Below are 53340 nucleotides of genomic sequence, written 5' to 3'. Positions count from 1 at the left end.
AATTGAAAATAATGTCATTTTTTCATTGAAGTGGGATTTGGGACAGCCTGTTAAGATTGTTTTAATTTCTTCTGTAGATAATTCATCTTGTAGGTTCTTGCCGCTATTTTCTCTGCAATGCAAACAATGGGAATTGCATTTATTGGTCAATTCTATAAACACGCTATATGGCCATTTCATGGTTTCCCTACCCGGTACATTTACATCCAGAAAGAATAAATTCTTCAAATTCCATCTGAGAATCCTGTTTTTCTTTACCTATTTTTCCCTTTTTTATATCTTTTTTCATTTTATAGAACTCATCATATTCTATTATGGTTTCCATATGTCTCACCTCATAACCTCCTTGTCTTAAATATTATTGCTTATTAATCATTTATAAACTTTCTGCATCATTCTCCATATCTTTTTTCCATTCAAGCACTAAGTCTCTTTCAATTGGTGTAATGACTGCTGTATGTAGTGCTACATCTAATAAAGTTGATAAATCAGAAAGGGTTATTAATTTTATATTTTCTTGCTCCAAAGCAATTTTTGATTTCTTCAAGCTATAATTAAAAATCGCCAAGCACCAATCGACTTTAGCTCCAGCTTCCTTCAAAACTTTTGCTGCGGAGATTACGGAGCTCCCTGTGCTAATCAGATCCTCAATTAGCAGTACCTTCTCGCCTTGATTTATATGACCTTCTATCTTGCTGTGTTTTCCATACTCCTCGGCGGTGGATTTAATATATACCATAGGTAGTCCAAGTTTTTCTGCCAAGTAAGCGGCATGTGGGATTCCAGCAGTGGCAACTCCCCCTATAACATCTACATTTTGGATACCTATTTCATTCACGATTACATTTACAAACGAATTGATTACATATTCCCACTCTTCAGGATAAGAGATAAGTAATCTATTATCCGTATAAATCGGACTGAGTATACCTGAAGAGTATTTGTATATTCTTTTAGAACTAATTGTAACAGACTTTATTTTAAGCAGAATCTCCGCTATCTCTCTCTTGCTTTTTTCAAGCATTTGCACTATGCGATCTCGTCGCACATTATCCCAATCTTCGGGATCAATCATCCATTCTTCGACAATTGCTTTCTCATCTATCGATATTTTTCCTTTTTGCCAAGCATAGGCTAACAATACCTTAAGACATGTAAGATTGTAAAATGGAATTTTTTCTTTCTGTAAGAATCTTTCGATATATCCCAAATTATTATTGAATATTGTTAAACAATAGACCACTTTCCCGCCACTATTGTTTATCGCTTTTACGCTAATTGGAATATCCTGTTCTGTTGACATGATATCACTTATTAATAATGCATTGCTACCTTCTTTTACTATCCCCTCGATTTGCTTCTCCTTACCATGGGACTTTGCAGAAGTTCTTACATATGCCATGGGCAATTTAAGATATTGAGCAATATGAGTAGCAAGTAAAATTGATGATGAGCTTGTACCAACGATTACGTCTATCTTCTCGCAAAAATTATTAATATTTTCAATAAGTGTGTTTATTATTGATTTCCTTTCATTTGGAAATGAACCAAGAAGTCGGCAATCGATATAAACTGGGCTTAGAATTCCAGAAGCATACATGAATGGATTAGCAGGATTCAGGCTTACTGCCCCAATATCAAGTAATATTCCAGCAACTTCTTCAGGCGTTAGCATTATGTCACTTCTTTATTATTATTTTTTAACTATTTTGCCTCATCTTAATATCATTATATAATATTCTGGTTTATGTTTCTCCACAAGCCGGATCAAATTATAGCCCAGCCAAATAAACTACTACACTCTGTCAAGATATATTAGTTTTTTCGATATTCTAAATCTTACATTTGCATTATTCAATTGAACTACCATAATCATAGAACCAACATTAAATCTTGGATTCCAGCTTTTCATTAAATAGCTTTCCTGTAATGGAAATTTCTCCCTTATTAAATTCAGTAAAAAGATTACTGATAAATTCTGTTTGTTCCAGTAATTGGAAATTTCTTAGGGGATTTTTTTGAGAGATTACCAAACCTAATTGTTCATTTTTACTTAAATTACGAATTTCATTGCTATAAAGTTGAAGTGTTCTGATATCATATTCGTTCAATTCTTTCTCATCAATGTGATAATGAATAAGTCCATCAATGTCTTGTAAATTATCAATTTCTTTAAGACTATTAATAAATTTATCCACACGGTTATAAGGAAAAAATATTGGATTATCGCATAGAAATATGTAATTTTTTTCAATTATTAAAGCTTGCTCAATAAATTCTCTGGCTTCCTCGTCTATTATTTCTGCTGCAACTTTCCCAAAAGGTTTTTTAAAATCGTAAATTATGTCATCTATGCAAACACAATCAACAAGAATATCCCCATCTGATTTTATATACCAGATAGGTTCCACTATTACGAATCTGTCATAAAAATTGCTCCATCCGATGTGAGTATATATCTTTAAAAAGAGTATCTAAAAATTTTCTCGAAATCTTGAATGTTCTCTTTAACATAAACAGCTGCTATATATTCTGAGTTATTATGAGGTTTCCGATGAAAAACATGGAAATCGCAGCCAAACGTAGCTGCAAAATCTTGTACGTTCAAACAAGTATGCCAGGTGTATGAACCCAATAATAAAACCCCCTTAGGTTTTAAGTGTAAGAACTTATGAAATTTGATGCAAATGGAAGTACGAATATACTCCAATTATCTATATCCCCTTATTTCTACTTTTATTCTTTGTAGTTTTATTCGTGCCCCGATTTTAGCGACCACGATTATTATTTTTGTTCAAGATATTCCAATGGATGCACGAGAACGAGCGTGCGTTGCAGTCACTGGTATACCCCGGAAAAATTGTCCATGGCCTGTATATAGCGATTTCAGAATTATTCCCTATTATTTTCATCTAAATTGTGTGATTGGATATACCTCTCTACTACATCCCAGCACTGCCAACAGAGCCATGATAGCAGCTTGGTGTCCAGAGATTATCTCCGAACCACACACATTGATTGAGGGAATTTCTTTCTTTGTATTCTCTTTGATCATCTTTGCGATATCACTACGAATCAAATCCCAAGATACATTTTCTGAAATATTTTTGAAAATATACTGCTGCATGCGGCCTTTTTGATGGTTCCGGGTACAATATTATCAAGAAGCGGCGCTTGCATATTAAGCAGCCACTTGTATCTGTTCTTACTCTTATTTACAATATCCCTGTACTCAATAAGGCCATCTTTTAGCATTTTATCACCATCTATTATACCCTGGACGATCCCTGCACATTCCCTGCCGAAGTTTATCGCGGGGCGTATTCCTTCACTTGTCGTTGGCGGCGCCATACCCGCAGAATCTCCTACCATGAATAGATTATCAACCACAGGTTCACGAAGGCCGAATGGAATATAACCGCCATGGGTTTTTGAAATTTCATGACCAAGTGTTCTTGTGAATCCGCGAAGTTGTGGCAGGATCTGGGTTTTTCCTGCGTAACTTGCCACTCCGATCCTGGATTTATTTCCTATCGGAAAAATCCAGGCTGCCCCCTGCTGGATAATTTCAGGATCAACCAACAAATGTAAGCTGTCATCCGTATAATCCACCTCTGATTCCAGGCCGAATGCAAGATTTCTTTTGTCAACATAATCCTGCCTGAGAGAACTGGCAAGGACTGCTCTCCAGCCCGTACAATCAAGAATACATTGTGAACTGAAATTTCCCGAATCTGTAAAAACCACATCTCCCGCAACACCTTTTACAGATGCTTTCAGGGTTTTCACTTTTAAGCGCTGCCCTATTATTTTGCAGAATTTTTCATAATCAAATGTACTGATAGGCTCGATCAATTCAACTTTTCTTTCATCAGGAATATGCAGCGTAAGTGTGTCAAATTCCTGCATTATCGAGTTTTTGCATCCTGACTCTTCTAATACTGAGGTGAAAGTCCCGCACGCCGAAGTCTGCCGTGTTCCGATTTCCTTCCTGTCTATGAGAAGTATATCCCCTTCCAGGCTATCGGCAGCCGCAAGTCCAGCAAAACTTGCCCCGGCAATTATTGCGTCATATTCATGCATATATATGGATTGTTGATTTGTCTAACGATATTTTTTTCCATTCTATCTTTCTCTTTTTGACTATAACCTGGCAAGAAATTAGCTGAAAACTATATATGCAGTCCATTAATTATATGCCCATCAGGAATATCAATTAATTATGTCAAATAATGGATATCAATAATGACAGTAACCCCTATTTTGAATGAACCCGCACTTGTCGTCAAGAACACTATAAAAGTTCTTGTGATCGCGGATATTCATCTTGGCATCGAATGGGAGCTCTATCACAAGGGTTTCTCAATCCCCAGCCAGGTGAAAAAAAGAAAAAAGCGCATATGTGAGTATCTTGAAAATATGAAGCCGGACAGGATCGTGCTTCTTGGGGATATCAAACATAATGTACCACATACATCATGGCAGGAAAAAAAAGAAATCCCGGATTTTCTTGAAACAATAGCTGCTTATGCGCCTGTTGATATCGTGCCCGGGAATCATGACGGGGATATTGAGGAGCTAATTACCGGAAATGTTACATTGCAAGACATGCGGGGTTTTGTGCTTGACGGCGCGGGTTATTTTCATGGCCATACCTGGCCTGTTGAGGAGTTGTTATCTGCAAAATACGTGATGGTATCCCATAACCATCCCAGTGTAAGGCTCACGGATTCATTGGGGCATGCTGTTTCTGAAAAGGTGTGGATAAGGACGCATTTTATCGAGAAATCAATACGAGATCATTATGGGGATATTGAGTGGATGGATCCTGAAGTAATTATTATGCCTGCATTTAACGAATTGTGCGGAGGGATACCGTTCAATGAGTCCATACATGAGGATTTACTGGGGCCTGTTTTTGCCAACCATGCTATCGAGCTTGAAAATGCAAGGGCATTTTTGCTTGACGGGACAGATCTTGGAACGATAGGAAATATCAGGAAGCTGGGAATAACTCGAAGGAGAAGGAACAGGAAAATGTGATTCACTCAAAACCCCTCTTCAATTCAGTTTCAGTAATAAGTGATATTCCCTGTTTTTCTGCAAAATCTTCTGCTTTCAAAGTGAAACCAGATCTTGAAACAACCATAAAATGATCTTTTTCACGTTGCCAATTCACGAATTTTGCATTTTCAACCAGGTTTATTAGAATATCTACATCAGTTTTACGATTTTGCCATTTGCATTCCACAAATAACGCTTCATTTTTAGACAGGGCGACAAGGTCAATTTGTCTGTCTCCGCTCCACCATGTTCCAATTTTTGTGAAGTTAAATGGAACTAATTTTTTTGAATTCATATTTATCAGGAATTCTTTGACAATGTCTTCGAAGATATGCCCCACATAAGCAGTGAACTCTTGTTTGATAATATCTGTTACTTTTTGAGTGTTTCCTATCTCAATGTCATTTTTATGCGGATATACGAATTTAAACCAGAAATTGAAAAAATTATCTTTCATTTTATAAATAGTTTTTTTTGTTTTCTCCTTTTCTGTAACTGGATGGACCTTTTCAACGATATCAAGTTTGATCAATGTGCTAAGATATTTTGGAAGATCCCCGGTTTTTATCTTTGAGTGTTCTGCGATCTCTATTACTCTTGTGCTTCCTGAAGCGATGGCTTCCAATATCGAATAATATGATGAGTATTCACGTAATTCTTCCCGTAATAAAAATTCAACTTCTTCATAAAGAGGTTCACCCTTTGCCAAAATTTTCTCTTCAATATTTGAGAACAGATTTTTTTTCTTAAATTGGTTGAGATAGAACGGTATCCCCCCAAGAACACTGTAAATCTCCGCACGCTCGATCAATGAAGAATTCGGAAAAAATTCCTTCATTTCTTTAAATGAGAACGGTGCCAGTTTCCACTGACCTGTTCTCCTGCCATAAAGGGGAGACTTATATGAAAGCACACCTTGTTCCATCATTGAAATAGATGAACCGCACAGAATTAGAAAAACATTTTTTTTAACAAGGACTTCATCCCATATGCCCTGGAAAACCGAAGATATTGAATCATCCTTTTCGACTAAATATGAGAATTCATCTATTATAATGACTGTTTTTTTCGTATCGTCTAATCGTCTTTGAATGTAATCGAACAACAGGTAAAAATCTTCTATTTTGAGGGCTGCATCCTTAAAATGATCCGCTGCTATTGATGAAAACCTGATTGCATTTAAGGCCGTGCCTCTTTTATCTGCCAGGAAATAAATATACTCTTTATCCCTGCAAAATTGTTTTATCAATTCGGTTTTTCCAGTTCTTCGCCTGCCGTAAATCACTGTAAATTGAGGCTCTGGCTGTCTGGATTTTTCATCAAGCATTTCCAGCTCATTTTTTCTATTAATAAATAGGAACACAGAGATTAGGTTGTTGTTCCTAATAAATAAATTTATCCCAGTGAGTTCTCATCGCTGAGTGGATCAAAAAATGAGTTCATACCAAAATTTAATAAAGCATTTTGTTATATTAACATGAAACCATTTTGTGACTTATAAAATGCATATTACCAAACAAAACCAAAATCCAAATATAAACACCTCATTCGATCTCGACGAAAGTCTTCTTTTCTGGTGCCATAAATGCAATATCCCCTTACTGGAAGCTCAATGCGGGATATGCAGGGAAAAAGGGTCAAAGGTTGACCTGTCCCCACCTGGGGATGTTCGTTTTGCTTCACCCCATGAAAAAAATATAATCAATGACCTGATCTCAAAATCCTTTGGTGAAAATCCTATTTCTGAAAAGCTTATCCTTTTGAATAAAATCCCTGGTGAAGATAAAACAGATGAAATAATCGTGGACGGGTTGCATTTCGGGATATTGAGATTCGATATGAAAGAGCTTGCTTTCAAGCTCGATCTAATGGTCGAAGGGGCATGTGCGCTTATCGCATCACGAATAAGTAAAAAACTCGTAAAGATCTCATCCGGCGGACGCCATCTTAGCGGGAAAAACCTTGATGGGAAGCAAGTAATTGAATGCTCTGATGATATCATAAAAGGGGACACCGTACTTGTAACAGGTAAGAACCTTTGCGGATTCGGGATAGCATACAGGGGCAGCACAGGGCTGAAGACCCCGGGGCAATCGTTAAAGATAAAAAAGATCGGATCAGAAAAAGTAACTTTTTTGCCAGGGAAACCACGGCTTGAAGATGTCATCCGGGCAAATGCGCCTCACATGAAACGGCTTGTTAAGGATGCTGTCAATACCATAAAGGGAATTGCCAACCAGGAAGAATTCAGGGAAACACCAGTCTATGTTTCATTTTCAGGAGGCAAAGACAGCCTGACCACGCTTGATCTTACCCGCAGCGCTGTGAAAAAACCAATAAAAGTGTTCTTTGCAAATACTGGCATCGAGTTCCCGGAAACTGTTGAATTCGCACGCAGATTCTGCAGGGAAAACAATATCGATCTTATTGAAGTCAATGTAAATGAAGCATTCTGGAAGAATCTTCCGGATTTCGGGCCTCCTGCGAAGGATTTCAGGTGGTGCTGCAAGGTCTGCAAACTTGCCCCTATTAATTCAGTAATAGAAGAGTGCACGCGCACAGGACAAAAATGCCTTACAATTGATGGAAAAAGGAGATATGAATCATTCATGCGCTCACGTATCGCCCCAAAAGAAGAGAATCCGTTCATTCCAGGCCAGGTGAGCGTGTTCCCGATCCGGAACTGGCGCGCCATCGAGGTGTGGCTTTACATTTTTTATCGTAAGCTTGAATATAATCCCCTTTATGACGAGGGTTTTGAGCGCGTAGGGTGCTGGCTTTGCCCTGCAGAACTGAGCGCGGAATATTACAGGTTCGGCCAGCTGCATCCTGAGCTTTTTATGCGGTGGAACGAATATCTTTTGAACTGGGCAAAGGACTATGGTCTGGAAGAGGCGTTTATCAGGCACGGGTTCTGGCGCTGGAAAACACTTCCTCCAAAGATGATCCGTCTTGCTGAAGAACTCAAAATAAATACGAAATTGATGTCCAAAAAAGAAGAATTCGGTATAACAGTGACAGGAGGTGTTTCGCCATGCAGGACAGGCGGATATACAATGGAAGGAAATATCACAGGACTTTTGCCCCGGGAAGTGCAAAATATCGCAAATATCCTGGGTGAAAATGTTTTTTCAGAAGATCTCGGTGTGTTATTGATCAATACAAAAGATGGGAATGTCAGGATATTCTCATCAGGGCACATTTCTGTTAATGCGCCGGGAGATGAAGATGCACGATCCGTTTTTGAAAATACTGCAAAGCAGCTGATAAGAATAAAAAAGTGTACAAAATGCGGTGTGTGTTTGAAAGTCTGTCCTGTTAATGCCATTGTTCTTGAGCCTGACCTTAAAATCGGAAAAGTTTGTACCCGATGTGGAAGATGCATTGAACCATGTGTCGTCGTCAAATACTTTGACAGGATATTGCCCGATTTCAGGCATAAAAATGTAGAACGATTTTCGAGGTCAAATACGATTCAATAATCTATTTACCGGAATATGGGGCGATTTTTTACTGTATAAACTTTTTTTCAATACTAAACTATAAATATTCTCCAAGGCATACTGTATAACATTATAATGATGAGGTTGTAGTTTATGAAAACGGGTAGGACTTTAACAGGGATATATGGTCTGGATGAATTGATGGATGGAGGTTTCAGAAAAAATACTGTCAATTCTATTTATGGAGGGCCGGGTGTCGGTAAAACCACTTTTGCATTGCAATACTCACTTTTCGGCCTGGATCGCGGTGAAAAAGTAATTTATGTTTCCTTTGAGATGTCAGAGCAACAGATCATCCGTGATTGCAAAGACATAGGATGGGGGGCCATTAAAGATTATATAGAGACAGGGGATATGAAAATAGTCCATATTTTTGGAGAAGACCTCGAGTTTCCGAGCCTTGATATTACAGAGATCATAAAGAAATCAAGTCCAGGAGCAAATCCAAGGATAGTAATTGATCCTTTTACATATCCTACATTTTATTCTGATAAAGAAAAAAGAAAATCGATCAGTACAATATTCCAGGATCTGCGAGCATTTGGAACCACAGTTGTAGTTCTTGAAGAGCCGGCCGATGGTGCAACTGCTACCAATTATGGAACAACCGGGGATTTTCAACATATGAACAGGTTATTATCTACACCGTTGTATTTATCTGATACGGTTCTATTCTTGCAAAATCTTGGTTTTGGGGAGATGTATGACAGGACTATCAGGATAATGAAACACAGGGGATCAAAACATGGTGAAGGAATATATCCTTATTCCATAGAAGCAGGATTAGGAATCGTACTGAGAGCTTCAAAAAAACAAATTGACCGGGTTATGCCAAAAACCAGATTCGATGACAGGTTTATGCAAGCTATTGAAAAAACAAAAACCATGGGAAAGCCGGGTCAAAAAATAAGGGTAAAGATTGAATCCGTGCGGAAAAACTGGGTACATGATGAAGACCCGCAACAAATTCTTGAACTTGTCCTGGGGGAGGAGAAAAAGAGCTATGAAAATAGAGCTTGAAGATACTCTTGATCAACTCTATGATATTGAAGGAATTGAAGCCTGTATGTTATACAGGATAGATGGGGTGCCCATAACCATAAGGGTTCCTGGTTACAGGGAACACCTTCTGGAAACTATGTTCTGGCTTGAGAAACACATAAGCCGGGTGCTCGGGGAAATGAACCGGGAAGGTTTGAAGGAAACTATTTTTTATTTCAGGAACAACCGTATCCTGATAGCTCCGTCTTCAAAGTCTACAGTTCTTGTTACTGTTGCTAAAGCTGAAGCTAACCAGCAGCTTATATCCCTTGAAACGCTGCGTGCGACAAAATTCATAGAAGCATGTGTGACATAAGGTGTTAAAACGAAATCAATCACATTTTTCACAAATAAGAAAGATCATGAGCAAGCTGCCAATGACCTTATTGAAAAAGCCCGTTTGAGAAATGATTTTCATCCAAATCTTATTTTATTTTATGCAACATTAAAATACAATGGCAAGTACCAATCAATGCTGGACATTTTTCATAAGGAGTTTGGTAAAATACCGCAAATCGGAGCTTCAGTAGATGGAATGATATTTCCTGAAGATATGCGGACAGATGGGGCAGCACTTGTCCTTTGCAGAGATGACGATGCAAAGATAAGAGTAAAAGGTGTCAATGAAAAAGGAGTAATAAACTCGGCAGGAAAACTTGCGAAAATGATAAAATGTAATAATGGATGTATAGTACTGCATTTTCCTCTTGTCAGGGTACCAAGCGTCCTTAAATCAGCTGAGTTTTTTGCAAAAGGGTATTATTATAGTAAACAATGTAAAGGAGCTACCATCGAAAACCAGAAAGAATATGCCAGTAAATTTGCGCAATATTGTGATAAAGATAATATTTTTTACCTTCCCCCAACGATACTTGAAATCTTTGCAAAACAAACTGGTTATAGTGTACCTATAATTGGCGTAAATGTAATGCATACGCAGGTCAGAATCAATTCCCCAAGTATATTCTGTAATTTTAGGGATATTGGAGGCGGGATCGCAGCTCTGGTAATTGAAAAACAAGATGTCAATGCAATTTACGATGATATTTTTTCAGAAAAAGGAAAAACAATAGAAGAAACCAGGCGAAATGTCAATAAAGAATTTACGGTTATCAAAGAATTCAAAGCAATCTTTGAAAAGAATATTTTAATATCGCTGGACGGTATGGCCCCGGTGGAGGCAGTGGAAAATCTAATATATGCTGCTGAAAAAAAGAAAGAAGATTTGTTAGGGAAACTTGAAAAAGGAGAATATAAGTTATATATTCCATATGAACTTTTATTTTTTAATAAAAAAACAAATGGAGTTTTCCTGCTTGGAATTGGGTCGTATTATCCATTTGAGCTATTTCCATTTTATGCTGATCTATCGGATTATTCAGAGGATGTGGCTCTCGTATACGAAATAGTAGAGGAAAAGTTTGAATTATTTATATCATCGTTAAAAAATTTAAAATATAATGACAGATTTACTTATTTCTTCTTAGATGTGGGTGTTACAACAGCTTTTGGAGAAAAAGTTTTTGAATATAAAGATAAAGTCAAACAATTATTGGGAAAAAATTATTTTGGGATATTATCTTGTGCTCCTTCTGCATATCTTCCATTGGAATTCCAGGCAAGGGATAATTTATCAGAGTCTGGAAAAAATATTTTCTTTTCAAGCGCTGGTACAAATGCCTGTATTAAAATTTAAAAAAAGTGCTGATACCTAAAAAAAATACGGATGCATATGCAGAATAACCCAGAGACTTAAGGGCATTTAAATCCCCCACATCAAGAGTCCATTTTTTTCTATACATATGAATAAATGTATTTTTTAAAAAATAATACAATGGGATAGCCATAATTAATATCCCCATATTAAAAATATTTATAGTAATAGCAGTTAAAATAATAAAATAATATATGAGCATTAAATAGCATGAATATTTTATCAATTTAGATGGAGAAAAAACTACTCCAAGTGTCTTCAAACCAGCTTTTCTGTCACCGGATATATCCTTCAAATCTTTTAATAACAGCCCAGATATACTAAATAATAAAAAAGCTGCTAAAATTATTATACAGGTAGAAGTTATATCCGAATATATTAACCATGTACTGAGAGTAAACATTGGCCACGCAATTCCGTATGTCAATAACTCTCCCAAATAATGCTCTTTTAATCGAAAGCCGGTTAATTTCTTAAATATGAAATTGTCCGAATAACACCATGTCGCCAGAGCCCATAGGAGAAAATATCTTAAAATCGGTCTTTCTACATCCAACGATACTCGATAAACAACCAGAATAGAAGTTATGTAAAGGAATATTGCTATAATAATCGCTATTTTTTGAAAATGTGGTTCCTCCGTTAAAATTGTTTTTTTCCCCTGTGCAACATCTTCTTTCAGGTCATTACAGTGGTTCCATAAATTAGAAGCGAAATTTGATAAAAGTGTAACAGCAATCCCTATTAAAAGAAAATTAACCCCATTATAGTTGAAATTATTGCGAGATATTAAAAAAATTGCTATTGCAAAGAAAGGATAGGGAGAAATAATTGTGGTTGGAGTGTTACAAAGTTTTAACAACTCCTTAATATTATTATACACAATTTTTATTTTAAGCGGCGCCAAGAAGTACCTTCTTAAAAATTTCCTCTGCTACTTTTTCTTCTTCATCTTTTCTCTGGTTTTCAATTTTTTCATTATTCATTTTAAAGTCTCCTTCATTTTGACCCTTGTAGGGCAACCACTACAATGACGGAAGCTGATATAAAATAATACTAAATATAGTTTATAAATTATATTAAGAAAAAGAGTTAAGAAACTTTGTTCCGTGGTATTATTTAAGAAAGTTCATATTATTTAATACTATTATGTCAAAATTCGGAGAAAATGCAGATTCAATTCTCGAAATACTGAAAAATGGAGATAAAGTGAATATTAAAACTATCAGGGATCAGCTACTGCTTTCAGATACAGCTATTTTCAAATTTATGAATGAATCCGGACTGATCGAATTAAATGAAGGTACAGCAAGAATCACAAAACCAGGATTGGAACTCCTGTTAATTGACAATTGAATTTATAGATAAATATTATAATAAGCTCTTGATAGTCAGCTACTTCATTTCCAGGTGATGGTTTCTTTGATTCCCTCCCTCGTGGGTTTTATTATATATGGATGATAATGGATAATGAATATAATGGTATAATTGATATCTTATATCATATATCAACAAAATTTAAAAAAATAAGGAGTGAAGATTTATGGATGTGAAAACAGCAATTCGAACAAGACGAAGCATCCGGGCGTATGATCCCCGTGAAGTGGAAGAGGAAAAATTGGTGAGAGTACTTGAATCAGGAAGACTTTCACCCTCAGCTTCAAACCGCCAGGAGCGAAGGTTTATCGTAATAAGAGATGCGGTCACGCGAAAAGCGCTTTCAGTAGCTGCAAGAAACCAGAAATTTTTGGCAGATGCGCCTGTAGTTATTGCAGCCTGTTCTGTCGAAAAAGAATATGTAATGTCCTGCGGCCAGCTTGCTTATCCCATTGACACTGCGATTGCTGTGGATCATATGACACTTGCGGCAGTTGAAGAGGGACTTGGCACATGCTGGATTGGTGCATTCGATGAAAAAAAGGTCAAAGAAATATTAAATATCCCGGATGAGATTCGAGTAGTTACGCTTCTACCTGTTGGATATCCCTCAGATATCCCACGCCCCACACCACGAAAAAGCCTCGATGAGATCGTTTTGTGGGAGACATGGAGGATTTGAAGGACTTAACGATTCAACTTATAAATCTCCCCTCCCCCCGTATACTGGCTGAACTCCCACTGCTGCATTCTGATCCTTTCAAGCACACTTCTTGCCATATCCTCAGGCAGCGCAAGCATCAATGCACCGATATGCTTACAAAACCGCCTCTCTCGCGCAGTTCTCTGCCAGTCCGCGCAGTCGTGCAGTATGAACCTTTTTTCCAGATCAATGTAAACCGAATAACCCCTTACATCCGCAACTATCTTATCAGTTCCTATTTCCATTATCTCGATGTCCTTTATCTCTCTTGCTTTTTTAAGCCTTAAATTTTCGATAAATCCTGATAGTAATGTCGCTATACCTTTCTTTTCCTGCACAAGATAATCGCTGAGCGTCTTTGCAATCACTTTTGTCGTTATCCTGCCTTTCCAGTAACCTGATATATGCTGCCTCATCTCTTTCTGCTCTGGTGTAGCCATCCCCAGCATCTCCAGTACATCTATACAGTTCTCAGGCGCATAGCCATAGTAGTGGTTGTTGAAGTATCCATAGACGTCTGCACTCTGCGACATCTCCTTCAGTTTCGGTATCCAGGCTGCAAGCTCATCTTTCGAATAGTGGTAGTTATACCACATTTTTTCACCTCTTCCGTGCCAGCGAACGTATGCAATGTCAGAGGTCAGCCTGACCTCAGGGGGAAGCAGCGGTTCATCAACTGCTACGGCTGCAACATTATAATCTCTTAGCAGGTCATGCGCTTGTTCGGTCAGCCATGCTTCATCCCTGTATTCAAGTGCAAATCGCATATCGCAAGGCAGTATTTTAAGAAATTCTTCTATCCTGTCCTTCCTGAACTTCATTCCCGGCGGGAGCTGGATCAGGATGCAGGCAAGTTTTCCCGACTCTTGAAGCGGTTTCATGAGTTCCATGAACCTTTTGAGGTCATCCTCTACTCCTTTTGAAATTTCTAGCATTTTTTCATGGGTTATCAGGCGGTTAAGTTTCACTGCAAATTTAAAATCCTGCGGAGTATACTTTGCCCAGCCAAATACGATGCCGGGCCGGGGATAGCCGTAGAATGTGGAGTTGATCTCAGCAGTATTGAATATTCTTGAATATTCTCTTAGTTTTGACTCCTCTTTATCCTTATAGAACACACCTGCCCAATCCCTGTATCCCCAGCCTGAACAGCCGAGTCGAATAACTCCCATAAGAGTTAATTATATCCCAACTAATTAATACTTATGTCCGGAGTATTCATCGGCGATCCAGAAATTATCAGAAACGGATGATCATACTGGAACTTTTCTCAAGATATTTTATCCTGTTTCCTATTTTTTACTTTATGATACGGAATTTAAGATGTGTCCTGCCGGCTGGAAGTTCCACCACTTTTATTCTTTCTACCTTGATTGATTTATTGTCTATATCTTCAAATGGCCGAAAACCGCTTTTAAGAAATACCGGTATGATATCAATATGCAGTTCATCAGCTAATCCTGCTCTTATGCATTGCCCGGTGGTGCTTGCGCTGCCGATAATTGTAACATTTTTGTCGCCTGCGGCTGCTTTTGCCTGCAGGACTGCGCTTTTAATACCATCTGTAACGAAAGTAAAGGTTAACCTGTCAGTTTCCTTCGGATGCTTTTTGGGTTCTTTATCTGTAAAAACAAATATTGGCACTTGATACTCATAATTATCCGCGATAGAATCAGGGTCTTTTGCCATAGCAAACTCTTTCCATGCCATCACTACCGAGCCGGTAGTATCTATGGATTCCTGTAAGACCCCGGTATTTCGCAGTGTATCGAGGTCAGGATACAGAGCGCCCACGTTACCATTGCTATCTTCGGCAAACCCGTCCAGTGATATTGTTACTCCTAAAATAACTTTTCCCATGTCATTCATTCTATCAAACCTTTGGGATAAGTGTAAATCACCATCCACTGCACTCCGAACTTATCCTTGAAACTGCCATAGTAGTCGCCCCACGGCTGGTCGGCGATAGGCATCTCTATCGTGCCACCAGCGGAAAGAGCGTTAAATATCCTGTCCGCCTCTTCTTTGCTTTCAGGGTGGACTGAAATGTAAACATTGTTGCCTTGCGTCAGTTTCATTCCGAGAGATTCAAGAGAATCGGTCGCCATTAACACGTTGTCTTTGCCAACTGGCAAGCTGATGTGCAGGATTTTGTTTTCGTCCTCTTTCGGGATATTTACGCCTTCCATCGGCATATCCTTGAATCGGAAAACAGACGTAAACTCTCCGCCGAAAACGGATTTATAAAAGTTAAACACTTCTTCCGTATTGCCCGCAAAATTGAGATAGATGTTTAATTTCGTCATATTTTTCTCCTTAACTTTTAATGATGTTGTTCGTTTGTTATTTATCCCTCGTATGCTTTCTTTAATTTCCCGATGTCAAACTTTTTCATTTTCAGGAACGCATTGGTAACGCGTTCCACCTTCTCTTTATCATGGTCTCGCAGCATCTCCTCAAGTACGGTGGGAGCAACTTGCCATGAAACACCGAACTTATCCTTAAGCCAGCCGCACACACTTTCTTGCCCTCCTTCCGCAGTGAGTTTCTCCCAGTAGTAGTCAATTTCTTCCTGGGTCTCGCATTCAACCATAAATGAAATGGCCTCATTGAAGGTAAAGTCGTGTTTAAGAGCGCTATCCATGGCTGCAAACTCCTGATTCTCAAGCGTGAAGGCGGCATGCTTTATTGTTCCTTCTTTGTCTGGCTCTTCGCCTTTGCCATAGCGGTCGATGTCACCAACTTTTGCATTGTTGAACACAGATGTGTAAAAATTGATCGCTGCTTCTGCTTTCCCGCACTGCTCGCCGACAAACATAAGCGTCGGAGTGATCTTCTGCTTTATCTTACGATCTCCCATGAACATCACCTGCCATGAAAGACCATACCTGTCCTGCGTCCATCCATATTTTTCGCTGAATTGATACTCGCCAAGTTCCATTAGAGCCGTACCGCCTTCAGACAGTTTTTCCCATATCGCATCGACTTCCTCCTTCGTATTACAGGCGACAAGAAATGATACAGCTGGAGTGAATTTGAATAGCGGTCCGCCATTAAGCGCAATGAATTTTTGTCCCTCAATCTCAAACTCAATGGTCATTACCGTACCCTCCGGCAGGCCGTGAATTTCGAAACCTGCTTTGCTGGCACGGATTATCTTGCCGATCCTGGAATTTTTGAAGATGGAGGTGTAAAATTTCGCCGCTTCTTCGGCCTGGCGGTCAAACCACAGATTCGGTGTGATTTTTTGTTTGATGTTTGTCATAATTTTACTCCTCTGATTTCGATTGCATGGGCGCTGGCTCGAGCATGCTCACGCGGTTGCCTTCGGTGTCTATAAATGACACATAAATTCCGACACCGGGAATATCATCAGGTTTTCCAAGTACTTGTCCTCCCAGCACTTTTCCGCCTGCTTCTTCCACCCTTTTCATCGCCTCCTTGATATCGTCAACTGCAATGACAACTGACGGATGCTGCAACAGAGGGTCGGTACTCTCGTAGAAGCCGCCGTTGATGGCGCCGGGTCTCCTGGGAAGACCCGTTTTCTCATCGCTTTCGGTAGTAGTGACCAGCACATACTCGCCCATTTCCTTACCAAGCTGTTCCGTCTGCCAGCCAAAGGCAGTCTCGTAAAAGTTCCTCATACGGCTCTTATCTTTCGCCGGCATTTCAAAATGTACGACAGGATTCATATTCATTAAATTCCCCCTTAATAAGATATTATGTATTCAATGATATAAGGATTTTTAGTAATTCGAGTTTATCAGGTTTCATCACTGCAGGCAAAATAAAATCAATATCAGGAAGAAGCAAAACAGCGCTGGGGCAATACCGAAGCATACAAGCAAAGCATGCAGCGCGTGCAAAAATGAGCTTCAACTTCGGGAAAGTGATTTTGATCTGGCAACAAGATAAGCATTTAGGCACATTTACGCAGGTTGATGCCAAGTTTATGGACTTTTGCGAAATCCATTTTTAGTCCTTAGCTTCAAATTCAAAATTTATCCACATAAGGTTCGATACCCAGAAGCTTGCTGAAAACATTTTTGCATGGGCTAGATCTTTGACGGGATAGATGATAGTTTTGATACCTTGATTCATGAGTTTATTTTCCTTTCTGCTTTCTTAAGCTCCGCAATTTCAATTTGAGAGATACTCACCTAATTGTCTTGGGATAATCTGCCATGACAGACCAAATTTGTCTTCATAAAAATGGTCTTATTTTTTGTTTCATATTTGCCATATTGATCACCCCATTCGTGTTTTTAAGTTTTATACTTTTGAAGCAACCTTTCCGATTTTACCCCTCAACTACAACCTCAAAACCCCCGTAAGCAAAACGCTCCATATCAAAGGGCATCGAAACATCTTTGTATTTTTCCTTTTGTTTATTCATCTCTTCCATCACTTTAGTGTTGACTTCGTCGCGATGCTTTCTTGACTTATAAACAATAAATGAGAACCAAACAGTTTCATTTGGTTTTGCTTTTGCCATTTCAGTAAATGCAAGTGGCTTCATGCCGTCCATGTCCTTTATAACAAGGTCTTCTCCCATGCATTCCATGTATTCAAGCGCTCCGTATCTCATCCATACACTAGCACCCTCTTCTGCCATTTTCTTGTACTCAGCAATTTTATCCTTTGGTACTACTAATACAAATCCATCTATGTATTTTGCCATGTTCCTTCACCTTCCTCGTATGCTTTCTTTAATTTCGCAATATCAAAATGTACTACACGATTCATTTTCATAAGATTCCCCCTTTAATAAGAAAATTAGTGTTCGATGATATAAGGATTTCGCAGTTTCGGTTCTGTCAAGTCTTCGGTGGATTGGAGATATACCTCGTGCACAGGGGTACAGCTTCCTCCTCTCCATGTTTATATAATAGTTACAATATCGTCACGGAATCGTATCAACCGACAACGTGACAGAACCCGCAGTTTCGTAGATTTACCCCAAGAGACCGAGAGCTCTTTCAAGGCCCTCTCCTCATCCTGATGAGCTATGAACATGATGATTTTCGGCTCGGGGCCGGTTTTCTGGATAAAATACGTAACATCAAATTCAATCAGTTTGTTTCCGGTCTTCTCAAACGTCACTCCCCAGTGGACTTTGACCATGGAATATTCATTGCTGATTTCGGTTTCTTCCATGGAAAGAATTTTTGCGGATGTCTGTCCCACACTTCTGTAAAATTCCGCAGCTTTACCTGCCATTTTAGCAAACTCATCTCTTTCCAGCGCGATACTACCCTTAGGACCTGCTGAAATGAAATGTTCTGCAAAGAACGGAACCTGCTTTTCAACATCAAGTGCATTGAATGCCTTTTCGTATTCTACAAATAGTTTTTTGATAGGATTTTTCATAAAATTATTTCTCCAATAACGTCCTCAATTGTGAGAAACCTTTTTGGATTCATAAATTTTTCGCATTTTGTGACCGGATTTTTTTTATCAGAGGGAAACTAAACAATCCGAGGACAGCAATATCCACGCCCACATTGAACCAAACGCCCAGATACGCCGAGAATAGAGCTTCCACAGTGAGCCAGATAACGAGTCCATACAACATAACTTTCATTAACTCAATATCGTTCCTGCGAAAGGCAATTCTTCCAACTAATAAAAGTGTTACTCCCCAGCCCATCATAATTGCTCCATACAATGCGCTTTCCCAGGGCAACAATATGTCTTTATTCATTACCGGAAGAATATCAAGACCAAAGAAAGCAAACACTATTCCCCAAAGCACTAAAATAACAGAAACAATGCTGAACCATCTTGTCAAAAGTTTTGGATTCATAAGTTTATGATTACTGTCATGCTTAAAATCTTTTCTGGATTTTTCAGAACATTCCATTCTCAATTTTCAGTCACATTTTCCTCCATCGCGAGCATCAGCGATTCACGGTCGCCGCGAAAGTATGGGTTGTGATGCCGGAAATTCGGGCTGGCATATCCGCTGCAGTGCCGAAAAATAACATATCCAAACTAATCAGGTTTTAACCCCAGGTTTTATAAACCTCCAGTAGCTCTTGATTCCAGAATGCTTTTTCATCCTGTTTAGACACCGATGTAAGTTTTCCTAATCCTCTTGCTAATTCAAAAAAATCTTTACCTGGTACTCCATCCTCCTTAAGTACGACAATAGCACTGAGCATGGGTCGATTGTGCTTATGTTCATAGTCACAAATATCTTTTAACATATACCCAGTTTCATTTACCCAATAATGCCCCATTTTTTCTTCAGGGGTTTTTCCCATTATGACTGCAACATCTTCATAATGAGATTTCTGTTTATTTCGTGCCTTTTCTATTAATTTACAATAAACATCATTAAAAGCTTGTTCTCCAAAATACTTAGGTGATCCAAATGTCATTCTATACCTCCCTTAATAATATCGTCAATTCGTACTTTAAACTTTTTGCAAAAAATGGAGGTTTTTATGGGCAGGTTGGGGAGTGGGAGTGTTATAAAAAAAATTTTCAGCCTGCCCTGAGATGTTATATGATTATTATTATACTTATATCTTACGATCAAGTTCATCTTTTGCTTTTTGATTATCTGATTAAGATTGAATCAATTTCATTTCAGGAAGAAGCCAATATAATATAAATATAATACAACTTTTGGCTAACAGTTTATTAAGGAGTAAAAATATAAGATAGATGGGAGAGAATTTTGAAAGGCGACAGCGGATATTACCCATGCTGGTACAATAAGCTACAATTTTTACTCTTCATATTGGCTTTTCTGGCATTCGGTATCGGAGATACCATAACCAGCCTGAAAATGATCGAGCAAAAAGGAATTATGGGAGAAGGAAATCTGCTTGTAAGATACATTATTATCAATTATGGCATGTTAGATTTCATAGCAATAAAGATCGGGATCACCCTGGTTATTTTATTGTTACCTTTTTTCATAATTGATAAGAGTGCCTATTGGATAATAAGTGGATATCTTGTATCATTTATCATTGCTGGAATATTAGGAATGATCCTGAATTTAAAGGCCGCAAATTATGAACCTCTCTTTATTTCATCAGGGCAGGCCATGATCATATTTATGATCTCGGTCCTGCTATTGACGAGCATCGGAGATAATATCGATAAAAGTATCCATCCAAAAATCAGGCCATATTTTTATTGCCTGTTAAAAGATATTACAATTATTTTCGCCAGTATGGTTAGAAAAAAGTGAAAGATTAATTCAATTCAATCACTCATTTATTTGATCGATCTTTTTCTTAATTGCGTCAATATTTTATGCCACTCCAGTAAAAATAATACTAATCCGGTAAGTGCAATTAACTCAAACAATTCGTAAGTCACAAAATCCGGCGCTTCTTTCTCAAGACCTTCAAGAAACTCATGTATCAACATAAAAAAACCGGCAATAAAAATAAACAGTATGCTTCGGTTAAAACTTTGTTTTTGTGAGATTATTTCACTTGAACTCGGATTCTCCTTATTTAAGAATTTCCAGTTCAATGCTATCTGGATACCCAGATAGATTATAACCATTGAAAGTATTGCTATGATCCCTTCGATGATCTTATACAGAAAATAATCACTGATGAGATTGCCGAACCAATAATCCATGTTAAAGTAATGATTTTCACCCTATAATAATTTTTCCTTACTTCTTAAAAAGATTACTGAATTTATCGCCCAACAATGCAAACTTCTGTTTTAATATTTCAATGCTCAACAAACCTTTAGAGGTAAGAACATAGATTATCACAGCGCCTATTGCAGTAGCTATTACAGCGATCAAAAAGTAATTTGTTGGTTTTTCCTGTACCACCAATAAATTGCTCTGTCCCAGGATCTCAACAGTCACATTCATGGCTAAAGATTCCTGCCTGGTAAAATTGATCTCAACTGTCTGACCGGGCGTTAATGTGATCGTCCTATTATCGACAGCAGTATCGTTAATAACAAGGTCAACAGGAAGTGTGTCCGACTTCGTACCCACATTGGTAATATTGGATCTGACCACGAAATCCTCGCCAGCAAAAACAGGATTGGGCGTGATATTGATATCAAGTGCCTTAAATTCCGAATATGGGGCTCTTATATCTATATCCGTTGAAACAGTAATATATGATGCTTTTGATGCTGTTATTGTATGCGTTCCGCTCGTTTCCAGCTTGTAGCTTACTTCCCCATTACTATCTGTTGTACCAGCGCTGGTATTATCAAACAGCACTGCAGCGCCGCTCATGGCAGTACCGTTGTACAAAACCTTTATGGTTATGGTTTCATACTGGTTTGCCTTTGAAGGCGCTTCAATGCTCAGTCTCAGATCGACATATTTCTCGACCTCGATGCTCTTTGTTGCTTTCTCATACCCGGTCTTTGCTGCGGTAATGGTATATGTCCCGGGTTTTAATGTTTTCGGGATCGTGTAATTGAGTTCACCGTTAATATCAGTCGGCCCCATATCGGTATCTAATGACAGGGTTGTGTTATTAACAGCTTTTCCTCCTGCTGTTACTTTGATCTTGAGTGTATCCCCGGCCATTACTTTTGTGGGTGCACTTATCGAGAGCTGATTCACTATCATTTCAGGGGTCACATCGACTGCGAAATAGAACCTCAGGGCATCGTTATCTGCCACTTTGAGCTTGATGTTGCCCATAAGAGCATTGTTTGTATTCTTGCTGAGTCCAATGCTCCCACTGTTGCTCATTTTTATGATATTGCTGTCAACGCTAATCACTTCCATGCTGCCGAACTGGTTCCCCACCTCAATTTTTGTGGGATTCTCAGATATCTGGAAAATACCTTTCAGGAATGCAACCTGTAATTCACCGCCTGAAAAAACATTTTCAAATCTTACCATTATCAGTGGAAGGTTTTCAGTGCCTCCTATAGTCTTGGTGTATATATAAGTTTCACCCGCGGAAAGAGGTGAGACGTCAACTTCTGTTCCGTCTTTAAGAAGGGTAAGAAGCATTTGCCTTGCATTCAGGTCAATATCAGTCGCCTTGAGAACATAACCTTCCTGGAGAGCAATCGTACTTCCAACTGCTATGGTCGTCTTGGTGTCATCATCAATAAGCACTTTATTGAGATTTCCATTTGCAATTGTGCTTATCCCGTCAAAATCAGTGGTGGGTCTTGTTATTATATTAGTCAGGGTATTTGATGTATAACCTGCAAAATACCTGTCGGCCATGAATCCAATAGCCTGGTATTTTCCAAAACCGGTGTATGTGAACTTTACTTCCTGTGGAGTTGTTGAGTATTCAAGACCATCTGCGGGTATACTTCTGCCGCTTACCGGATTAATAAGTTTCAAATTTTCACCGCCTACGCCCTCGTCAAGATCATAGTAAAACCCAACGCTTGTATCCCCAATATTCATACCGAAATTATAGGGTGTCCATTCAAGAGGGTTTCCGTCTTTGTAAACGGTGCTCCTGACTTCCAGGTTAGATGGCCTATCCACCGTAAGTGCGAACCTGACAGCAGAATCGTTATTGGCGACCTGTATTTTGACATCGCCCATGACAGTGGCAGTTGTTCCCTTGCTCAGGCCGATGTTTGCGCTGTTTTTCATCCTTATCCCGCTCAGGTCTACACTATCCACTTTCATGTTGCCGAACTGATCCCCTGCACGTACTACCGTGGTGTCTTCCGATATCTGGAAAAGGCCTTTTATGAATGCTGTCTGCAGTTCCTGGCCTGCGAATACACTATCGAACCGTACCATGATCAATGGAAGGTTCTCAACGCCGCCAACGGTTTTGGTGTAAACATATGTCTCACCTGCAGAAAGGGGCGAAACATCAACTTGACTTCCGTCTTTCAAAAGTGAAAGGAGCATTTGCCTTGCGTTCATATCAATATCTGTTGCTTTCAATACATAACCATCCCGAAGGGCAAGGGTGCCTCCTACGGCTATTGTCTGCTTTGTATCATCGTCGATAAGCACTTTATGGAGCCCACCCTGGGCAAGTGCGCTGATCCCGCTGAAATCCGTAGTTGGACGAGTATTTGTTGAAGAAGTATTGGATGTATAACCTGCAAAATACTTATCAGCCATGAAGCCTATGACCTGGTATTTGCCCCATAATGAGTGGGCAAAGCTAACTTCCTGGGGGGATGTGGAGTAAACGAGTTTATTCGTTCCTATGGTTCTGGATGAGTAGCTATCCATTGTGATTGTTATGTTCTCAGTGCCCACGTCGTCTTTTGCATTGTAATAGAATCCTGAGAAACTCTGGGGGGTCCAGGTGTAAGTACGATCAAAATCAATCGGTTTACTGCCGTCCCAGATGCGGTTGCCTGTTGAGAAGGTTGTGGGATGGACAGACCAGTTCCAAATAATCGTATTTGAGGTGCCATTGTCATTACTTGCTGAAACAGATATAGTATTTAATCCAGTTGAAGTTGGAGTAAATGTGAGATTCACGAGGCCATTAATGGATAAATTCGATTGGGATTTTGCTCCTGTCCAGGTAACATTTGCAATTTGATCTAATTGAATCACAAAGGTCTTGTTTTCTATGCCCGTGGAATTAACAGGATCTGATGGAGATATCCTGGTAATAATTGGTTTTTGTGTAGTTGTAGTAGCAGAGCCATTAGTCCAATTTCCGATGTTATTAGAGAAGTCAACCGGTCGCAGAGAGATATTATGTCTTGTATTTGGAAGGAATGTGAAGTCTGGAGAGGTGTTATAAGTGTTTGTATTCACATTTCTCTTCCAAATTTCATCAATATAAACCATAGCAAAATTAAAGTCTGGTGGATTTGTCCAAATCCAATTTATCCAGGTGGTTCCACTTGTATTGGTTGAAAGAGTGATATTTCCAGGAGGTTCATTATCTATTACTTGAATATTCCAGACCGTTGTATTATCTGTAGTTCCATTTGTAGTATTTGTTCCATTTACACTAACAGTATGAGAACCACCATTATTAAATTGATACGTAAAACTTGAATTATTTGTTAAGGTATTATTACCGTTCAGGAACCAGTTCCAGGTATTAATTGTCTGGTTTGCTGTCGCATTGAATGTAACTGATTCGGTTCGGTTAATCTCGATACTTAGGGAGGAATTGTTTGTTTTGGTATTTCCCCAACTTGTTATAGTTGGTTTTGAGGTGGCGGGGGGGGCAGCTTGTACAGTAACAGTCCAGGATATTGTATCAGATGCATTACTTCCGTTGCTTCCATTCACTTTTACAGTATATGTTTTTATGGCGTTGAATGTATAATCGAAAATATCACTAGTTCCACTGGTCGCACTTTTGGTAATAACATTATCTACATACCATTCCCATGGACTAAGTGTTTCATTTGCTGTCGCGTTGAAACGAATTGTATCTCCTATGCTTATACTTATAGTAGGGGTGTTATTATTTGTTTTATTATTTCCCCAACTGGTTATGTCAGGTGCAGCTATTGCTGCTGGAATTAAACTCATTATTAATAATACAATCGCGATTTCTAAAACGTATTTTCCTTTTACCATATTTTTTCCCCTCGAATCATTTTTAATCATTTCTCCATTGCCTTCTATGTCGCAAAAAGCGCATTATAAGAACTTTATGTCATAAGAACTCAACATATATAAATAATTTCTCCGACAAAAGCCAACTAACAGCAGTTTAAAGTCAACTACCCCTCCCTGGCGGAAGGGGCTTGTAACTATGCTTAATCTCATGTCCAAACCAAATTTAATAGAAGGTTTAGCTTCGACTTCATCACACGTTACGTCTGGTCGGTTGACACCGCACTTGCAAAGTGTTAGACCTTATTCAAAGGTGGCGACCTGCTCAATCAAGGAGCTTCAAATGCATTTCCACCGTTCCATTACTGGAATCCATGCCTGATAGAGCAATATTATGGTTGTTTCAAACCAAATCCAACTGCTGACCTGAACTTCTACCGTTATCTTTCATTAAGAAAGTGCCAGTCCATTATTGCTAATGGTATCAGGGCAGTTTTCATTAATATTCATTATGCTCTGGCATTATTTAATGTTTTCGATTCAAAAAAAGAATGCGATTTCTGGTTGTCGTCAAAATCAGAAAATACAAATGCAAAGGGTCACTTCCTCCCCTCCCTAACGGACATTTGGGCTTAAGTTAATGCCATTGCCCTAACGGAAGGGGTATCCGTTACCCTTTGAACCCCGAAGATGAATTTTTATTCATACATGATTTAAATAAAAATAAAATATTCATTTAAAGAAGTTTTTGATCACATTTAAGAAAGAATTTTTATCTTCTATTTTATCGCAATGGCGCCATTCCAGGAGTTTTTCAAGGGTTTTCTTGGTGATAGGTAAGTATCCGGTGTAATAATTATTGGGGTTCAAAAGTAGCTTGTTTTTATGATCTTCCTGTATATTTGAAAATATCAAATTCTCCCAGACCAGATGCAGGTTATATTTGTTCATCATCTCGATCTTCGACTTTTCAATATTTTCATTACCAGACTTGATATAATTATCATATACGGATTTCAATAATTCAGTGCTGCCATTATCCTTCAAAAAGAAACGAACTGTTGAAGGTGAATTGCGCAGGGCATAATCCAGGTAATCTTCATCGGGATGTGAAAATTCGTTGATCTTTGCAAATGATTTTGCCAGATACGTTTTATATGATATTAGATTATTTTCATAATATTTCGTTGTCATCAATTTTGACAATTCTTTGTTATCAAGGATTTGTGCAATGGCCTGGAATGTACCTAAATCATTTTTGAATTTCAATATGCCGGGAGGAATTTTATTATGGGCGCTTTCCCCTTTACATCCAAAATCCAGTAAACTCATTTCATTTAAGAGTTCAACATTCTTAAAACTTAATCTCTTGTTTTTTGTAATAAGTGATAATTCAATGCCATTATTTTTTGCGATAAGTAATATCAGTTTTATTAATGTCTTTGAATTGCTTTTTTCCGGAGGCATTCATAATTACTATGATTATTATACAATTTATATTTAATCCTTGCGCCAATCCTTATGATTTATCAATCGCATCCAGTATGTCTATTACAAAAAGTTTATAATTCCGCATCATATCCTGATTGCCTCGGATAAGATCTGGTCTCTTAGTTCCTTTCGTATCGCTTGTTTTCTGATAACGTCAACCTTGCATTTTAAGATACCACGAAGTGAACGTTCTAATTTTAGCAGGTTGAAAACATCAGGCAATTCATAAAAATCAACGAGTATATCTACGTCGCTTTTCTCAGTTTGTTCCCCTCTCACATAAGAGCCAAATATGCCAATCTCTTTTACATTATATTTTTCCTTTAAAACATTTTTTCGCTTCTTAATTGCTTCTATGATTTCTTCAAGCGTCTGTGTCATATTTTGCCTCAATCAGTATAATAGAGCAATAAGATAATAACTCTAATATTAATCAAATAGTCCTTTTTGCTTTTTAATTTTGCTATGGTTAACAGCTAAATGAACCCAGGAGGTTGCCAGACAATATGACCATATAAATACCGGGATCAAAAATCTTCAAGCGCTGCCAAAACATCTTCAAAATTTGCGCCAATCCTTATGATCTTTCGATTAACAAGGTCAACCACTGTCGAAGGCTCACCTTTACATTCCCCGCCGTCAATAATATAATCTGCGCCCACCCTTATCTCACCCACTCTTCGCGGCGGCGCTTCCCCTGAAAAGTTGGCGCTCGTGGATGTTATCGGGACTCCCGCAAGTTGAATGAGATTGATAGTGGTTTCATGTGCCGGGAAACGTATGCCCACAAGTTCCGATCCTGAAGTGAGCACGCCAGGGACTAAATCCCTCTTTTTAAGAAGAACAGTCACAGGTCCTGGCAGGAATTTTTCAATAAAATGCCTTTCATTTTTCCCTATATACACAAGGTCTTCCATCATTTTAAGATCAGAAACAGCAACAGAAACAGGCTTATCCTTATCCCTTTTCTTGATGGCGAACACTTTTTCAAGTGCAATATTTGAGAAAATATTTGCCCCGATGCCATATACGGTTTCCGTGGGATAGATAACTATACCATTATTTCGGATGATTTCAGAGGCTTTTCTGATATCCGTTCCTATTTGCATGAGTGAACCCTGAAATTTGAATTATCATTACCGATTAGGAGATTTGTATTTGAAAAAACCACAGAGAGCGCAGAGGACACAGAGAAAACTGGTACGCTCTGTGCTCTCTGTGTGCTCTGTGGTTGATTATCTATGTCTAATTTAATTAATTTGAACAAACCAATACCGGAGTTCGTTCGGGTTCGCATTAGTTCGTTATTATTATCTAATATCAAACACCGCAAAGCACGCAAAGAGCGCAAAGGATTTCTGAAATATTTATCAAAAATACAGTGCTCAGGGATTACAGAAAAAAAGGATAGCAATATTTTGAAAAAAATAACCGCAGATTCCGAGTCGCGCCTCGGAAAGGCGCAGACACGTATGCCTTCGGGGCATACGTGGATTCCCGCTCCCGAAGGGTAATCGGGACGCAGATAAACGCAGATTTGTTGCCTCATATTTGTGTTTACCTGCGTTTTATCTAATTAAACCTAAGCCGGAACGATCGTCAACGACGATACCGGGCAGTTGCGGGTGCATATGCCGCAGGCGATACACACATTCTGATCGATCACTGCTGCGCCCATTGTCACTGAGATCGCAAGCTTTGCCTTATTTACATCAAAATCATCCGCTTTTGAAAGTTTTATATTTTGCGGGCAGACCGATACGCATATTCCACATCCGTTGCAAATATCAGATTGCATTAATTTCTTGTCCTTTGCCATGATGTAGGATACCTCTTATAGTGATATGAATATTTCGATTAATACTGGGGTTCCAATCCTTCAAGCCTGCTCTTTATTTCCCGGTTCAATCCTGTTGTCTGCTCCTTTCTCTCCCGTTCTTTATGCACTGCATCAATACCTATTTCAAATAACCTGTCAAGCTCAGAAGAAGAACTTATCGAAAGCAAGGTCAGCACTTTTGGCATTTGGCCCTCCCGTAAAAGAATACCTTTGAAGATCTGCCCTATTTCGGCAGATAACTTCTCAACCTCACTTGTGATATCATTAATATTCAGATATTTCTGATCTCCTTCAATTATTATCATCGCCCGGTTTGATTCCTTATAAGGATCAAGCTTAAAAAGCAGACCTGCCTGTGAAATACTGTGCTGGATAACACCTTTTACAGGCATATTTCTATCCCCGATACCAAAACCCATCGTTGCAAGCTTTGTTCCGCCGGACATAACAGTTTTAAAATCCCCAAGATCGGTCACCATCATCATTTCACTGTCAAGAGCCTTTAACAGAAAGAGAAATCTTTTTGCAACAGTAGAATTTATTTCATCATAAGCGTTTTTTATATCCTTTCCGAGATGTTTCAAATATTGGTTATCTACAATTATTGTACCATCACAATTCCCATCCATTATTTCTTTTACGCAAAAGATGGAATTTTGCAGGTATATAGAACCCTCTTCCCTGAAGGGAAGCACAATTATCCCATATACATTGTATTTATATCGTTCTTTCATTGCATTTATTAAAAGGGGCGCAAAAGACGAACCTGTCCCGCCTGATGACGAGGCCATAACAAATGCAACATCAAAATCGCCGCGCTCCTCGATAACCCGAAGCAGCAGTTCTTTATTTTCCTCAAAAGTCTGTTTTCCGACATTCCTGTTAGCTCCAACCCCGTGCAGATGCGGCACCTGGATCCTGTCTTTGGCTTTCGTATGCTTCAATTCTTTAAGGTCATTTATGGCAGTATTAATAGCGATAGTTTCAACGTGGCTTTTGAATTTCTGGGTTCCATAATATTTTGCAAGGGAACTTCCCCCAAACGCTTCCCTGTTAATGGAATCAAGTATCCTGTTACCGCATTGTCCAACTCCGATAATAAGTACATTCAGCATATTTCCTCTAGAACCTGTACTCCCTATGTCTCTTCATGATAAATAACACTATTCCAACTATGATCATTATCACGGGAATAAGGATATACAGATAATTTTTTTCTTTTCCTGTCACAATAATAGTATCGGAATTAGCAGAGGAACCTGTCATATCATCAGAATAACTGGTTTTTAATTGAATAGAATAATTTCCACTTTCAACTGCTTTCAGGGTAGCTGAATATTCTTCAGATTCATCCGGCTCTATTTTTGTATATGCCTGTCTTAAGTCTCCTTCAATTACTTCCATTCCTTTCGGAACGGTTCCTTTTATAAGGATTGATTCAGCAGATACATTGCCTTTGTTTGTAATTTTCACAATAGCTTTTATTGGCTCGCCTGCGAATATATTAACTTTATCGAGTGTAATAACTGTAACAAGACTGGATTTTTCTTTTTTATCCTCAAGAACAGTTAAAGAAACAGGATTAGATTGTGCACTTTTTGAACTATACTTGACAATGGTGGGTTCAATATTATATGAGCCAGGTTCCACTGCCTTCAGGGCGAACAAAAGCTCAAGGCGTTCGCCAGCTTTAAGTTCACCCTGTACCAAGGGCGGGAATCTTGAACCCGGTGCGCTTGTAAATCCTGGTGGGAACCTGTCTTCCATGGTAAGATTGTAAGCCGTCCCATTACCTGTGTTTTCCAATATCAATTTAAATTCAACAACATCACCTTTATTCAGTGTTGTTTTATCGACTGATTTTGTTAACACGATTTCTGGTATTTTCTCGGCAACCACGGGTATTTCAATATTATATTTTATGGGACTCCCCCAATTATCAGGGTATTCCACTGAAATTTTTGCCACTGTTGTGGTAATAAAAGATGAATTGAGATTGATCTTATTAAAAGGCTCAGTATTGATAGAGGGGTCTTCATTTTCCCGTAAATAATATAATTTTGTCAATCCGCCTGTAATCAGGTTAACCTTAACGAAAGGCATATCTCCGGGTTTACTGATCTCGATTATCTCAATTTTATAATATCCTGTCATGAAATCTAATCCGGTGTTGTTTTCAAGGAAAAAGGACTCGTTTTTGAGAGCATCAACAGGTATTGAAGATATAAACAAGAATAATAATAGAAAAGAGAATTTATTCATCAAGTTATGCTTTTTTTTCCGGTTCGGGATCATCTGCAAAACTGTATATAATACGATTATATTTAAACCTTATGAGCATCATTTTTATAATGACAAAATATATTTTACATCTCTATCCTTGAGATAACACCGTGAAGCTTGTGAGGCGGAAGTTTATAAAATTGGACAAACGCCGGAGTAAGCTTTTTAATTATAGAATAGACTCTCCAGATAACATTGTCCGAAACAATGTCCTCAAGGCCGTAAAAAATCGTTTTTTCATCTATCCCGTTTTCTCTCAAAATCTGTTCAACATCTACTACTTCCATATATCCCATATAAATCTCAAATACTCTTAGCCCATCTGCAAGCTGGCTCTTAAATGAACCGGAAATCTCATATGGATTCTCTGTTTTTATAAGGGAAACAATTATATTATCCTCATAAATTATATTATTATTGAACATTGTATTGCCAATATAAGGAGGCATCTTTTTGATATCTCTTGCAAAAAATAGAGCTGTCCCGCTGATTTTATTTATATTATTATATAGTTTAGTATATTCTTCAAGAAAAACATCCAGGTTCAAAGGCGAGAGCGCTTCAGCAAGCCTTTTCTGCCCATTGGTATAAATCAATATTATACTGAAAGGTACTAAAGCCAGGATTATGGACCAGTAGCCTCCATATGGTATCTTGTGCAGGCTTGAAGTGAGATAAACAATATCCACAAATGTCACAAGCAATGATAAAATGAATTTTGACCGTTCATTTTTCAAATAAAATATCCAGCTCATCATTATTCCCGTAAGCGCCATTGTTCCGGTGACCGCAAGACCATATGCCTCCGCAAGGTATTCGGATTTCCTGAACACGAACATGATGAACAGAACCGAGAAAAGTAAAAACCAATTTGCTGAGTCGATGTATATCTGCGACTGTAGTTTTGTTGAAGTATAATCAACTTTAAGCATAGGTAAAACACGGGTCGTAATCCCCTGATATACTATGGAGAACATCCCGCTGATCATGGCTTGGGAAGCTATTATCGTTGCAAAAATACTAAGTATGAGAAATGGAATGTAAAGAATTTGCGCCTGCCGGAGAACCATCTCAAAAAGAACGTTTGTTGTTTCGGGATGCTGGATGATATAGGCTCCCTGGCCCAGGTAATTCAACGAAAGAGCAATAAATACCAGATGCCATGCCCTGATTATGGGAAGCTTGCCCAATTGTCCCATATCTGCAAATAGAGCCTCACCGCCTGTTGCGCAGAGGATGACCTGGGAAAGCAGAAAGAATCCCTCGATCCGGTTTTCCAGGAGAAAATTTATTGCATGATATGGATTAACTGCAAGCAAAATTGAGGGAACATTGATTATGGAAATCAAACCGGAAAGAGCGAGCGCGGAAAACCATAAGACCATGATAGGCCCGAAAGCAAATGAAACTTTTTCGGTTCCCTTTTTCTGTATTGCAAAAAGGGCAATTGCGATTATTGCTGCGATGATAACAATAGTTCTCTGGCTTATTTCTTCAAGCCCGGGAATTAATTCCATGCCTTCAACGGCACTGAGTATGCTTATCGCTGGCGTGATCACACCGTCTCCGAAAATGAGAGATATACCGATAATGGAAAGGAGCGAGACAAATGATACTTTTCTTCCTGTCTTTAACAGAGGTACAAGTATCTCCCTCAGGACAATTGTCCCCCCTTCACCTTTTTGCCCAAGGCTCATGGCAAGCCATGTATATTCCACTGTCACTATTATGATAAGTGTCCAGAATATCAATGAAAGAATTCCCATAACATGGGATTGTGTTTTAGAAGTCAGGAGAAAAATAACAGTAATTGTATAGATCGGGCTTGTTCCTATATCACCGAAAACCAGACCCAGTGCTTTTATAATTCCAGTGATTGTTTCCCTCTGAACCATTGTTTGTCCTTTCCGTTCAAAATATCGATAAATCTTTCTCTTAAATTATCTTATTGCTTTTAATGTTTTCTAAATATTAACGATACTGTTTTTGAAAAAGTACAAAAAGATGGATATATCTGCAAGTGACCCGGGGCAATAACAACTTCAAACCGTATATTTCTAACTTATTCCACAAACGGCTTCCCTGACTTCAATATCACATCAGCAACTTCCGGCCTCATGGAATCTGCTGGCGGCCTCTTACCCGCTTCGATCATCTGCCTCATCTTTGTGCCGCTAAAATCCACCCTGTCCGCATGGGGACAGACCTTGTCGTTGGATATGCCGCCGCACTTGTTGCAATAGAAGAACGACATGAAGAACATCGGCTCAATACCAATATCAGGGAACTCCTTGAATATCTCCTGCGCAGCAAAAGGATGATAGTAGCTTCCCACACCCGCATGATCTCTGCCGATGATGAAATGGGTGCAGCCGTAATTCTTTCTCACGATAGCATGGAATATGGCTTCGCGGGGGCCTGCATAGCGCATCTCTGTCTGGAAAATGCCAAGAACGACCCTGTCCTTGGGATAATAATTATCGATCAGGACTTCGTAGCTTTCAAGGATCACGTCATCTTTAAAATCGCCTTTTTTCTTCTTGCCAATGACAGGATTTATGAAAAGGCCGTCAACCATCGTAAGCGCTGATTTCTGGAGGTATTCATGGCCAAGATGCGCAACATTCCTTGTCTGGAACCCTACTACTTTTTCCCAGCCTTTTTCCTTAAAGAGATTCCTGGTTTCGGCGGGTTTCATCGCATATTTGAAATAAGGGGTTTCTGATTCGTTTATCAAGCTGATCTTTCCGCCAAGCAGGGTGTCCTTCATGGAATAGGTCTTTGCCACACCCGGATGGGCGGCGTCATTTGTCCCAAACACCTGCTCTGCAAATGCTCTTTTATCGTAATTGTAGATTTCTTCGACCTGCATTACAGCTACGAGATTTGCATCATTTTTGAGGAGAATTTCATCTCCTTCTTTTATATCCCTGTTATCGGTGTCAAGAACAATCGGAAGCGTCCATGGAAGGCCGTTGGAGAGCCGTTTGTTGTAGAGAATGCTCTCGTAATCTTCCCGGCCATTAAAGCCTTCAAGAGGGCTGAATAGTCCGGAAGCGATATTTTCAATATCCTTCATCAGGTCAACGCTTACAGGGACGCCCTGATATTCAGAAGCCTGGTCTATGATCTTGTTTCGTTTTTGTTCGGTTAAGGTGCGGTTGATTAATTTTCCGCCGTGAGGTTTTATTTGTGTCATTGTAATCCCAGATTTTGGGCTTTAATGGGGTTGCGGTGTAATAATTGTTTGTGAAGGACTTTGGTTAGGCTAAAATACCAGTACAACCATACAGTACAACTATGCCTTTAACAAAAGTAAGCCATAAGTTCCAGGTGGTGATACCCAAGGACATACGTGAGCTTCTTGGAATATCAAAAGGGGATGTATTGCAGGTCTATGAGAAAGATGATGAGATAGTAATGAAAAAAACTGAGAACAAAACCCGGTTATCGCTTAAGGATTTAAAAGGTCTTGGCAAGGAAATATGGAAAGATATTGATGTCGAAGATTATATCAAAAAGGAGCGGGAGAGCTGGTGAAATATAAACGGATAGGACTTGATACCAATGTGCTCATCTATTACATCGAGGAACATCCTTTTTACCTCAGGAAAATCGAACCGCTGATAGACAGGATCGCTGAGGGGAAAGCCACAGGCATAACCTCTTATGTGACACTCCTTGAATTGCTTGTAAAACCTCTCAGAGAAAAAAGATTCGATCTCGTTGAGCAGTATAAAACAATCCTGCAAGCTCAGCTTGATATGGTGGCAATAGATGAACCGGTCTCAATAAAAGCGGCGCAGCTTCGGGCAAAATATGGGATAAAAACACCCGATGCGATCCAGCTGGCATCCGTAATCACAAAAAAAGGGGATGTCTTCGTGACTAATGATGAGAGACTTGGTGATGTGAAGGAAATTGAGGTTTTAACCCTGCGTGAAATTCCAGATTGAATGCCCAATCCGGACTACCTTTTCACATTTCCCGCATGCAGCCCGCATTCCTTCTTCGTTGCATCTTCCCACCACCAGCGCCCTTCGCGTTCATGCTGGCCCGGAAGCACAGGTTTCGTGCATGGTTCGCATCCGATACTTACAAACCCTTTTTCATGCAACTTATTATAAGGAACATTATTCTCTCTAATATAATCCCAGACCTGCTTTGAAGTCCAGTTTGCAATAGGATTGAATTTTACCAGGTTGCCAGTCCCGAAGGTGGGGTCTTTCTGTATGACAGGAACATTTGCTCTCGTTCCAGGACTCTGGTCTTTTCGCTGTCCTGTTATCCACGCATCCACTGTATTGAGGGCGCGCTTTAACGGATCAACCTTTCTTGCATCGCAGCATTCCTTGTGACCATCCCGGTAAAATGAAAACAATCCTTTTTCTTTCACCAGCTTTTCAGTTGCATCGCGGTTTGCGAAAAACACTTCGATCGGGATATTATAGGTCTTTCTGACCTCTTCGATGAACTGGTATGTCTCTGGATGAAGTCGCCCTGTATCAAGCGAAAAGACCCTGAAATCATTACTGATCTTTTTTGCCATGTCGATCAATACAACATCCTCAGCGCCGCTAAAGGATATTGCAATGTTTTTAAAATTATTAAGCGCAAGCTCCAGGATTTCCTGGGGCGTCTTATTCTCATAATCTTTTGCTGATTTTTCAATGTTAAGTTGTTCTGACATTTTTTTTCACTATCCTAAGATATCTTTACTGAATTTCTCAAATCCCACCCGTTCCAGACAGTCTCCAAACCGCTCACCAATATTGGTATTCTTCTTTGACCAGTTAATGATCCTCCTGAATATGGCCACAGCTTCCTCGGCGGATTTTGTGGCTGTTAATTCTTTTCCGAGTTTGGGGTATTTCCCGATCTTTCCGCCCACAAAGAGCTTATAGCCTTTCCATTCCTCATTTATAAGATCAGAAGGGCAAGTTCCAACACATGCGCCGCACAGGTTGCACTTGTCCCAGATGATCTTGGCCTTATCATCTTCTAAAACTATAGCCTTTTCCGGGCACATGAACGTGCATGTCCCGCACCCTGAACAAGCATCGGTATTAATAGAGGGCTTGAGTATGCCCATTACTCCGAGGTCGTTCTCCTGCGGCTTGGCACAGGCGTTCGGGCATCCTGTTACAGCGAATTTTATCTTAACAGGCATATCCTCGCCAAAAAATTCCTTGTCGAGTATTCCTGCCAGACCATAAGTGTCTATAATGCCGTAATTGCATTCCAGATTCCCCGGGCATGAAATTATATTACGTACCCGCGGACCGCAGGAGCCTGGCGGCGTCCCATTGTCTTCGAGTTCTTTTGTTATCGCATCCAGGTTATGTATATCCACATTCGGGATCTGCATCCCCTGGCGGGTTGTGATATGTATGTATCCGGTGCCGTATTTCCGGGAAAGACGGCTTATCCCTGAAAGCTGGTCTGAAGTGACATTGCCGCAGGGCATTCGAAGCCTGACCACGAAAAGGTCTTTTTGCTTCTGTTTCATATAACCGGATTTTTTAAGGATCGATATGTCGAGTTTTTCTAATGTCATGGTTCACCTTGATATACAGGTTGATATTTAAATAATTCTTGTGTTTAACTTGCAGGATCAAAATATAACTGATGAATGCGGCAATATTTGTTAGATTATTTCCAGATAATTAAATTAACTCAGAGAATTAAGAGATGCGATCCCTGACTTTACAGCTTCTGCAGATCTATCCAGGGCTTTTTTTTCTTCAGCAGTCAGTTCAAGTTCAAGTATCCCCTCAATACCAATCTTTCCGAGTTTGACAGGAACCCCAAGATATATGTCTTTCTTGCCATACTCTCCGCTTAAATAAGCGCATACCGGGAGAATACGTTTTGTATCCTTTACAACAGCTTCAACCATATTTGTCACAGATGCGGATGGGGCATAGAATGCGCTCCCGGTTTTGAGAAGATTAACAATCTCAGCTCCCCCGTTGATTGTCCGGTCAACAAGCCGATTGATTGTTGATTCCGGCATCAGCTCTGTGATCGGGACGCCTGACACGGTTGTAAACCTGGGAAGAGGCACCATTGTATCCCCGTGCCCTCCCAGAACCATCGCTTTAATATCCCGCACCGAACAGCCAAGTTCAAGCGCAATAAATGTGGCAAACCTGCCCGAATCAAGTACACCGCTCATACCGAATACCCTGTGTGGTTCAAAACCTGTGGTTTTCATGGACACATAAGTCATTATATCAAGCGGGTTAGTGACAGTGATAACCACAGAATCCGGTGCATAACGTTTGATATTTTCTGAAACATCGGTTATTATTTTAGTATTGATTTTCAATAAGTCTTCCCTTGTCATGCCTGGTTTTCTTGCTATTCCGGCAGTAATGACAACCACATCCGATCCCTCGATATCCTTATAATCGTTAGTTCCGATAATATTTGAATCATAACCCAGAAGTGGGCCAGCTTCCAGAATATCAAGAGCTTTACCCTGGGGCAGCCCTTCAACTATATCTGTCATTACTACATCCCCGAGTTCTTTTTCTGCTATTCTTTGCGCGGCAGTCGAACCAACCGCTCCTGCACCGATAATTGTAATTTTTGGCATTTATATTCACCTGGATTTTTTGGTATGAAGGTGATTAATGGACGATAATAGTTATCCACATTTGACGCAAAGGATATATTGGCGGAATGCATAACAAATCCTGATGAAAAAACTAATCCCTGTGATATTTCTTATCTTATTATTGTTCTTATTTCTCCCATTGTCCGGAGGGTCGCCAGGCAGCCGTACTTTTGAGATCTCATCAGTTACAATAAAATTCGATAAGACAGATGCTGAATTCATAGTAAATTATGATCTTGGTGCTATTCCGAAAATGTATATTCTCCTGATGGGAGGAAAAAGTATAGAACCAAAGATACAGGAACTCTTCTCAAATTTCAGTTATGAGATTATAAAGATAGATCAGGATAAGACAATTCTGCATGTGAAAAATATTTCAAGGTATGATAAGAATGTAAATTATTATATTCATGAATCTGTTAGTTTTGGAAGCACTCTTAATACGATATTTATTTATCTTCCTGGAGATAAGCATGCTGTTGAATATTCAGGCCGTAATGCTACACCAACAAAATTCTACCGTCAGTGATCCTTCTTTTTCTTAAAGACAGATGGCAAATTAACGATATATGTACCATCTTCTTTGAGCGCCATGACAATTTCTTTTCTTTCAAGCAGCGATTCAAGATTTAGTTCATACTGCCCCGGTGATAATATGCGGATTGATTCGATCCTGTCCCCGACTTCTTTTGCTGCATTTTCAGCTTTAGGTTCATTTTTTATTGTTAATTCGGTTTTTTCTTCCTTAATTCCCAGTATCTCATCGACTTCTCGTATGAAATTCGAAGCTTCAGGAGAGATCTGACCTGTGTTTGCCGCAGTTTCGATTTTTGCAGCTGGTCCGGGCACAAGGGAGTCATTTCTCACATAAAGGAACTTATTCCACCCGCATTTCGGGCAGCCGTTCAATATGATAGCTGCGCCGTCCTTGAATATGCTCTCGCATCTTGTACATTTATGTGGCATGGCTTATGGTGAGACTAACGCGCTTATTAAATCCCTATCCTTTCTAATTGTTTTTAACTGTGATGCCGGGCCTATAACCGTAAGGCGTGTCTTGAGGGTTGTTTTTCCAAAAAGTTTATTCAGGAAATTTTCGTTTTGTTTTACAGGGTAACTTTCGATCTCAATTCCTGAAAAATCATCAGGTTCTATCTCTGCCATTGTAAGTTCTATTAGTTTTGTCTGTTCACTGGGAGTGAGCCCTTTTTCAAGTATGAGTATCTTTCCGCTTCGCACTTCGTCAAGAATCAACCTCACTTTTTCCATGGAAGTCATGCCATCAAGTTTTTCTTCCGATATTAAATCCATCTGAATTCCTTTCATATAATCACCCGAAATGCTCTGCAATTTCTTTATACAATAAATCTATATTCTTCCCATCAAGAGCGGATATGGGAACAAGCGGATGCTGCGGAAAAGCGCTTTGTATCCTTGCCGGTGATGAATTTGGAAGGTCTATCTTGTTTGCTGCTATCAATATGGGAAGCTTCCGAGCTTCAAAATTCCCGATTATGACAACATTAACCTGGGTATACGGGTCTTCGGTTGCATCCATTACCAGTATTACGCCGTCTAAGTCTTCAAGCCATTTAACAGATTCCATTACTCCTTCTGTTGCCTCTTTGGCGCGTCTTTTCGATTCCTCTTCCGGGAGTCCGAATGTCATGAAATCATGAAAATCGATCTTTGTAGCAATTCCCGGCGTATCTATAATATCCAGTGTTACGGAAGAACCGTTACTCACTATTGTAACATCTTCGCGCCTTCTTGCTCTTCGTGTCTCATGCGGAATATGGGATACCGAACCCATGGCATCCCCGGTCCAATCCCTGACGATCCTGTTGGCCAGTGTGGTTTTACCAGCATTGGGGGGGCCATATATTCCGATTTTCGCTTTTTTTCTCTTAAATAGTCTTTTCAACCAGGAAAAGTTAAGTCCCAGCCTTTTTATTATGCCCATAGTTGTGCCTCACTGTTAATAGAAGTTCCCTCTTTTTTAGTTTTCCCTTAGAATTCCGACAACTTCAATTGTCTCTTTATACATTTCTCTCCCGGGATTTCAACCGGATAGATGCCGCTCAAACACCCCAGGCATAGATCATCCATCGGGATCCCGATGGATTCCACAAGTCCATCTATACTCAAATATCCAAGGGAATCTGCATTTATCAGGGCCTCAACGCCTTTTACTGTCTTGTGCGCAGCTATAAGTTCTTCACGTGTTGCCATATCGATCCCCAGATAACATGGGGAAATAATGGGGGGGCTTGCTACCCGCATATGGATCTCCCTTGTGCCTGATTTACGGACCATATCTATTATACGGCGCGAAGTTGTTCCGCGCACAATGCTGTCATCGATAAGAACAATGCTTTTACCCTCAATATTTGGTTTTATAGTGTTCAGTTTCAGCCTGACTGCCGTTTCTCTCATATCCTGACCCGGCATAATGAATGTCCTGCCTATGTAGCGGTTCTTCATAAGCCCTTCCATATAATCAATACCCGATTTCTTTGAGAAACCGATCGCATATGTGATGCCTGAATCAGGGACAGGCGACACGATGTCTGCTATGGCCGGGTGCTCCTTAAAAAGCATCTCTCCTATTCGCATCCTCACATTATATACAAGCTGGCCATCTATGACTGAATCCGGCCTTGCGAAATAAATATATTCAAATACACAATGGGCAGTATTTTTTGATTTTACCAGCTGGTGGCTTTCGTAAGTCCCATTGTTGAAAACAAGCATTTCTCCGGGAGCTACATCACGTATCAACTGCCCGTTCAAAATATCAATGGCGACACTCTCGGACGCCACTACATAACCATTATCGAGCGAGCCAAAACACAATGGTTTTATGCCAAGCGGGTCACGAATAACAATAACAGTTTTATCTATCAGGATAGCAAGTGAATATGAACCAACAAGCTGTTTTATTACATCTTTAACAGCATCTTTAAGCTCGCTGTGCATCAGTTCCTTGACAAGGAGATGAGCTATGACTTCAGTGTCTGATTCGGATAAGAATATCCGCCCCTCTTTCTCAAGCTCAGTCCTCAGTTCTTTTGAGTTTACAAGATTACCATTATGAGCGATAGCTATAGTCCCGCTTTTAAAACTTACAAGAAGAGGCTGGCAATTCTCGATCTTTGAACTGCCTGTTGTTGAATATCGGACATGTCCTATCCCTACATGACCTTTGAGTTTCTGTATATCTGCCTTGTTAAAAACATCTGGCACAAGACCCATACCTTTTAAAGTACGGACCTGGCTGCCATCATGAACAGTTATCCCTGCGGATTCCTGTCCCCTGTGCTGGAGAGCAAAAAGTGCATAGTAGATAGACAGTGCGGCAGATGTCTCCTCTTTAAAAGAGACACCGACTATACCGCATTCTTCATGCAACCGTGGTCACCTTAGTAACCGCATTTTTCCTGCCATTTGTAGGATCTCATGTGTGTAGTCTTACCGAAACCACACGATGCGCACATTTTTGTGTGCGTGTTCATTGATGCTTTTCCACATCTTCTGCATATAACATGTGTTTTCTTCTGGTTCTTACCGAATGAAGGCGTACCTTTTGACATATTTTAATCACCTTTTTAAATCTTATTCTTATGGGGAAATAAATACTATATTATCCCCGCGTACAACTGCTGTTCCAAGTTTTTTCGTTCCGTTCTCTTTTATTTCCTCGGCATTAGCCAGGACGATATTCATGTGTATATCGTATCCCTGTAATTCGCCTCTGAACTCTCTCTGGCCTTTTAACCGTATCAATACTGACTTATTTAACGCATTGTTTAGAATGTCGAGGGGTCTGTTTCCCATAAAAACGCTCCTTAATATTAATAAACCATTAATTCAATAGTGCACCAAAGTAGTTCGTACAATATTTAAAACTATTGGTGAGTAATGAAAATAAAGTCAAGGAATGTATTAAGAAAAACAGATCAGAAAGCTCTTGTAAATGATATTGTCGAGGCATTTGGTGATGCATCATCATTTGAGGGCAGGAAGCTTGAATATGTAGAAAGCGAGGGACAGGATTTCATTTTCGTGGATGGGGAACCTGTTTTGTTTAAGATAGACGGAAAAATATTTCCTACTGTAAAAGGCGCCCTTAAATTGAACCCGACGCGCCGCATAGTCCTTGTTGATCCTGGGGCTGTGAGGTTTATCATAAATGGAGCTGACACGATGAGCCCGGGGATTGTTGAAGCAGATCCGGCTATAAACATAGGCGATCTTGTTATCATCGTAGAGAAAGCACATGGGAAAGCGATCGGTATCGGAAGAGCCCTTATGGCAGGAAAAGAAATGGTCGGGGGAAAAGGCAAGGCAGTAAAGTCCATACACTATGTAGGGGATGAAATCTGGAACCTTGAACAGAAATAAATAAATAGATATAAACAATAAGGAGTACGAAGTAAAGGTGAATATTTCATGGGTAAATTTATAGATAATCTTTTTGGCGGCGGGAAGAAGACAAAATCAGATGCGGATGAATATCAGGAACTTGATCTTTCAGAATATGAAGAGGGTTTTCAGGGCGAAACAGCCAACGCTTATATAAAAATAGCTGAATTATCAGGACTTGAAATGATGCCTGAATTAAAAAAACAAATTTATGAGGGCAATATCCTGATGATCGATGTCTCGCCTGCAAAAAAAGATAAAATGGTTTTTGACAGGGCGATCAAGGACCTGAAAGCAGTTGTCAATGATGTACATGGTGATATCGCGATGATCAAAGAAGACCAGGTTATCGTGACCCCGCGCGGCATGCGTATAGACAGGCAAAAGTTAAAGTGAACTCAGAATCAGGCAGTATTTTAACAGTTACCAGAAGCGTTTGCCCCCTTTGCAGCAAAGAACTTGTTACAAACTGGGTAAAAGATAATATTCCTTTTTTTGGTGAAGTAATGCATATTACTTCAAAGTGTGAATGCGGTTTAAGATATTCTGATACCATGATCATGGACCAGCGCAAACCCGTTCGATATGAAATGAAAGTCACGACACGGGAGGACATTGATGTGCGTGTGGTTCGCTCAACATCAGGAACAATAAGAATACCAGAACTGGGGGTCGATATAGAACCAGGACCAGCTTCCGAATCTTTTATTTCAAATATCGAAGGCGTGCTTGACAGGGTGAGTGATATCCTGGAGATGGTAATAAGATGGAATGAAGAACCTAAAACCCGGCGCGCACAGGAATTACAATCTATCATCGAGAAGGTCAAAGCCGGGGAATTTGAAATTACAGTTATTATCGAAGATCCTCTGGGCAATAGCGCCATAATTGCAGAAAAAGCAACACACAGGGAACTTACGCAAGAAGAGGCGGCCTGTCTTAAGACGGGTATGATCATTTTTGAGAAAGAATAATAAGAGTTATAAGAGTAACGCTCTTATCAGGCAAAAGAGCTACAATTCAGTTCTTTTGCTATTAAATTCAATACTCCATGATAAGAAATATCCCGATATCATTATTAGTGAGCTTTTTAAAAATGAAGATTTTTCATCTGGTGAAAAAACTGTTATCGTTGATCTCGTTTATGGGATCTTGCGCCATCTGGGAAGGCTGGATTACATAATCGGACACGCATCAAGAGCCGCTATGACAAATCTTGATCCGGAAATACTTAATTTATTCAGGATATGCACATACCAGGCCTTATTTACGAATGTATCCGCAGCAGGAATAGTAAACAATGCAGTAGCGATGTCATCGGACAATAGTAAGTTAAGCGGATTCGTTAAAAGAACGGTTGAAGCAGTATTAAGGAATAAAGACATGGTCATCTTCCCTGATCCTGAAAAAGCTCAGATCGAATATATTTGCGCATACCATTCACATCCGCGCTGGATCGTGGAAAAATGGCTCACAGAAATGGGGTCGGTTAAAGAAGTTGAGGCTTTATGCAGTGCTAATAACATGGAGCCGCCTTTGACAATCAGGGTGAATCCACTGAAATCGGATATCGGATCACTTCAAAAAATGCTTGACGGGGAGGGTTATTCTTCATCAAGGACGGAATTATCGCCATCTGGCCTGATTGTTAATAAGAAAGAAGATATTTTTAAAACCCGGGCTTTTAAGGAAGGGCTTTTCGAAGTACAGGATGAAGGAAGCCAGCTTGTTACGCTTCTTACAGGGGTAAAGCCCGGAGAACTTGTAATTGATGCATGTGCAGGGAATGGCGGAAAATCCCTTTTCCTTTCAGGATTGATGAAAAACCGTGGAACTATAATCGCTTCAGACCTGTCGGCTGTTAAACTTTCGAACCTGCGGCGCCGTGCGGGAAAAGCTGGAGCGTTCAATATTAAGACCGCGAACAGGGAGGCATTAAATGAATATAATAATATGGCGGATTGCGTTTTCATAGATGCGCCCTGCTCAAGCATGGGGGTTTTCAGGAGGAACCCGGATTCGAAATGGCGGTTGACCCGGGATGATGTCAGAGAACTTGCAGTGAAACAGAAAGAGATATTAAGTGAATACAGCAGGCTTGTTAAGCCCGGAGGAAGATTTGTCTATGTTACATGTACGATAAGCAGGGAGGAAAATGAGGATAACGTGCACGGTTTTCTTGCGAAGAACAGGGATTTTTGCCTGGTTCCGGTATCGGAAATGCATGATTTTAAATCTGGCAAATTAACCTCTGATGATGGATTTTTCAGGTCATTACCGCATGTTCATAATACTGATGGGTTTTTCGGCGCTGTCATGATGAAAAACAAAATCATGTAATCCCACCGCAAAGAGCGCAAAGTTTTCAAACAAAGAACATAAAACCCACTCAATAAATCATCTCACCCTTCAAAAACGCCTCCGACCTTGCATCTTTTGGCTTTGAAAAAATCCCATCTTTGCTGTTCACTTCGATCAATTCCCCGTTCAGCAATATTCCCACCCTATCGGCGATGCGCCTGACCTGGGGGATATTATGAGTTGCAAGCACAATGGTCGTCCTTCGTTCATTCCTGATGCGTTTGATGATCTCTTCAATCTTCGTTACATTGGCAGGGTCAAGATTTGCAGTTGGCTCATCAAGAAGAAGAATTTCCGGGTCATAGACGATCGCCCTTGCAAAAGCCATGCGCTGTGCCTCTCCTCCTGAAAGTGTGCGAGCGTTCTGGTTTTCCATTCCAGCAAGACCAACAATATTCAAAGCTTCATTGACTTTTTTTTCTACGATTTTTTTTTCAATACCGCGCACTTTGAGCCCATACGCTACATTTTCAAAAACCGATTTATTAAAGATTGCAGGCGTCTGGAAAAGAAGAGACATCCTGCGCCTTGTATCAAGTACTCCCGGGGTTTTCATCCCATTATATTTAATTTCGCCTTTAATTGGTTTCTCAAGAAAATTCAAAATGCGAAGAAATGTTGTCTTACCTGTCCCGCTTGGCCCGATCAGGGCGAAAATCTCTCCTTCTTTGATTTCAAAGTTAATATTTCTTAAAACCTCTTTATTCCCGAATGCCATGTAAAGATTCTCTATTCTTATCAATTCTAATCAGTCCTCTGGAAATAGTTAGCCAGGATATTCACAGAAAGAACAAGGGAGATGAGAATGATCCCGAGGGCAATCGAGGTCGAAATATCGCCTTTACTTGTTTCAGATGTTATTGCAGTCGTGAGTGTACGGGTTTTGGACAATCCTTCCCCGATTCCACCCACACTTCCAGTGTAGGCGATATTTCCGCCTACGATGAGAATTGCTCCCACTTCTGCAAGTGCCCTTCCGAATCCTGCAAGTATCGCTGTAATCATTCCGAACCTTGCCTCTTTTAAAGTCTCAATTACGGCATCCTTTTGAGTTCCGCCAAGTGTATGAACGGTTTCTATTATGGATTGAGGCACTGCCTTTATTGAAGCAAGACAAATACCTGTAATTATTGGTGTTATGAGGATATACTGTGCAAGGATCATTGCTTCCCGTGTATAAACAATATCCAGGAACCCTAAAGGACCGACAGGCACGATCATCAAAAAAACAAAAAGACCTACAAAAACCGGGGGCAGTCCCATGCCTGTATTGATAAGTGTAACAAGCGCCTGCTTACCCCTGAAGTTCAGGAACGAAATAGCAAACGCAAGTAGTATTGCGGTAAATGTTGCAAGTATAGTGGCAGTGCCTGATACTTTAATAGAAACGCCTGTTATGCTCAGGATATAGGGGTTTAAGCTGAATATCAATTCAAACGCCCTGATAATTCCCTGTATCAAAAAGTCGGCACTGCTCATGTTAGCCTTCAGCTTCTTTGTTTATTCATATTTACCTCAACAGAAGAGATATACATTCACCACTTCACCTTTTTCAATATTTCTGTCTGTTATTACATATCCTTCAACGACGCAAGACCGGGGAGATGCCGAGATTATAGCAGTATTATACTCCCGATCAAACAACTTTATATCTGTGCCATATCCAATAGCTGTGTTATTTACTATCTTCATGAAAAGGATATATTCAAAACCTTTTTCCGGCAGCACAACATCCTCATTTATCGTAATCTTATGCATTGCCCTTGGCATATCCGTGAAATATCTTCGCACCACTATTTCAAGAGCAGTGAAAGCCCCCGTTGGTTTGCCCGGAAGTGCAAATACAGGAGTATTATTCACAATGCCTACAGCGCAGGGTTTTCCGGGCCTGATAGCAACCCTGTGGAATACTGTTTCTCCTGTTTCGGCAATGATATCTGCAACAAAATCGCGCTCACCCACAGAAACACCGCCTGTTGTAAATACTACATCGAACTTTTCGCAGGCTTCGAGCAACATCTTCTTTGTTTTATTATAGTCATCAGGAACAGTGCCTATAAATTCGGATTCGTGGCCTGATTCTTTCAAAAATGCCTGTATCAGCACTGCACTTGTATTTTTTATCATTCCATTATAAATTTCTGTGCCCGTGGAAATTATACCGGCTCTGGTTTTTTTATAAACCGGGACTTTTTCGATGCCAAGGCTATATAAAAGCGCAGCGCTCTGGGGCATTATACGGTGATCTTTCTCAAAGATCCTGTCCCCGGCACTGTAATCCGAGCCTTTTCGGAATACGTTTTCCCATTTCTTGAGAGCTTTCCCATAAAGGATATCTTTTTGAACGTCTGCATCTTCGATTTTCAGCACGGCATCTGCACCTTCCGGGAGTATTGCCCCTGTTGCGATTGCCATAGCCTCGCCGCTCTTTATCTTTGTAATGCCGTCGCCAGCGTATACTTTCCCGGATATTTTTAGCGGATAAACATCCTCATGTCTAACGGCAAATCCGTCCATTGCGGCAATATCGAATGCCGGGGACATGGAATCCGCAATAATATCTTCACTGATTTCCCTTCCCACAGAGTCAGAAAGAGCAACCTTTTCTGATTCACGCCTGAAGTAATATGTGTTTTTAAGCTGCTTTATTTTTTCAAGCGCTTCATCAAGAGTTATTATTGTTTTCACATTATCTCCACTTAAAATTCAAAATCGGACTATATGATATTATATCTCTCTAATGCGGGTTCAAACAAAATCTTTTCTCCATTAATAAGAATTGGTGATATTAAAGAAAGCATCTTCCAAAGACAGTGAATTTTCTACAAGCTTGAAAACTCTTCCACCATTTTCAACAATTAATTTATTAATCTCTGGTTTTGTATCGTCCATAGAATTCACAAATATATCTAAAATATTTTCAGCTTTTAACTCAGTTTTAACTACAAACTCCAAACTTTCTATCAAATTTATTATCTTATGAGATAGGTTATAAACTCCCACTGTTACCACACCATTGGATTCAAGATGTCGAATTGTCTCTATTTTGTCTTCTGCAATTATTTTCCCTTTATGTATAATTCCAACTCTATTACATATTTCTTGTATTTCCAACAAATTATGAGACGAAATGACTATAGTAATCCCATTGTTGTTGAATTCACAAAGTATTTCTTTTATTTGTCGGGTTCCGGCTGGATCGAGCCCATTTGTTGGTTCGTCGAGAATTAATATTTTTGGTTTGTTCAAAAGAGCCTGAGCAATTGCAAGGCGTTTTTTCATACCATGTGAGAAATAACCTACATTTTTTTTCATTGCCTCTTTCAAACCAACTTTGTCTAATAATATATTTGATTGTTCCAGGGCATCTTTTTTAGTTAATCCTTTTAATCTTCCATAATAGATCATATGACTCAATGCGTTTCTGCTATCGTAAAAACTCGAATCCTGAGGGACTAATCCAATAATTTTTTTTATATTGTTTGATTCAATATCCATATCCATATCATCTATAATGATCTTTCCGCTTGTAGATATCAAAAGACCGGACAATAATTTTATAGTAGTAGTTTTGCCAGCCCCATTTTCACCTAAAAATCCATAGATATCCTTATTTTTTACATTCAATGAAACATCATTTAAAACAAATTGGGAGCCATACTTTTTAGATAGACCTTCTGTTGTGATGATCGAGGTCATAAATCCCTCCTCTTAATGGCAAATAAACTCATTGATAAAAATATTATTTCATAAATGATCATTGCAAAGGTGTTTTTAAATAATGCATAAAAATCAATCACATGTGTGGATTTTCCGAAAAACCCTATATTATTAATACCGTAAGAAAAAGGTGTAAAGTACTTTAGGAAGCTGTCATTTCCTTGAATAAGAAGGAAAAATAAAATACCCAGAAAAACAATAGACATTATCAAAGAAGTACGATTGTTTTCTGACAGAGCTGAAATAAATAAAAAGATAGTTATAAAACATCCCAAATAGAGACTTGAAAATCCCCAAAATAGAACTGCTGTACCTAATTGAATTGTATTATTTGAAAAATATGTATAGAATAAATTTATAATTGTAATCGCAAATAAAGCAAATACAAATACTATAAACAAAGCCAAAAATTTGCCCAATACAAATGAAGCCCTGTCTATTTTTGAGATAATATATCTTATTGAACCAGTCTCTACTTCATTACTGATGATATCAAAAGATGCCATCATGATTAGAAACGGGCCTAAAAATAAAATAATGAAATAAGAAATCAGATAAAATGGGATGTCTGCATTGCTTTTAAAAGAGAACAAAGATAATATTGATGTGCTGTAATGGTTTATTACTACAAAAAGAAAGATAAAAAATCCACTTAGTGTATATTTATTCCTTGAACCTCTTAATATTTCATCTTCCCCAATAATTCCTATTTCTGAAAGATTCATAAAAGCTCCTATCTATTCTTTCTCAGATTATATGTAACAAATGCACTAAACGACCCAATGATTGAAAATAGACCAATCATGATTACCATAAAACCGATAAATACACCTACAACTGCTTTCCCGGATCCAAACAGAATATCAGCCTCGGGATCAAATATAGCTATTGCTGTCCAGGCGATTAAATTATATATGGAAATCGAAATAAATGTGTGCCTAATTGGATTATTATCTATCAGTAAGCCAATGGTTATGCCCACGAGAATTGCGCTTATGGTCCCCCGGGAAATCGTTCCAGAAATATTTAATAATTCAAGTATGCCGAAAATTACAAGGCCGAGTATTATCCCAATTATCAACACTTTTTCATTTTTCATATTTTATTCTCTTTTATATTTTCTGTTCCTTCATAGATAGCTAAAACTTAGAAGGTATTTCCTGTGAATATGCTTTTTTAAATCTTTCTACCTTATTTTGATGATCTGTTTGATTTGTAACAGGAAGATTACCACAGTTGGGTACAATTATAGTATGCCATCCATCAATATCATTAAATCTGGTAGCAAACAGATGAGTGTTACCCGGCTCCAGAAGTTTGTCTCCTTCGATGAGATGTAATTCATTCACTCCTCCTTTCTCTTTGTATCCTCCATATTGGCTCACTATGATCATTCCGCTGAGGTTTCCTTTTATATTCTCAACAACCTCAATGCTAAACTGCGTTTGTGGCGAAAAACCTGGTGTATCGCCAGCTTCAGGTGGTGGAGTGTTTGCTTTATTTCCAGTTTGGGCTATAACCTTTCCAATGAATACATTATCTGCAAAACTTACTAATTCGCGGTCATCGGTAACATTAAATGCAACATCACCACTACTATAGCTGATTTCTCCGCTATTGTATCCATTTGTTTGCATGAACAAGAGACCTGTGCCGATCAAACCTGCCAGTATTACAAATACAATACTTATTTTAGTTTTCGTTAGCATATTTATCATCTACATATATATTTATAGTCCTCAATATCGTGCTGCCCTAATTGTGTATATGATCTTAATCCATCAGCCATTAAATTGGGATCATAACTGTGACCACCCGGTGCATGACCCAACTCATGTAAAGCAGTTTTTTTCTCTTCATATTTTTTCATCCTTTTTATATTTTTTCCTTTTTTTCTCCCTCATCAAGCGCGGCGCATATACTTTCGTAGTCTATTGAACAGTTGCCAGATTCCATCTATTGCCGCAATAACTACTATACCAGTAATCACAGTAAAAACAGCAAAATACGGTAATTTGATGAGATTTAATTGAATAGCAGCAACTATGCTAAAAGATACGACTCCCCAAAGCGCTCCTATACAAACCAATCTTTTATAGTTCAAAGAATCTAAAATAAAAAATACGACGCTAAAAAGAATAGATTAAACACTAAGGCAATAAAAAAAACAGATCGATAATTTTGAGCTTTCGCTAATAAAAATAAGGTCAATATTAAATTAATAAAAGAAAGTCTTGCTCCAATGGAAAATCCGGTTAAAAAAGAAAGGATCAATAAAGCACTTACAAATATAAGAGAGGCGGAATCGTGTATCTTTTTCTGGTGTCTAACATTTTTTTTTATAATTATGATTGAAGATCCTGTTATGGAAATTATTATAAAGGAAAGAACCACATAATTAAGTGGTTCACTTAACGAAATCCGTCCGAAAATTTCTATATCAAGAAGTACCAGCAACCCACTTACTGAGACCGTAAGAAAAGATAGAACCAGTAAAATATCTGATACTGATAAAGTAGCAGAGTCAAAGGATGCTCGTTTTGATTCAGCTCTTACTTTGATCATTAGAAATAATATTACAATTGTAAGAGCAAATAGCAGATAAATATAATTCTTCCAAAAAAAAGTTATTAAAGTTTGAAGCATATTATATCCAGTAACAAATTAAAACGGGAGGTGCATTAGCTAGCATACACATCCCCATCAAGCAAAAACCAATCTTCACCAGAATGAGTGGTGTCCCACCAATAGTCATACCAGGAATCATTTCTTCCCTGTATCTTACTCCAATGTTCGGCGTAAGTAACCCAACTATCAAAACCCCAGTCATAGTTATGGAATTTGCTATTAACTTCAGAGGATAGAGAGGTTCGACCGGAAGAATAGGTGACGCTACCTAAGAAGTTGCATGAATCCACAAACCAATGCGTATCTAAAGAAGATGGATTGGCAGCCCAGCAACCCGAAGTGCGCCAGTTAAAATCTACAGTTCCATCGGTGTTGATCGTCCATGTTAATTGATGAGTTGTTTTTGCCAAGTCTTCTCCGGGTGGGTCATCTGTCACAACAAGCACGGTTGCTGAATGCTGGCCAGTAGTCATTGCGGCAGATTCGTCTGGAATCGATTTTGATTTGCCATTATTTATTTCAACGTTGGTAATTATGGGTGTAGTTTCTCTTAAATCTGCTACGGCAAGTTTTGTTGTTTTGTAAGTACCTTTTGATATATTTACTTCCCAATGAAAGTATTGAGCTGGTGCTCCAACCTGCTTTTCGCCACTGCCACTTATCTTTACAGAACCATCGGACCATTTAGTTGCCTGAAGCGAATCTAATATAACCTCGCTGCCAGCCTCAGGTTTAAGCTGTTTTATCTCAATAATTTTTTTATCTTTATTCTCAGGCGCACCTTGGGCGCTTGCCGCCGGCACAAACGCCATGCTCAACAGCAGCATCGCCGCAAGCAGCGCACCTAATTGCATTCCTTTACTTTTCATATTTTTTATTCCTCCATTTATATTTTTCTTTGCTGCTCTCATCAGGCGCGGCGCTGGCTTTAAATAAGTTCAAAGCTAACATTACCATGCCTTCGGGCGATCCGGGGTTCAGTTGCTCTCGCAGAACCGCTGAACCCCACGTTTTTTATGGGTTGTAAAATCCAGTTATCAGAGATTTTTTCTCCCCAACCTGCCAACTTTACCGACCCATTCTTATGTACAGATTTTCTCCGTACACCAACTTATTTTCATGTATAATATTTAAATCTATCGTTTTTATATCAATATTACTAAAAACTAAAAAGAAAATGTTTAAATAAACAATTATGGTGCTAAATTACAACAAATAATTCATATTTTTATGAATTAAACACGGGGGAATAAGAATGATTTTAAAAAATCCATATATATTAATCCTTAAATTGAAAAGCAGTATTGTTGACCTTTCTGTAGTAGCAGTAACATGCGCAGTCCCTGGCACCCGGGATTACAGGGCAGCTATCGGGATCATTGCCGGAATACTGATCCATGGTGCATGTGATATCATAAATGATATCTATGATGTTGAAATAGATAAAATCTGCAAGCCAAAGGGAGCGATCGCATCAGGTCAGATATCAGAGAAAAATGCATGGAAATTACATGATTTTATTAATTTCGGCACAAATATTTAAGATAATACTATCAATGCAGCTATACTATTTGGTTTTCGGAAGTAGGATCAGGTATTGTGCTGTGCCTAATTAGGCATATGATAAATTTGGGATAACGAGCGCAGACGGCACTCATGTGCCTAATACTGTGGGAACTCAGGCAATAATGAAATCGTATTTAAAAAGAATATAAACTCTCTTCACAGATGATTGTTTCCTAGTTTTCATAAAAAATGAAAAAAGAGACTCATTGAGTCCCTATGGAATTCAACAACTCTTCAAGAGGTATTTTCTTGTGTGCTTCGGGAAGACCGGGTCTTACTGCTTGATTATCATTTGTAATGCTGAACTTACCATATTTCATATCATATACTCTGTAGTGGGTTCCAGCACTATTATCCGTATCCATATCTTCTTTTGTAAGAAACAGCAGTACATTCTCACCAGCTTCAAACTTAGCCTCATCTTCTACCTCCATTCCATATTCTCCTACTTCCCCACCAATTGTCCTCACAGTTATCATTGCCGGAGTTGATTTATTTTTTATTATTCTATCTATTTTAATAATTACATCTGTATAGATCTTTTTTGCTTTTCGTTGTTTATAGAATTCTTCTTTTGATGTTGCCATTTTATAGTCCGATGTCGGTTTTATCCCATCTGGGGTATTCCATCTACTTGGAAGGATTTCTATAACACGACCTATGATAATACTATCTGATCTATCTGCTAGGTGTGAGTTGTTAAATACAGCTTTGGTCCATGAGGCTGAACTTACGGCAAAAGTAGGTTCTTCTGTATTCGCATCAATTAATGCCATAGCACCAGTAATAAGTATTGCTGCCAGCAATATCGTTATGTGTAATTTCTTCATATTGTATCTCCTCATTATAGTTATTACGTTCCATATATGTGTATTATACCATCTATATCGTCCTGTTCTAATGTTCGTCTCCCGATTGTACCCCACCCTTCATTATACATGGTGTTTGTCCACTCATCAGGAGTCTCACCCAATTTTAACCAGTGACCAAACTCATGTGTGGCTACATCCTGAACATCTGATTGCCAAGGAGCTGGATTTCCTGTTGTTGACCATTCTAGATTGCTATTAAACACTGTTTCAACATCTATAATTGTATTTGGGTCCCAGGTATAAACAGTCGTAGTCGTCTCAGCCTGTTTGTCAGCAGCAAGTTGATCTTTATATATATTTGATGTCCAATAGTCTTCACTGAACCTGAACGTTGAACCTGCAGCATTCCAAGTAGATGCGGCCTCTCTTATTGCAGGTTTCCAATCAGATGGTATCGACCCCCACCAGTCCCATCCATATTCAGTTGATGTTCCTGCCCACTTAAGTCCAGTATCCTCATACGCACTGGCGGGTGTTGATGCAAATACTACAAAAAGTTGTAGTGTTGCCGCAAGCACCGCGCCTAATTGCATTCCTTTACTTTCGTTCATATTTTATTTCTCCTTTATATTTTCTTTTCTTTGCTACCCTCATCAGGCACGGCGCTGGCTTTAAATAAGTTCAAAGCTAATCTTACCATGCCTTCGGGCGATC

General features: G+C 39.1%; 63 protein-coding genes and 1 pseudogene. 18 read left to right on the top strand and 46 right to left on the bottom strand.

Going from position 1 to position 53340, the window contains the following annotated elements; all coding sequences use genetic code 11:
- The 5 genes from CL181_RS20835 to CL181_RS07885 all read right to left on the bottom strand — a co-directional run.
- Positions 1-180: hypothetical protein (locus CL181_RS20835; RefSeq protein WP_217993117.1), on the bottom strand; the 180-nt coding region annotated here is incomplete at its 3' end.
- A 7-nt stretch (positions 181-187) separates the two neighbouring features.
- Positions 188-325, bottom strand: coding sequence for a hypothetical protein (locus CL181_RS20230; protein WP_176505113.1), 138 nt, complete (start codon positions 323-325; stop codon positions 188-190).
- 51 nt (positions 326-376) lie between these two features.
- Positions 377-1675 carry an orotate phosphoribosyltransferase gene (gene pyrE / locus CL181_RS07895; RefSeq protein WP_097298764.1) on the bottom strand — a complete coding sequence of 433 codons (1299 nt, stop codon included), beginning with the start codon at positions 1673-1675 and terminating at the stop codon, positions 377-379.
- Positions 1676-1886: 211 nt separating this feature from the next.
- The gene (locus CL181_RS07890; RefSeq protein ID WP_097298763.1) at positions 1887-2411 is read right to left on the bottom strand and encodes a hypothetical protein; all 525 of its coding nucleotides are present in this window, start codon (positions 2409-2411) and stop codon (positions 1887-1889) included.
- A 664-nt stretch (positions 2412-3075) separates the two neighbouring features.
- Entirely contained in the window at positions 3076-4083 is a 1008-nt protein-coding gene (locus CL181_RS07885; protein ID WP_097298762.1) for a hypothetical protein, read from the bottom strand.
- A 162-nt stretch (positions 4084-4245) separates the two neighbouring features.
- On the opposite strand from CL181_RS07885, the gene CL181_RS07880 reads away from it, so the two are divergent.
- The gene (locus CL181_RS07880; protein ID WP_097298761.1) at positions 4246-5043 is read left to right on the top strand and encodes a metallophosphoesterase; all 798 of its coding nucleotides are present in this window, start codon (positions 4246-4248) and stop codon (positions 5041-5043) included.
- 1 nt (position 5044) lies between these two features.
- On the opposite strand, the gene CL181_RS07875 is transcribed toward CL181_RS07880, so the two are convergent.
- The gene (locus CL181_RS07875) at positions 5045-6427 is read right to left on the bottom strand and encodes an ATP-binding protein (protein ID WP_141398838.1); all 1383 of its coding nucleotides are present in this window, start codon (positions 6425-6427) and stop codon (positions 5045-5047) included.
- A 139-nt stretch (positions 6428-6566) separates the two neighbouring features.
- On the opposite strand from CL181_RS07875, the gene CL181_RS07870 reads away from it, so the two are divergent.
- The 4 genes from CL181_RS07870 (at position 6567) to CL181_RS07855 (ending at position 11304) form a co-directional block, all read left to right on the top strand.
- Positions 6567-8546 (top strand): phosphoadenosine phosphosulfate reductase family protein, encoded by a 1980-nt coding sequence (locus tag CL181_RS07870; RefSeq protein WP_097298758.1) that lies wholly within the window; start codon positions 6567-6569, stop codon positions 8544-8546.
- A 114-nt stretch (positions 8547-8660) separates the two neighbouring features.
- On the top strand, positions 8661-9587 hold the full coding sequence (locus tag CL181_RS07865) for an ATPase domain-containing protein (protein WP_097298756.1): 927 nt from the start codon (positions 8661-8663) through the stop codon (positions 9585-9587).
- Positions 9571-9924, top strand: coding sequence for a hypothetical protein (locus CL181_RS07860; RefSeq protein ID WP_097298755.1), 354 nt, complete (start codon positions 9571-9573; stop codon positions 9922-9924). Before CL181_RS07865 ends, CL181_RS07860 begins: the two co-directional genes overlap by 17 nt.
- 348 nt (positions 9925-10272) lie before the next feature.
- On the top strand, positions 10273-11304 hold the full coding sequence (locus CL181_RS07855; protein ID WP_141398837.1) for a hypothetical protein: 1032 nt from the start codon (positions 10273-10275) through the stop codon (positions 11302-11304).
- On the opposite strand, the gene CL181_RS07850 is transcribed toward CL181_RS07855, so the two are convergent.
- Positions 11294-12229 (bottom strand): UbiA family prenyltransferase, encoded by a 936-nt coding sequence (locus CL181_RS07850; protein WP_097298753.1) that lies wholly within the window; start codon positions 12227-12229, stop codon positions 11294-11296. The genes CL181_RS07855 and CL181_RS07850 overlap by 11 nt on opposite strands.
- 242 nt (positions 12230-12471) lie before the next feature.
- On the opposite strand from CL181_RS07850, the gene CL181_RS07845 reads away from it, so the two are divergent.
- The gene (locus tag CL181_RS07845) at positions 12472-12678 is read left to right on the top strand and encodes a hypothetical protein (RefSeq protein WP_097298752.1); all 207 of its coding nucleotides are present in this window, start codon (positions 12472-12474) and stop codon (positions 12676-12678) included.
- A gap of 187 nt (positions 12679-12865) precedes the next feature.
- Positions 12866-13381: a nitroreductase family protein gene (locus CL181_RS07840; RefSeq protein ID WP_097298751.1), complete on the top strand. Its 516-nt coding sequence runs from the start codon at positions 12866-12868 to the stop codon at positions 13379-13381.
- A 5-nt stretch (positions 13382-13386) separates the two neighbouring features.
- On the opposite strand, the gene CL181_RS07835 is transcribed toward CL181_RS07840, so the two are convergent.
- The 5 genes from CL181_RS07835 to CL181_RS07815 all read right to left on the bottom strand — a co-directional run bounded on the left by CL181_RS07835 (position 13387) and on the right by CL181_RS07815 (position 17103).
- Positions 13387-14574, bottom strand: coding sequence for a DUF72 domain-containing protein (locus CL181_RS07835; RefSeq protein ID WP_097298750.1), 1188 nt, complete (start codon positions 14572-14574; stop codon positions 13387-13389).
- Positions 14575-14701: 127 nt separating this feature from the next.
- Positions 14702-15262, bottom strand: a complete 561-nt coding sequence (locus CL181_RS07830) for a dihydrofolate reductase family protein (protein WP_097298767.1) — start codon at positions 15260-15262, stop codon at positions 14702-14704.
- A gap of 5 nt (positions 15263-15267) precedes the next feature.
- The gene (locus CL181_RS07825) at positions 15268-15708 is read right to left on the bottom strand and encodes a VOC family protein (protein ID WP_097298749.1); all 441 of its coding nucleotides are present in this window, start codon (positions 15706-15708) and stop codon (positions 15268-15270) included.
- A 41-nt stretch (positions 15709-15749) separates the two neighbouring features.
- On the bottom strand, positions 15750-16667 hold the full coding sequence (locus tag CL181_RS07820; RefSeq protein ID WP_097298748.1) for a VOC family protein: 918 nt from the start codon (positions 16665-16667) through the stop codon (positions 15750-15752).
- Between the two features lie 4 nt (positions 16668-16671).
- Entirely contained in the window at positions 16672-17103 is a 432-nt protein-coding gene (locus CL181_RS07815; protein WP_217993116.1) for a VOC family protein, read from the bottom strand.
- A gap of 105 nt (positions 17104-17208) precedes the next feature.
- Here CL181_RS07815 and CL181_RS21490 point away from each other — a divergent pair.
- Positions 17209-17277, top strand: a pseudogene (locus CL181_RS21490) (hypothetical protein); the annotation flags it as partial.
- A 428-nt stretch (positions 17278-17705) separates the two neighbouring features.
- On the opposite strand, the gene CL181_RS07810 reads toward CL181_RS21490, so the two are convergent.
- From CL181_RS07810 to CL181_RS07790, 4 genes are all read right to left on the bottom strand, one after another.
- Positions 17706-18086 carry a DUF1428 domain-containing protein gene (locus tag CL181_RS07810; RefSeq protein ID WP_097298747.1) on the bottom strand — a complete coding sequence of 127 codons (381 nt, stop codon included), beginning with the start codon at positions 18084-18086 and terminating at the stop codon, positions 17706-17708.
- 200 nt (positions 18087-18286) lie between these two features.
- Positions 18287-18775: a hypothetical protein gene (locus CL181_RS07805; protein ID WP_097298746.1), complete on the bottom strand. Its 489-nt coding sequence runs from the start codon at positions 18773-18775 to the stop codon at positions 18287-18289.
- Between the two features lie 49 nt (positions 18776-18824).
- Positions 18825-19211 (bottom strand): hypothetical protein, encoded by a 387-nt coding sequence (locus CL181_RS07800; RefSeq protein ID WP_141398836.1) that lies wholly within the window; start codon positions 19209-19211, stop codon positions 18825-18827.
- Between the two features lie 199 nt (positions 19212-19410).
- Positions 19411-19788, bottom strand: a complete 378-nt coding sequence (locus tag CL181_RS07790) for a hypothetical protein (protein ID WP_097298744.1) — start codon at positions 19786-19788, stop codon at positions 19411-19413.
- Between the two features lie 302 nt (positions 19789-20090).
- On the opposite strand from CL181_RS07790, the gene CL181_RS07780 reads away from it, so the two are divergent.
- Positions 20091-20612, top strand: coding sequence for a hypothetical protein (locus tag CL181_RS07780; RefSeq protein ID WP_097298742.1), 522 nt, complete (start codon positions 20091-20093; stop codon positions 20610-20612).
- Between the two features lie 26 nt (positions 20613-20638).
- Here CL181_RS07780 and CL181_RS07775 read toward each other — a convergent pair whose 3' ends face one another.
- From CL181_RS07775 to CL181_RS07755, 5 genes are all read right to left on the bottom strand, one after another.
- Positions 20639-21013: a hypothetical protein gene (locus tag CL181_RS07775; RefSeq protein ID WP_097298741.1), complete on the bottom strand. Its 375-nt coding sequence runs from the start codon at positions 21011-21013 to the stop codon at positions 20639-20641.
- Positions 21014-21050: 37 nt separating this feature from the next.
- Entirely contained in the window at positions 21051-24899 is a 3849-nt protein-coding gene (locus tag CL181_RS07770) for an S-layer protein domain-containing protein (RefSeq protein ID WP_176505112.1), read from the bottom strand.
- A 711-nt stretch (positions 24900-25610) separates the two neighbouring features.
- Positions 25611-26345: a hypothetical protein gene (locus CL181_RS07765; protein WP_097298739.1), complete on the bottom strand. Its 735-nt coding sequence runs from the start codon at positions 26343-26345 to the stop codon at positions 25611-25613.
- A 108-nt stretch (positions 26346-26453) separates the two neighbouring features.
- Positions 26454-26750, bottom strand: coding sequence for a nucleotidyltransferase family protein (locus CL181_RS07760; RefSeq protein ID WP_097298738.1), 297 nt, complete (start codon positions 26748-26750; stop codon positions 26454-26456).
- 146 nt (positions 26751-26896) lie between these two features.
- Complete coding sequence (locus CL181_RS07755) at positions 26897-27478, bottom strand: L-threonylcarbamoyladenylate synthase (RefSeq protein ID WP_097298737.1); 582 nt, start codon at positions 27476-27478, stop codon at positions 26897-26899.
- Between the two features lie 132 nt (positions 27479-27610).
- Between CL181_RS07755 and CL181_RS07750 the strand changes: the two genes are divergently transcribed.
- Positions 27611-27883 (top strand): hypothetical protein, encoded by a 273-nt coding sequence (locus tag CL181_RS07750; RefSeq protein WP_097298736.1) that lies wholly within the window; start codon positions 27611-27613, stop codon positions 27881-27883.
- 68 nt (positions 27884-27951) lie between these two features.
- Here the strand turns inward: CL181_RS07750 and CL181_RS07745 are convergent, their stop codons facing one another.
- From CL181_RS07745 to sat, 5 genes are all read right to left on the bottom strand, one after another.
- A complete protein-coding gene (locus CL181_RS07745) occupies positions 27952-28188 on the bottom strand; it encodes a DUF362 domain-containing protein (RefSeq protein WP_097298735.1) in 237 nt (78 codons plus the stop codon).
- Between the two features lie 38 nt (positions 28189-28226).
- Positions 28227-29324, bottom strand: coding sequence for a cell division protein FtsZ (locus CL181_RS07740; RefSeq protein WP_097298734.1), 1098 nt, complete (start codon positions 29322-29324; stop codon positions 28227-28229).
- 7 nt (positions 29325-29331) lie between these two features.
- On the bottom strand, positions 29332-30471 hold the full coding sequence (locus CL181_RS07735; RefSeq protein WP_217993115.1) for a DUF11 domain-containing protein: 1140 nt from the start codon (positions 30469-30471) through the stop codon (positions 29332-29334).
- 104 nt (positions 30472-30575) lie between these two features.
- Entirely contained in the window at positions 30576-32387 is a 1812-nt protein-coding gene (locus CL181_RS07730; protein ID WP_097298732.1) for a KUP/HAK/KT family potassium transporter, read from the bottom strand.
- 167 nt (positions 32388-32554) lie between these two features.
- Positions 32555-33691, bottom strand: coding sequence for a sulfate adenylyltransferase (gene sat, locus CL181_RS07725; RefSeq protein ID WP_097298731.1), 1137 nt, complete (start codon positions 33689-33691; stop codon positions 32555-32557).
- A 101-nt stretch (positions 33692-33792) separates the two neighbouring features.
- On the opposite strand from sat, the gene CL181_RS07720 reads away from it, so the two are divergent.
- Both CL181_RS07720 and CL181_RS07715 read left to right on the top strand, forming a co-directional pair.
- A complete protein-coding gene (locus CL181_RS07720) occupies positions 33793-34032 on the top strand; it encodes an AbrB/MazE/SpoVT family DNA-binding domain-containing protein (RefSeq protein WP_097298730.1) in 240 nt (79 codons plus the stop codon).
- A complete protein-coding gene (locus CL181_RS07715) occupies positions 34029-34448 on the top strand; it encodes a type II toxin-antitoxin system VapC family toxin (protein ID WP_176505110.1) in 420 nt (139 codons plus the stop codon). The genes CL181_RS07720 and CL181_RS07715 overlap by 4 nt, the downstream gene beginning before the upstream one ends.
- Positions 34449-34462: 14 nt before the next feature.
- On the opposite strand, the gene CL181_RS07710 is transcribed toward CL181_RS07715, so the two are convergent.
- The 3 genes from CL181_RS07710 to mdh form a co-directional block, all read right to left on the bottom strand.
- Positions 34463-35182 (bottom strand): phosphoadenylyl-sulfate reductase, encoded by a 720-nt coding sequence (locus tag CL181_RS07710; protein WP_097298728.1) that lies wholly within the window; start codon positions 35180-35182, stop codon positions 34463-34465.
- A gap of 9 nt (positions 35183-35191) precedes the next feature.
- Positions 35192-36049 carry a 4Fe-4S binding protein gene (locus CL181_RS07705; protein WP_097298727.1) on the bottom strand — a complete coding sequence of 286 codons (858 nt, stop codon included), beginning with the start codon at positions 36047-36049 and terminating at the stop codon, positions 35192-35194.
- 114 nt (positions 36050-36163) lie between these two features.
- Entirely contained in the window at positions 36164-37093 is a 930-nt protein-coding gene (mdh, locus tag CL181_RS07700; protein WP_097298726.1) for a malate dehydrogenase, read from the bottom strand.
- A 103-nt stretch (positions 37094-37196) separates the two neighbouring features.
- Here mdh and CL181_RS07695 point away from each other — a divergent pair, with 103 nt between their 5' ends.
- Entirely contained in the window at positions 37197-37643 is a 447-nt protein-coding gene (locus CL181_RS07695) for a hypothetical protein (protein ID WP_097298725.1), read from the top strand.
- Here the strand turns inward: CL181_RS07695 and CL181_RS07690 are convergent.
- From CL181_RS07690 to CL181_RS07665, 6 genes are read right to left on the bottom strand one after another with little or no spacing between them, the layout of a single operon-like run.
- Complete coding sequence (locus tag CL181_RS07690) at positions 37637-38080, bottom strand: Zn-ribbon domain-containing protein (RefSeq protein ID WP_097298724.1); 444 nt, start codon at positions 38078-38080, stop codon at positions 37637-37639. The two genes, CL181_RS07695 and CL181_RS07690, sit on opposite strands and share 7 nt — an antisense overlap.
- Before the next feature lie 3 nt (positions 38081-38083).
- Positions 38084-38440: a DUF2073 domain-containing protein gene (locus tag CL181_RS07685; protein ID WP_097298723.1), complete on the bottom strand. Its 357-nt coding sequence runs from the start codon at positions 38438-38440 to the stop codon at positions 38084-38086.
- A 4-nt stretch (positions 38441-38444) separates the two neighbouring features.
- On the bottom strand, positions 38445-39077 hold the full coding sequence (locus tag CL181_RS07680) for an Era-like GTP-binding protein (RefSeq protein WP_097298722.1): 633 nt from the start codon (positions 39075-39077) through the stop codon (positions 38445-38447).
- 47 nt (positions 39078-39124) lie between these two features.
- Positions 39125-40525, bottom strand: a complete 1401-nt coding sequence (gene purF / locus CL181_RS07675) for an amidophosphoribosyltransferase (protein ID WP_097298721.1) — start codon at positions 40523-40525, stop codon at positions 39125-39127.
- 11 nt (positions 40526-40536) lie between these two features.
- A complete protein-coding gene (locus CL181_RS07670) occupies positions 40537-40707 on the bottom strand; it encodes a 50S ribosomal protein L37e (protein WP_097298720.1) in 171 nt (56 codons plus the stop codon).
- A 28-nt stretch (positions 40708-40735) separates the two neighbouring features.
- On the bottom strand, positions 40736-40951 hold the full coding sequence (locus CL181_RS07665) for an LSm family protein (RefSeq protein WP_097298719.1): 216 nt from the start codon (positions 40949-40951) through the stop codon (positions 40736-40738).
- A gap of 84 nt (positions 40952-41035) precedes the next feature.
- Here CL181_RS07665 and CL181_RS07660 point away from each other — a divergent pair, with 84 nt between their 5' ends.
- The 4 genes from CL181_RS07660 to rsmB are packed head-to-tail and all read left to right on the top strand — an operon-like array spanning position 41036 to position 43879.
- The gene (locus CL181_RS07660) at positions 41036-41518 is read left to right on the top strand and encodes an RNA-binding protein (RefSeq protein ID WP_097298718.1); all 483 of its coding nucleotides are present in this window, start codon (positions 41036-41038) and stop codon (positions 41516-41518) included.
- A gap of 48 nt (positions 41519-41566) precedes the next feature.
- Positions 41567-41935, top strand: coding sequence for a cell division protein SepF (gene sepF / locus CL181_RS07655; protein ID WP_097298717.1), 369 nt, complete (start codon positions 41567-41569; stop codon positions 41933-41935).
- Positions 41932-42513, top strand: a complete 582-nt coding sequence (locus tag CL181_RS07650) for a ZPR1 zinc finger domain-containing protein (RefSeq protein WP_097298716.1) — start codon at positions 41932-41934, stop codon at positions 42511-42513. Before sepF ends, CL181_RS07650 begins: the two co-directional genes overlap by 4 nt.
- Complete coding sequence (gene rsmB, locus CL181_RS07645; protein ID WP_097298715.1) at positions 42500-43879, top strand: 16S rRNA (cytosine(967)-C(5))-methyltransferase RsmB; 1380 nt, start codon at positions 42500-42502, stop codon at positions 43877-43879. Before CL181_RS07650 ends, rsmB begins: the two co-directional genes overlap by 14 nt.
- A 49-nt stretch (positions 43880-43928) precedes the next feature.
- Here the strand turns inward: rsmB and CL181_RS07640 are convergent, their stop codons facing one another.
- The 9 genes from CL181_RS07640 to CL181_RS07600 form a co-directional block, all read right to left on the bottom strand.
- Positions 43929-44642: a phosphate ABC transporter ATP-binding protein gene (locus CL181_RS07640; RefSeq protein WP_217993114.1), complete on the bottom strand. Its 714-nt coding sequence runs from the start codon at positions 44640-44642 to the stop codon at positions 43929-43931.
- A gap of 2 nt (positions 44643-44644) precedes the next feature.
- Positions 44645-45379 carry an ABC transporter permease gene (locus CL181_RS07635; RefSeq protein WP_097298714.1) on the bottom strand — a complete coding sequence of 245 codons (735 nt, stop codon included), beginning with the start codon at positions 45377-45379 and terminating at the stop codon, positions 44645-44647.
- 36 nt (positions 45380-45415) lie between these two features.
- Positions 45416-46588 (bottom strand): molybdopterin molybdotransferase MoeA, encoded by a 1173-nt coding sequence (locus CL181_RS07630; RefSeq protein ID WP_097298713.1) that lies wholly within the window; start codon positions 46586-46588, stop codon positions 45416-45418.
- A gap of 81 nt (positions 46589-46669) precedes the next feature.
- Positions 46670-47599, bottom strand: coding sequence for an ABC transporter ATP-binding protein (locus CL181_RS07625; RefSeq protein ID WP_097298712.1), 930 nt, complete (start codon positions 47597-47599; stop codon positions 46670-46672).
- Complete coding sequence (locus tag CL181_RS07620) at positions 47596-48345, bottom strand: ABC transporter permease (RefSeq protein WP_097298711.1); 750 nt, start codon at positions 48343-48345, stop codon at positions 47596-47598. The genes CL181_RS07625 and CL181_RS07620 overlap by 4 nt, the downstream gene beginning before the upstream one ends.
- A gap of 8 nt (positions 48346-48353) precedes the next feature.
- Positions 48354-48719, bottom strand: coding sequence for a hypothetical protein (locus tag CL181_RS07615; protein ID WP_097298710.1), 366 nt, complete (start codon positions 48717-48719; stop codon positions 48354-48356).
- A gap of 40 nt (positions 48720-48759) precedes the next feature.
- Entirely contained in the window at positions 48760-49329 is a 570-nt protein-coding gene (locus CL181_RS07610; protein WP_141398835.1) for a hypothetical protein, read from the bottom strand.
- A 5-nt stretch (positions 49330-49334) separates the two neighbouring features.
- Entirely contained in the window at positions 49335-49490 is a 156-nt protein-coding gene (locus CL181_RS20225) for a hypothetical protein (protein WP_176505109.1), read from the bottom strand.
- 811 nt (positions 49491-50301) lie between these two features.
- Positions 50302-51159 (bottom strand): hypothetical protein, encoded by an 858-nt coding sequence (locus CL181_RS07600; RefSeq protein WP_141398833.1) that lies wholly within the window; start codon positions 51157-51159, stop codon positions 50302-50304.
- Positions 51160-51503: 344 nt separating this feature from the next.
- Between CL181_RS07600 and CL181_RS07595 the strand changes: the two genes are divergently transcribed.
- The gene (locus CL181_RS07595) at positions 51504-51791 is read left to right on the top strand and encodes a UbiA family prenyltransferase (protein ID WP_217993113.1); all 288 of its coding nucleotides are present in this window, start codon (positions 51504-51506) and stop codon (positions 51789-51791) included.
- 226 nt (positions 51792-52017) lie between these two features.
- Here CL181_RS07595 and CL181_RS07590 read toward each other — a convergent pair whose 3' ends face one another.
- Positions 52018-52644 (bottom strand): hypothetical protein, encoded by a 627-nt coding sequence (locus tag CL181_RS07590; protein WP_097298706.1) that lies wholly within the window; start codon positions 52642-52644, stop codon positions 52018-52020.
- Positions 52645-52667: 23 nt separating this feature from the next.
- Positions 52668-53237, bottom strand: a complete 570-nt coding sequence (locus CL181_RS07585) for a matrixin family metalloprotease (RefSeq protein WP_097298705.1) — start codon at positions 53235-53237, stop codon at positions 52668-52670.
- Positions 53238-53340: the final 103 nt, after the last annotated feature.

The organism is Candidatus Methanoperedens sp. BLZ2 (assembly GCF_002487355.1).
Lineage (GTDB): Archaea > Halobacteriota > Methanosarcinia > Methanosarcinales > Methanoperedenaceae > Methanoperedens.
Note: the sequence above shows the minus strand (reverse complement) of the source record. Positions and strands in the feature narration are given on the sequence as shown.

Excerpts from the sequence above, each read along its gene's own strand:
- CL181_RS20230 (WP_176505113.1), bottom strand. The coding sequence starts at position 325 with ATGGAAACCATAATAGAATATGATGAGTTCTATAAAATGAAAAAAGAT.
- pyrE (WP_097298764.1), bottom strand. The coding sequence starts at position 1,675 with ATGCTAACGCCTGAAGAAGTTGCTGGAATATTACTTGATATTGGGGCA.
- CL181_RS07885 (WP_097298762.1), bottom strand. The coding sequence starts at position 4,083 with ATGCATGAATATGACGCAATAATTGCCGGGGCAAGTTTTGCTGGACTT.
- CL181_RS07880 (WP_097298761.1), top strand. The coding sequence starts at position 4,246 with ATGACAGTAACCCCTATTTTGAATGAACCCGCACTTGTCGTCAAGAAC.
- CL181_RS07870 (WP_097298758.1), top strand. The coding sequence starts at position 6,567 with ATGCATATTACCAAACAAAACCAAAATCCAAATATAAACACCTCATTC.
- CL181_RS07865 (WP_097298756.1), top strand. The coding sequence starts at position 8,661 with ATGAAAACGGGTAGGACTTTAACAGGGATATATGGTCTGGATGAATTG.
- CL181_RS07860 (WP_097298755.1), top strand. The coding sequence starts at position 9,571 with ATGAAAATAGAGCTTGAAGATACTCTTGATCAACTCTATGATATTGAA.
- CL181_RS07855 (WP_141398837.1), top strand. The coding sequence starts at position 10,273 with ATGATAAAATGTAATAATGGATGTATAGTACTGCATTTTCCTCTTGTC.
- CL181_RS07845 (WP_097298752.1), top strand. The coding sequence starts at position 12,472 with ATGTCAAAATTCGGAGAAAATGCAGATTCAATTCTCGAAATACTGAAA.
- CL181_RS07840 (WP_097298751.1), top strand. The coding sequence starts at position 12,866 with ATGGATGTGAAAACAGCAATTCGAACAAGACGAAGCATCCGGGCGTAT.
- CL181_RS07835 (WP_097298750.1), bottom strand. The coding sequence starts at position 14,574 with ATGGGAGTTATTCGACTCGGCTGTTCAGGCTGGGGATACAGGGATTGG.
- CL181_RS07830 (WP_097298767.1), bottom strand. The coding sequence starts at position 15,262 with ATGGGAAAAGTTATTTTAGGAGTAACAATATCACTGGACGGGTTTGCC.
- CL181_RS07825 (WP_097298749.1), bottom strand. The coding sequence starts at position 15,708 with ATGACGAAATTAAACATCTATCTCAATTTTGCGGGCAATACGGAAGAA.
- CL181_RS07820 (WP_097298748.1), bottom strand. The coding sequence starts at position 16,667 with ATGACAAACATCAAACAAAAAATCACACCGAATCTGTGGTTTGACCGC.
- CL181_RS07815 (WP_217993116.1), bottom strand. The coding sequence starts at position 17,103 with ATGAATATGAATCCTGTCGTACATTTTGAAATGCCGGCGAAAGATAAG.
- CL181_RS07810 (WP_097298747.1), bottom strand. The coding sequence starts at position 18,086 with ATGGCAAAATACATAGATGGATTTGTATTAGTAGTACCAAAGGATAAA.
- CL181_RS07805 (WP_097298746.1), bottom strand. The coding sequence starts at position 18,775 with ATGAAAAATCCTATCAAAAAACTATTTGTAGAATACGAAAAGGCATTC.
- CL181_RS07800 (WP_141398836.1), bottom strand. The coding sequence starts at position 19,211 with ATGAATCCAAAACTTTTGACAAGATGGTTCAGCATTGTTTCTGTTATT.
- CL181_RS07790 (WP_097298744.1), bottom strand. The coding sequence starts at position 19,788 with ATGACATTTGGATCACCTAAGTATTTTGGAGAACAAGCTTTTAATGAT.
- CL181_RS07775 (WP_097298741.1), bottom strand. The coding sequence starts at position 21,013 with ATGGATTATTGGTTCGGCAATCTCATCAGTGATTATTTTCTGTATAAG.
- CL181_RS07770 (WP_176505112.1), bottom strand. The coding sequence starts at position 24,899 with ATGGTAAAAGGAAAATACGTTTTAGAAATCGCGATTGTATTATTAATA.
- CL181_RS07765 (WP_097298739.1), bottom strand. The coding sequence starts at position 26,345 with ATGCCTCCGGAAAAAAGCAATTCAAAGACATTAATAAAACTGATATTA.
- CL181_RS07760 (WP_097298738.1), bottom strand. The coding sequence starts at position 26,750 with ATGACACAGACGCTTGAAGAAATCATAGAAGCAATTAAGAAGCGAAAA.
- CL181_RS07755 (WP_097298737.1), bottom strand. The coding sequence starts at position 27,478 with ATGCAAATAGGAACGGATATCAGAAAAGCCTCTGAAATCATCCGAAAT.
- CL181_RS07750 (WP_097298736.1), top strand. The coding sequence starts at position 27,611 with ATGTCTAATTTAATTAATTTGAACAAACCAATACCGGAGTTCGTTCGG.
- CL181_RS07745 (WP_097298735.1), bottom strand. The coding sequence starts at position 28,188 with ATGGCAAAGGACAAGAAATTAATGCAATCTGATATTTGCAACGGATGT.
- CL181_RS07740 (WP_097298734.1), bottom strand. The coding sequence starts at position 29,324 with ATGCTGAATGTACTTATTATCGGAGTTGGACAATGCGGTAACAGGATA.
- CL181_RS07735 (WP_217993115.1), bottom strand. The coding sequence starts at position 30,471 with ATGAATAAATTCTCTTTTCTATTATTATTCTTGTTTATATCTTCAATA.
- CL181_RS07730 (WP_097298732.1), bottom strand. The coding sequence starts at position 32,387 with ATGGTTCAGAGGGAAACAATCACTGGAATTATAAAAGCACTGGGTCTG.
- sat (WP_097298731.1), bottom strand. The coding sequence starts at position 33,691 with ATGACACAAATAAAACCTCACGGCGGAAAATTAATCAACCGCACCTTA.
- CL181_RS07720 (WP_097298730.1), top strand. The coding sequence starts at position 33,793 with ATGCCTTTAACAAAAGTAAGCCATAAGTTCCAGGTGGTGATACCCAAG.
- CL181_RS07710 (WP_097298728.1), bottom strand. The coding sequence starts at position 35,182 with ATGTCAGAACAACTTAACATTGAAAAATCAGCAAAAGATTATGAGAAT.
- CL181_RS07705 (WP_097298727.1), bottom strand. The coding sequence starts at position 36,049 with ATGACATTAGAAAAACTCGACATATCGATCCTTAAAAAATCCGGTTAT.
- mdh (WP_097298726.1), bottom strand. The coding sequence starts at position 37,093 with ATGCCAAAAATTACAATTATCGGTGCAGGAGCGGTTGGTTCGACTGCC.
- CL181_RS07695 (WP_097298725.1), top strand. The coding sequence starts at position 37,197 with ATGAAAAAACTAATCCCTGTGATATTTCTTATCTTATTATTGTTCTTA.
- CL181_RS07690 (WP_097298724.1), bottom strand. The coding sequence starts at position 38,080 with ATGCCACATAAATGTACAAGATGCGAGAGCATATTCAAGGACGGCGCA.
- CL181_RS07685 (WP_097298723.1), bottom strand. The coding sequence starts at position 38,440 with ATGAAAGGAATTCAGATGGATTTAATATCGGAAGAAAAACTTGATGGC.
- CL181_RS07680 (WP_097298722.1), bottom strand. The coding sequence starts at position 39,077 with ATGGGCATAATAAAAAGGCTGGGACTTAACTTTTCCTGGTTGAAAAGA.
- CL181_RS07670 (WP_097298720.1), bottom strand. The coding sequence starts at position 40,707 with ATGTCAAAAGGTACGCCTTCATTCGGTAAGAACCAGAAGAAAACACAT.
- CL181_RS07665 (WP_097298719.1), bottom strand. The coding sequence starts at position 40,951 with ATGGGAAACAGACCCCTCGACATTCTAAACAATGCGTTAAATAAGTCA.
- CL181_RS07660 (WP_097298718.1), top strand. The coding sequence starts at position 41,036 with ATGAAAATAAAGTCAAGGAATGTATTAAGAAAAACAGATCAGAAAGCT.
- sepF (WP_097298717.1), top strand. The coding sequence starts at position 41,567 with ATGGGTAAATTTATAGATAATCTTTTTGGCGGCGGGAAGAAGACAAAA.
- CL181_RS07635 (WP_097298714.1), bottom strand. The coding sequence starts at position 45,379 with ATGAGCAGTGCCGACTTTTTGATACAGGGAATTATCAGGGCGTTTGAA.
- CL181_RS07625 (WP_097298712.1), bottom strand. The coding sequence starts at position 47,599 with ATGACCTCGATCATCACAACAGAAGGTCTATCTAAAAAGTATGGCTCC.
- CL181_RS07620 (WP_097298711.1), bottom strand. The coding sequence starts at position 48,345 with ATGAATCTTTCAGAAATAGGAATTATTGGGGAAGATGAAATATTAAGA.
- CL181_RS07615 (WP_097298710.1), bottom strand. The coding sequence starts at position 48,719 with ATGAAAAATGAAAAAGTGTTGATAATTGGGATAATACTCGGCCTTGTA.
- CL181_RS07610 (WP_141398835.1), bottom strand. The coding sequence starts at position 49,329 with ATGCTAACGAAAACTAAAATAAGTATTGTATTTGTAATACTGGCAGGT.
- CL181_RS20225 (WP_176505109.1), bottom strand. The coding sequence starts at position 49,490 with ATGAAAAAATATGAAGAGAAAAAAACTGCTTTACATGAGTTGGGTCAT.
- CL181_RS07600 (WP_141398833.1), bottom strand. The coding sequence starts at position 51,159 with ATGAGAGCAGCAAAGAAAAATATAAATGGAGGAATAAAAAATATGAAA.
- CL181_RS07595 (WP_217993113.1), top strand. The coding sequence starts at position 51,504 with ATGATTTTAAAAAATCCATATATATTAATCCTTAAATTGAAAAGCAGT.
- CL181_RS07590 (WP_097298706.1), bottom strand. The coding sequence starts at position 52,644 with ATGAAGAAATTACACATAACGATATTGCTGGCAGCAATACTTATTACT.
- CL181_RS07585 (WP_097298705.1), bottom strand. The coding sequence starts at position 53,237 with ATGAACGAAAGTAAAGGAATGCAATTAGGCGCGGTGCTTGCGGCAACA.